54 protein-coding genes (2 of these 54 only partly in view) are annotated in these 56,925 nt (G+C 60.8%); 29 read left to right on the forward strand and 25 right to left on the reverse strand.

Going from position 1 to position 56,925, the window contains the following annotated elements; genetic code table 11:
- The 4 genes from emhB to AAEZ10_RS13940 form a co-directional block, all read left to right on the forward strand.
- On the forward strand, positions 1–926 hold the final stretch of the coding sequence (emhB, locus tag AAEZ10_RS13925) for an efflux RND transporter permease subunit EmhB (protein ID WP_348970761.1). It extends 2,239 nt beyond the left edge of the window; the window shows 926 of its 3,165 coding nt (coding positions 2,240–3,165); its start codon lies off the left edge, out of view; its stop codon occupies positions 924–926.
- Positions 923–2,383 carry an efflux RND transporter outer membrane subunit EmhC gene (gene emhC, locus AAEZ10_RS13930; RefSeq protein WP_016771333.1) on the forward strand — a complete coding sequence of 487 codons (1,461 nt, stop codon included), beginning with the start codon at positions 923–925 and terminating at the stop codon, positions 2,381–2,383. The genes emhB and emhC overlap by 4 nt, the downstream gene beginning before the upstream one ends.
- Before the next feature lie 416 nt (positions 2,384–2,799).
- Positions 2,800–4,059 (forward strand): OprD family porin, encoded by a 1,260-nt coding sequence (locus AAEZ10_RS13935; protein ID WP_073475836.1) that lies wholly within the window; start codon positions 2,800–2,802, stop codon positions 4,057–4,059.
- 292 nt (positions 4,060–4,351) lie between these two features.
- Positions 4,352–5,158: a methyltransferase domain-containing protein gene (locus AAEZ10_RS13940; RefSeq protein ID WP_350569619.1), complete on the forward strand. Its 807-nt coding sequence runs from the start codon at positions 4,352–4,354 to the stop codon at positions 5,156–5,158.
- A gap of 128 nt (positions 5,159–5,286) precedes the next feature.
- On the opposite strand, the gene pcaC is transcribed toward AAEZ10_RS13940, so the two are convergent.
- The 11 genes from pcaC to pcaR all read right to left on the reverse strand — a co-directional run bounded on the left by pcaC (position 5,287) and on the right by pcaR (position 16,365).
- On the reverse strand, positions 5,287–5,679 hold the full coding sequence (pcaC, locus tag AAEZ10_RS13945; protein WP_350569621.1) for a 4-carboxymuconolactone decarboxylase: 393 nt from the start codon (positions 5,677–5,679) through the stop codon (positions 5,287–5,289).
- Positions 5,680–5,689: 10 nt separating this feature from the next.
- Positions 5,690–6,481 carry a 3-oxoadipate enol-lactonase gene (gene pcaD / locus AAEZ10_RS13950; protein WP_350569623.1) on the reverse strand — a complete coding sequence of 264 codons (792 nt, stop codon included), beginning with the start codon at positions 6,479–6,481 and terminating at the stop codon, positions 5,690–5,692.
- Positions 6,482–6,492: 11 nt separating this feature from the next.
- Positions 6,493–7,857: a 3-carboxy-cis,cis-muconate cycloisomerase gene (locus tag AAEZ10_RS13955; protein ID WP_122706412.1), complete on the reverse strand. Its 1,365-nt coding sequence runs from the start codon at positions 7,855–7,857 to the stop codon at positions 6,493–6,495.
- Positions 7,858–7,902: 45 nt separating this feature from the next.
- Entirely contained in the window at positions 7,903–9,198 is a 1,296-nt protein-coding gene (locus tag AAEZ10_RS13960; protein ID WP_041478914.1) for an MFS family transporter, read from the reverse strand.
- 262 nt (positions 9,199–9,460) lie between these two features.
- Positions 9,461–10,027 (reverse strand): protocatechuate 3,4-dioxygenase subunit alpha, encoded by a 567-nt coding sequence (gene pcaG, locus AAEZ10_RS13965; protein WP_076566302.1) that lies wholly within the window; start codon positions 10,025–10,027, stop codon positions 9,461–9,463.
- A gap of 1 nt (position 10,028) precedes the next feature.
- A complete protein-coding gene (gene pcaH / locus AAEZ10_RS13970; protein ID WP_076566301.1) occupies positions 10,029–10,733 on the reverse strand; it encodes a protocatechuate 3,4-dioxygenase subunit beta in 705 nt (234 codons plus the stop codon).
- A gap of 36 nt (positions 10,734–10,769) precedes the next feature.
- Entirely contained in the window at positions 10,770–11,975 is a 1,206-nt protein-coding gene (gene pcaF, locus AAEZ10_RS13975; protein WP_350569627.1) for a 3-oxoadipyl-CoA thiolase, read from the reverse strand.
- Positions 11,972–12,751, reverse strand: a complete 780-nt coding sequence (locus tag AAEZ10_RS13980) for a CoA-transferase subunit beta (protein WP_350569629.1) — start codon at positions 12,749–12,751, stop codon at positions 11,972–11,974. Before AAEZ10_RS13980 ends, pcaF begins: the two co-directional genes overlap by 4 nt.
- Positions 12,751–13,608, reverse strand: coding sequence for a CoA transferase subunit A (locus AAEZ10_RS13985; RefSeq protein WP_024011937.1), 858 nt, complete (start codon positions 13,606–13,608; stop codon positions 12,751–12,753). Before AAEZ10_RS13985 ends, AAEZ10_RS13980 begins: the two co-directional genes overlap by 1 nt.
- Positions 13,609–13,882: 274 nt before the next feature.
- Positions 13,883–15,229: a 4-hydroxybenzoate transporter PcaK gene (gene pcaK, locus AAEZ10_RS13990; RefSeq protein WP_073475852.1), complete on the reverse strand. Its 1,347-nt coding sequence runs from the start codon at positions 15,227–15,229 to the stop codon at positions 13,883–13,885.
- Between the two features lie 293 nt (positions 15,230–15,522).
- Positions 15,523–16,365: a pca regulon transcriptional regulator PcaR gene (gene pcaR, locus AAEZ10_RS13995; protein WP_016771343.1), complete on the reverse strand. Its 843-nt coding sequence runs from the start codon at positions 16,363–16,365 to the stop codon at positions 15,523–15,525.
- A gap of 630 nt (positions 16,366–16,995) precedes the next feature.
- On the opposite strand from pcaR, the gene AAEZ10_RS14000 reads away from it, so the two are divergent.
- Both AAEZ10_RS14000 and AAEZ10_RS14005 read left to right on the forward strand, forming a co-directional pair.
- Positions 16,996–17,196, forward strand: a complete 201-nt coding sequence (locus AAEZ10_RS14000; protein WP_008080067.1) for a hypothetical protein — start codon at positions 16,996–16,998, stop codon at positions 17,194–17,196.
- A 370-nt stretch (positions 17,197–17,566) separates the two neighbouring features.
- The gene (locus AAEZ10_RS14005) at positions 17,567–19,042 is read left to right on the forward strand and encodes an inorganic phosphate transporter (protein ID WP_016771345.1); all 1,476 of its coding nucleotides are present in this window, start codon (positions 17,567–17,569) and stop codon (positions 19,040–19,042) included.
- 745 nt (positions 19,043–19,787) lie between these two features.
- On the opposite strand, the gene ccoM is transcribed toward AAEZ10_RS14005, so the two are convergent.
- The 3 genes from ccoM to AAEZ10_RS14020 form a co-directional block, all read right to left on the reverse strand.
- On the reverse strand, positions 19,788–19,901 hold the full coding sequence (gene ccoM, locus AAEZ10_RS14010) for a cytochrome c oxidase subunit CcoM (RefSeq protein WP_016771346.1): 114 nt from the start codon (positions 19,899–19,901) through the stop codon (positions 19,788–19,790).
- Between the two features lie 164 nt (positions 19,902–20,065).
- Entirely contained in the window at positions 20,066–20,227 is a 162-nt protein-coding gene (locus AAEZ10_RS14015) for a hypothetical protein (protein WP_016771347.1), read from the reverse strand.
- A 94-nt stretch (positions 20,228–20,321) separates the two neighbouring features.
- A complete protein-coding gene (locus AAEZ10_RS14020; protein WP_024011931.1) occupies positions 20,322–20,663 on the reverse strand; it encodes a hypothetical protein in 342 nt (113 codons plus the stop codon).
- 252 nt (positions 20,664–20,915) lie between these two features.
- Here AAEZ10_RS14020 and rapA point away from each other — a divergent pair, with 252 nt between their 5' ends.
- Positions 20,916–23,762, forward strand: coding sequence for an RNA polymerase-associated protein RapA (gene rapA, locus AAEZ10_RS14025; RefSeq protein WP_041478023.1), 2,847 nt, complete (start codon positions 20,916–20,918; stop codon positions 23,760–23,762).
- Positions 23,763–23,872: 110 nt separating this feature from the next.
- Here rapA and AAEZ10_RS14030 read toward each other — a convergent pair whose 3' ends face one another.
- A complete protein-coding gene (locus AAEZ10_RS14030) occupies positions 23,873–25,222 on the reverse strand; it encodes a spinster family MFS transporter (protein ID WP_350569633.1) in 1,350 nt (449 codons plus the stop codon).
- Positions 25,223–25,523: 301 nt separating this feature from the next.
- On the opposite strand from AAEZ10_RS14030, the gene AAEZ10_RS14035 reads away from it, so the two are divergent.
- Both AAEZ10_RS14035 and AAEZ10_RS14040 read left to right on the forward strand, forming a co-directional pair.
- On the forward strand, positions 25,524–25,892 hold the full coding sequence (locus AAEZ10_RS14035; RefSeq protein WP_016771350.1) for a YkgJ family cysteine cluster protein: 369 nt from the start codon (positions 25,524–25,526) through the stop codon (positions 25,890–25,892).
- A gap of 150 nt (positions 25,893–26,042) precedes the next feature.
- Positions 26,043–28,325, forward strand: coding sequence for a putative bifunctional diguanylate cyclase/phosphodiesterase (locus tag AAEZ10_RS14040; RefSeq protein WP_350569635.1), 2,283 nt, complete (start codon positions 26,043–26,045; stop codon positions 28,323–28,325).
- On the opposite strand, the gene AAEZ10_RS14045 is transcribed toward AAEZ10_RS14040, so the two are convergent.
- Positions 28,216–29,112, reverse strand: a complete 897-nt coding sequence (locus tag AAEZ10_RS14045; protein ID WP_350569637.1) for an NAD(P)-dependent oxidoreductase — start codon at positions 29,110–29,112, stop codon at positions 28,216–28,218. The genes AAEZ10_RS14040 and AAEZ10_RS14045 overlap by 110 nt on opposite strands.
- 196 nt (positions 29,113–29,308) lie before the next feature.
- Here AAEZ10_RS14045 and AAEZ10_RS14050 point away from each other — a divergent pair, with 196 nt between their 5' ends.
- Positions 29,309–31,507 (forward strand): hypothetical protein, encoded by a 2,199-nt coding sequence (locus tag AAEZ10_RS14050; protein ID WP_110645957.1) that lies wholly within the window; start codon positions 29,309–29,311, stop codon positions 31,505–31,507.
- 282 nt (positions 31,508–31,789) lie between these two features.
- Here AAEZ10_RS14050 and AAEZ10_RS14055 read toward each other — a convergent pair whose 3' ends face one another.
- Complete coding sequence (locus AAEZ10_RS14055) at positions 31,790–32,095, reverse strand: DUF2288 domain-containing protein (RefSeq protein WP_350569640.1); 306 nt, start codon at positions 32,093–32,095, stop codon at positions 31,790–31,792.
- 351 nt (positions 32,096–32,446) lie between these two features.
- Here AAEZ10_RS14055 and AAEZ10_RS14060 point away from each other — a divergent pair, with 351 nt between their 5' ends.
- The 9 genes from AAEZ10_RS14060 (at position 32,447) to AAEZ10_RS14100 (ending at position 40,184) form a co-directional block, all read left to right on the forward strand.
- A complete protein-coding gene (locus AAEZ10_RS14060) occupies positions 32,447–33,574 on the forward strand; it encodes a branched-chain amino acid ABC transporter substrate-binding protein (protein WP_016771354.1) in 1,128 nt (375 codons plus the stop codon).
- Between the two features lie 229 nt (positions 33,575–33,803).
- Entirely contained in the window at positions 33,804–34,727 is a 924-nt protein-coding gene (livH, locus tag AAEZ10_RS14065; protein ID WP_016771355.1) for a high-affinity branched-chain amino acid ABC transporter permease LivH, read from the forward strand.
- The gene (locus AAEZ10_RS14070) at positions 34,724–35,980 is read left to right on the forward strand and encodes a high-affinity branched-chain amino acid ABC transporter permease LivM (RefSeq protein WP_110645955.1); all 1,257 of its coding nucleotides are present in this window, start codon (positions 34,724–34,726) and stop codon (positions 35,978–35,980) included. Before livH ends, AAEZ10_RS14070 begins: the two co-directional genes overlap by 4 nt.
- Complete coding sequence (livG, locus tag AAEZ10_RS14075; protein WP_016771357.1) at positions 35,977–36,744, forward strand: high-affinity branched-chain amino acid ABC transporter ATP-binding protein LivG; 768 nt, start codon at positions 35,977–35,979, stop codon at positions 36,742–36,744. The genes AAEZ10_RS14070 and livG overlap by 4 nt, the downstream gene beginning before the upstream one ends.
- Positions 36,745–37,446: an ABC transporter ATP-binding protein gene (locus AAEZ10_RS14080; RefSeq protein ID WP_003222380.1), complete on the forward strand. Its 702-nt coding sequence runs from the start codon at positions 36,745–36,747 to the stop codon at positions 37,444–37,446. It begins immediately after the preceding gene.
- Positions 37,447–37,737: 291 nt separating this feature from the next.
- Complete coding sequence (locus AAEZ10_RS14085) at positions 37,738–38,043, forward strand: BufA1 family periplasmic bufferin-type metallophore (RefSeq protein WP_016771358.1); 306 nt, start codon at positions 37,738–37,740, stop codon at positions 38,041–38,043.
- Between the two features lie 25 nt (positions 38,044–38,068).
- Complete coding sequence (gene bufB / locus AAEZ10_RS14090) at positions 38,069–38,956, forward strand: MNIO family bufferin maturase (RefSeq protein WP_350569644.1); 888 nt, start codon at positions 38,069–38,071, stop codon at positions 38,954–38,956.
- A complete protein-coding gene (locus AAEZ10_RS14095; protein WP_122705021.1) occupies positions 38,953–39,711 on the forward strand; it encodes an HvfC/BufC N-terminal domain-containing protein in 759 nt (252 codons plus the stop codon). The genes bufB and AAEZ10_RS14095 overlap by 4 nt, the downstream gene beginning before the upstream one ends.
- Entirely contained in the window at positions 39,708–40,184 is a 477-nt protein-coding gene (locus AAEZ10_RS14100) for a DoxX family protein (RefSeq protein ID WP_350569646.1), read from the forward strand. Before AAEZ10_RS14095 ends, AAEZ10_RS14100 begins: the two co-directional genes overlap by 4 nt.
- Before the next feature lie 110 nt (positions 40,185–40,294).
- Here the strand turns inward: AAEZ10_RS14100 and AAEZ10_RS14105 are convergent, their stop codons facing one another.
- Positions 40,295–41,209 carry a LysR family transcriptional regulator gene (locus AAEZ10_RS14105; RefSeq protein ID WP_350569648.1) on the reverse strand — a complete coding sequence of 305 codons (915 nt, stop codon included), beginning with the start codon at positions 41,207–41,209 and terminating at the stop codon, positions 40,295–40,297.
- A gap of 103 nt (positions 41,210–41,312) precedes the next feature.
- On the opposite strand from AAEZ10_RS14105, the gene AAEZ10_RS14110 reads away from it, so the two are divergent.
- The 3 genes from AAEZ10_RS14110 (at position 41,313) to AAEZ10_RS14120 (ending at position 44,336) form a co-directional block, all read left to right on the forward strand.
- Positions 41,313–41,912, forward strand: coding sequence for a short chain dehydrogenase (locus tag AAEZ10_RS14110; protein WP_350569650.1), 600 nt, complete (start codon positions 41,313–41,315; stop codon positions 41,910–41,912).
- A 60-nt stretch (positions 41,913–41,972) separates the two neighbouring features.
- Positions 41,973–42,626, forward strand: coding sequence for a COG3650 family protein (locus tag AAEZ10_RS14115; RefSeq protein WP_350569652.1), 654 nt, complete (start codon positions 41,973–41,975; stop codon positions 42,624–42,626).
- Positions 42,627–42,722: 96 nt separating this feature from the next.
- Positions 42,723–44,336 carry an NAD(P)/FAD-dependent oxidoreductase gene (locus tag AAEZ10_RS14120; RefSeq protein WP_350569654.1) on the forward strand — a complete coding sequence of 538 codons (1,614 nt, stop codon included), beginning with the start codon at positions 42,723–42,725 and terminating at the stop codon, positions 44,334–44,336.
- A gap of 136 nt (positions 44,337–44,472) precedes the next feature.
- Here the strand turns inward: AAEZ10_RS14120 and AAEZ10_RS14125 are convergent, their stop codons facing one another.
- Positions 44,473–45,567 (reverse strand): PLP-dependent cysteine synthase family protein, encoded by a 1,095-nt coding sequence (locus AAEZ10_RS14125; protein ID WP_350569656.1) that lies wholly within the window; start codon positions 45,565–45,567, stop codon positions 44,473–44,475.
- A gap of 251 nt (positions 45,568–45,818) precedes the next feature.
- Here AAEZ10_RS14125 and nhaA point away from each other — a divergent pair, with 251 nt between their 5' ends.
- The 7 genes from nhaA (at position 45,819) to AAEZ10_RS14160 (ending at position 50,329) form a co-directional block, all read left to right on the forward strand.
- Positions 45,819–47,006: a Na+/H+ antiporter NhaA gene (nhaA, locus tag AAEZ10_RS14130; RefSeq protein ID WP_350569658.1), complete on the forward strand. Its 1,188-nt coding sequence runs from the start codon at positions 45,819–45,821 to the stop codon at positions 47,004–47,006.
- A 120-nt stretch (positions 47,007–47,126) separates the two neighbouring features.
- A complete protein-coding gene (locus AAEZ10_RS14135) occupies positions 47,127–47,396 on the forward strand; it encodes a hypothetical protein (RefSeq protein ID WP_071174604.1) in 270 nt (89 codons plus the stop codon).
- Positions 47,393–48,133: an ATPase gene (locus tag AAEZ10_RS14140; protein ID WP_073475882.1), complete on the forward strand. Its 741-nt coding sequence runs from the start codon at positions 47,393–47,395 to the stop codon at positions 48,131–48,133. The genes AAEZ10_RS14135 and AAEZ10_RS14140 overlap by 4 nt, the downstream gene beginning before the upstream one ends.
- Positions 48,134–48,334: 201 nt before the next feature.
- On the forward strand, positions 48,335–49,549 hold the full coding sequence (locus AAEZ10_RS14145; protein ID WP_350569660.1) for an S-type pyocin domain-containing protein: 1,215 nt from the start codon (positions 48,335–48,337) through the stop codon (positions 49,547–49,549).
- Between the two features lie 7 nt (positions 49,550–49,556).
- Positions 49,557–49,808, forward strand: a complete 252-nt coding sequence (locus tag AAEZ10_RS14150) for a colicin E3-like toxin immunity protein (RefSeq protein ID WP_095180548.1) — start codon at positions 49,557–49,559, stop codon at positions 49,806–49,808.
- Positions 49,809–50,045: a colicin E3-like toxin immunity protein gene (locus AAEZ10_RS14155; protein ID WP_350569662.1), complete on the forward strand. Its 237-nt coding sequence runs from the start codon at positions 49,809–49,811 to the stop codon at positions 50,043–50,045.
- Positions 50,046–50,077: 32 nt separating this feature from the next.
- The gene (locus AAEZ10_RS14160) at positions 50,078–50,329 is read left to right on the forward strand and encodes a pyocin S6 family toxin immunity protein (RefSeq protein ID WP_350569664.1); all 252 of its coding nucleotides are present in this window, start codon (positions 50,078–50,080) and stop codon (positions 50,327–50,329) included.
- A gap of 73 nt (positions 50,330–50,402) precedes the next feature.
- On the opposite strand, the gene AAEZ10_RS14165 is transcribed toward AAEZ10_RS14160, so the two are convergent.
- The 6 genes from AAEZ10_RS14165 to dinG all read right to left on the reverse strand — a co-directional run.
- Positions 50,403–50,867: an outer membrane lipoprotein gene (locus AAEZ10_RS14165; protein ID WP_016771369.1), complete on the reverse strand. Its 465-nt coding sequence runs from the start codon at positions 50,865–50,867 to the stop codon at positions 50,403–50,405.
- Positions 50,868–51,047: 180 nt separating this feature from the next.
- Positions 51,048–51,695: a pyridoxamine 5'-phosphate oxidase gene (gene pdxH, locus AAEZ10_RS14170; RefSeq protein ID WP_243241849.1), complete on the reverse strand. Its 648-nt coding sequence runs from the start codon at positions 51,693–51,695 to the stop codon at positions 51,048–51,050.
- 24 nt (positions 51,696–51,719) lie between these two features.
- Positions 51,720–52,823: an OmpA family protein gene (locus AAEZ10_RS14175; RefSeq protein ID WP_110645947.1), complete on the reverse strand. Its 1,104-nt coding sequence runs from the start codon at positions 52,821–52,823 to the stop codon at positions 51,720–51,722.
- A 113-nt stretch (positions 52,824–52,936) separates the two neighbouring features.
- Positions 52,937–54,082, reverse strand: a complete 1,146-nt coding sequence (locus tag AAEZ10_RS14180; protein ID WP_110645946.1) for a serine hydrolase domain-containing protein — start codon at positions 54,080–54,082, stop codon at positions 52,937–52,939.
- A gap of 210 nt (positions 54,083–54,292) precedes the next feature.
- Positions 54,293–56,761 (reverse strand): beta-galactosidase, encoded by a 2,469-nt coding sequence (locus AAEZ10_RS14185; RefSeq protein ID WP_350569667.1) that lies wholly within the window; start codon positions 56,759–56,761, stop codon positions 54,293–54,295.
- Positions 56,762–56,856: 95 nt separating this feature from the next.
- Positions 56,857–56,925 carry the 3' portion of an ATP-dependent DNA helicase DinG gene (gene dinG / locus AAEZ10_RS14190; RefSeq protein WP_024011911.1) on the reverse strand. It continues 2,076 nt past the right edge of the window, so the window shows 69 of its 2,145 coding nt (coding positions 2,077–2,145); its start codon lies off the right edge, out of view — the gene reads right to left on this strand; it ends in the stop codon at positions 56,857–56,859.

A 56,925-nucleotide genomic window follows, 5' to 3' on the forward strand; every position in this document is an offset into this window, starting at 1 on the left:
GCGACATCAACAACACCCTGTCGATCGCGCTGGGCAGTAGCTACGTCAACGACTTCATCGACCGTGGTCGGGTGAAGAAAGTCTACGTGCAGGGCCAACCGGACTCGCGCATGAGCCCCGAAGACCTGAAGAAGTGGTACGTGCGTAACGCCGAAGGCACCATGGTTCCGTTCTCGGCGTTCGCCAAGGGCGAGTGGGTCTACGGTTCGCCGAAGCTGGCGCGCTATAACGGTGTGGAAGCGGTCGAGGTCCTCGGGGCTCCGGCGCCGGGCTACTCCACCGGTGAAGCGATGGCTGAAGTCGAAGCGATTGCCAAGAAGCTGCCGTCCGGTGTCGGTATTTCCTGGACCGGTCTGTCCTACGAGGAACGTCTGTCCGGCTCGCAAGCGCCAGCGCTGTACGCCCTGTCGCTGCTGATGGTGTTCCTGTGTCTGGCGGCGCTGTATGAGAGCTGGTCGATTCCGATCGCGGTCATGCTCGTGGTACCGCTGGGGATCATCGGTGCGCTGATGGCTACCAGCCTGCGCGGTCTGTCCAACGACGTGTACTTCCAGGTGGGCTTATTGACGACCATCGGTCTGGCGGCTAAAAACGCCATTCTGATCGTCGAGTTTGCCAAGGAACTGCATGAACAGGGACGCAGCCTGCGTGACGCGGCGATTGAAGCCTGCCGCATGCGTCTGCGCCCGATCATCATGACCTCGCTGGCCTTCGTCCTCGGTGTGGTACCGCTGGCGATCTCCACCGGCGCCGGTTCAGGCAGTCAGCACGCGATCGGTACCGGCGTGATTGGCGGTATGCTCACGGCCACGATCCTGGCGATCTTCTGGGTCCCACTGTTCTTCGTTACTGTGTCGTCCATCGGTCAGCGCAAAAAGACCGACGCGGATGACACTACTGAAACTCCTAAAGAGGCTGGCCAATGAGCAAGTCGCTACTCTCCATCGCAGTCGCCGCCTTCGTGCTGAGCGGTTGCTCGCTGATACCTGACTATCAGCAGCCTGAGGCTCCGGTCGCAGGCCAGTACCCGCAGGGGCCGGCATATTCGCCGGCCCAGGCTCCGGCGCAAGCCGCTGCCGAACAGGGCTGGAAGCAGTTTTTCCATGACCCGGCCCTGCAACAGCTGATCCAGGTCGCCCTGGAAAACAACCGCGACCTGCGTGTCGCGGCGCTGAACATCGACGCTTACGCGGCGCAGTACCGCATCCAGCGCGCCGACCTGTTCCCGGCAGTGTCGGCCAATGCCGCCGGCAGCCGCCAGCGTCTGCCGGCCCGTGCCTCGCAGACCGGCGAGTCGATGATCAGCAGTTCGTATTCCGCCACCGTCGGCGTCAGCGCCTACGAACTCGACCTGTTCGGTCGGGTGCGCAGCCTGAGCGAGCAAGCGCTGCAACAGTACTTCGCTACTGAAGAAGCACGCCGCAGTACGCAGATCAGTCTGGTCGCCAACGTCGCCAATGCCTACCTGACCTGGCAGGCGGACAAGGAACTGCTCAAGCTGACGCAGGACACCCTCGGTGCCTTCGAAGAAAGCTACAAATTGACCAGCCGCAGCAACGAAGTCGGTGTGGCTTCGGCGCTGGATCTGGCGCAGTCGCGTACCTCGGTGGAAAACGCCCGGGCGCAACTGGCGCGTTACACCCGCCAGGTCGCGCAGGACGAAAACAGCCTGACCCTGCTGCTCGGCACCGGCATTCCGGCCAACCTGCAAACGGCCAAACCGCTGTCCGATGATCTGCTCAGCGACGTGCCGGCCGGTCTGCCTTCGGACCTGCTGCAACGTCGTCCGGACATCCTCCAGGCCGAGTACAACCTGAAGGCGGCCAACGCCAACATCGGCGCGGCGCGTGCAGCGTTCTTCCCGAGCATCAGCCTGACCGCCAACGCGGGCAGCCTGAGCCCGGATCTGTCCGGTCTGTTCAAGGGTGGCTCGGGGACGTGGCTGTTCCAGCCGCAGATCAACCTGCCGATCTTCAACGCCGGCAGCCTGCGCGCCAGCCTCGACTACGCCAAGATCCAGAAGGACATTGGCGTGGCGAACTACGAAAAGTCGATTCAAACGGCCTTCCAGGAAGTCGCCGACGGCCTCGCCGCCCGCCAGACCTACACCGAGCAGCTGCAAGCGCAGCGTGACTTCGTTCAGGCCAACCAGGATTACTACCGCCTGGCCGAACGTCGCTACCGCATCGGCGTCGACAGCAACCTGACCTTCCTCGATGCCCAGCGTCAGTTGTTCAGCGCACAACAAGCGCTGATCACCGACCGCCTCGCGCAGCTGACCAGTGCGGTCAACCTGTACAAGGCCCTGGGCGGTGGCTGGAATGCGCAGACCGCGCAGAACGAAGCGCTGAAAGAAGAAGCCCCGAAGATGAAGCTGTTCTGATCATCGGCTGACTACATCAAGCCCACCTTATTGGTGGGCTTTTTGTTGCCTGTCGCAAAGGTTTAGCGGCCGAACTGGCCTCTTCGCGAGCAGGCTCGCTCCCACAGGGAAACGCATTCCAGTTGTGGGAGCGAGCCTGCTCGCGAAGAGGACCTCACACTCACCACAAATCCGCATGAATCTTGCGTTCGATAACCGCCCAAAACCCGCTTTCAGCAATTGAACCCGAGCATACAGGCCCTTCACCATTCATCTCAGAAAACCAATAACAACAAGGTTCGACACCATGCTCCAGTGCCCTGCCCCGCCCGGCTGACCGCCACCGCTGCATCTCAGACCTGCATCACGTTGCCTGCGCCGCACCCGCCGCGACAGCGCAGCCGTTCGCCTTACAAAAACAAGAGAGACCCAAGTCCATGACAGTTTTCCCTGTGCCTTACGCATTGCCCGCTGTGATCGCCCTGGCCATCGCCGGTCTGGCCCTGCCGGCAAGCGCCGAAGAAGGCGGCTTCGTTGAAGGCGCCAAGGTCAACCTCAACCTGCGCAACTTCTATATCAACCGCAACTTCACCAACCCGACCAAGGCCCAAGGCAAGGCTGAAGAGTGGACACAGAGTTTCATCCTCGACGCCAAATCCGGCTTTACCCAAGGCACGGTCGGTTTCGGCATGGACGTACTCGGGCTGTATTCGATCAAGCTCGATGGCGGTAAAGGCACGGGCGGCACGCAGTTGTTGCCGCTGGACCGTGACGGCCGCCCGGCGGACAACTTCGGTCGCACCAACGTCGCTTTCAAAGCCAAACTGTCCCAGACCGAGGTGAAGGTCGGCGAGTGGATGCCGGTATTGCCGATTCTGCGTTCGGACGACGGTCGCTCGCTGCCGCAAACCTTCCGTGGCGGCCAGATCACCTCCAAGGAAATCGCCGGCCTGACCCTCTATGGCGGCCAGTTCCGCGCCAACAGCCCGCGCGACGACAGCAGCATGAGCGACATGTCGATGACCGGCAAAGCCGCGTTCACCTCTGATCGTTTCAACTTCCAGGGCGGCGAATACCTGTTCAACGACAAGCGCACACAGATCGGCCTGTGGAACGCGCAACTCAAGGACATCTACAGCCAGCAGTACCTCAATGTGCTGCACAGTCAGCCGCTCGGCGACTGGACGCTGGGCGCCAACCTCGGCTTTTTCTACGGTAAGGAAGATGGCAGCGCGCGTGCCGGCGATCTGGACAACAAGACCTGGTACGGCATGTTTTCGGCCAAGTACGGCGGCAACACGTTCTACCTCGGCTTGCAGAAATTGACCGGCGACAGCGCGTGGATGCGGGTCAACGGCACCAGTGGCGGCACGCTGGCCAACGACAGCTACAACGCCAGTTATGACAACGCTCAGGAACGCTCCTGGCAGCTGCGCCACGACTACAACTTCGCCGCCATGGGCATCCCCGGCCTGACCCTGATGAACCGCTACATCAGCGGCGACAACGTGCACACCGGGACAATCACCGACGGCAAGGAATGGGGCCGCGAATCGGAACTCGGTTACACGGTGCAGAGCGGCACGTTGAAGGATCTGAACGTCAGATGGCGCAACTCGACCATGCGCCGCGACTTCAGCAACAACGAGTTCGATGAAAATCGCCTGATCGTCAGCTACCCGATCAGCCTTCTCTAACCACACATGCCCCACTGTGGGAGCGAGCCTGCTCGCGAAAGCGCAGCTTCAGTCGACATCTCTGTCGAATTTGAAATGGCCTTCGCGAGCAGGCTCGCTCCCACATTTGATTCCCATCACAGATGCATGCCATTGGTCAGGCCATGTAGCGCTTTTGCGGGCGACAGTTACAGTGAGCAAACCTGAAGGACTCAGGTGCTCCAACCCTTCACGCTTCCGTTTCGTAGTCGGTCTCCAGCTGTGCACCAGGTTGTCATCGGAAGACACCATTTGATCACCGGAGGATCACCTCATGATCACGCGCTGCACCACTGCACCCGATTGGGACGCCAAGGCGTACCAGCAGTTTTCCCGTCTCAGACAACGTCCGGTCAACGAATTGCTCGACCGTATCGAACTGCAAAATCCCCAACGTATTTACGATCTGGGCTGCGGCACCGGCATCGCTACGCAGTTGCTGGCCAAGCGTTGGCCGCGTGCGCGATTGCAGGGCATCGACAGCTCGGCGCAGATGCTCGACGAGGCCCGAGGCCTGCCGATCAAGGCCTTGTGGAAACAATCTGATCTGCTGGACTGGCAGCCTGAGCAACCGGCGGATCTGCTGTTCGCCGCCGCTGTGCTGCATTTTCTCGATGACCACGAAACCTTGCTGCCGCGCCTGCTCGGCTATTTGAATCCTGGCGGCTGCCTCGCAGCGCACATGCCGGATTGGCGCGACGCGTTGTGGTATCGGTTGATGCTGCAAACGTTGGAGGACGCCGGCCCCGGGGGCGCACCATTGGGCACGCCGGAACTGCGCCGGCGCATGGCCGCGCGGCCGCTACTGACGCTGGAGGACTACTACCGTCTGCTCGCGCCAATGACCGCGTCGCTGGACATTTGGGAGACCGAACAACTGCAAGTGGTCGACGGCAAATCGCCGGTGTATGACTGGATCAAGGTCTCGGCGTTAAGACCAGTCATGCAGGCGCTGGATTCAGTGCAGCAGGCGCGGTTTATCTATCACTACCTGATGCGGGTGCATGAGCATTATCCGCAAGAGGAGGATGGGCATACGTTGTTTGCGTTCAAGCGGATATTCATTGTCGCCAGGGTTTGAGTGCATGTGCTGATTAACACATCACGGCGTCTGCCGCTTTCGCGAGCAAGCTCGCTCCCACATTTGTTTTGTGATCGACACAACTCCAATGTGGGAGCTTGCTCGCGAAGGCGTAATTTCGGGCGCCATCAATCCCGGGATTCGACTCCTAGCTCATCCCACACCGACTCCGCCAGATGAAACGTCGCGTTCGCCGCCGGGATGCCGCAGTAAATTGAGCTCTGCATGATCACTTCCTTGATCTCGCCACGGCTCACGCCGTTGTTGGCCGCCGCGCGCAGGTGCAGTTTCAGTTCGCCCTCGCGGTTCATGCCGATCAGCATGGCGATGGTGATCAGGCTGCGGGTATGGCGGGGCAGGCCCGGGCGGGTCCAGATGTCGCCCCAGGCGTGGCGGGTGATCATCTCCTGGAATTCGGAGTTGAACTCGGTCAGCGTGGTCAGGCTGCGATCGACGTGGGCATCGCCCAGCACCGCGCGGCGGACTTGCATGCCTTCGTCGTAACGTTGTTTCTCGTCCACAAATTCTTCCTCACTGAGCCTGCAAAAACGCCAGCACACGGTCGCTGAAAGCGGCGCCGGCCTGCACGTTGGACAAATGCGCCGCATGGAACTCGGCGTACTCGGCACCGCGCACGTGGTCGCGGATGAAGTGCCCGCCGGACGGCGGCGTCACCGCATCTTTGCTGCCGGCAATCACCAGCAACGGCACGTTGATCGAAGCCAGTTGTTCACGGAAATCGGCATCGCGCACGGCCGCGCAGTTGGCCGCATAGCCTTGTGGATTGGTCGCGGCAAGCATGTCGGTAATTTTCTTCGCCGCTTCGGGATGGGCTGCGGAAAAGTCCGGGGTAAACCAGCGCGCAATCGAGGCATCACGCAGTGCGATCATCGCCGCCGGGCCGTCGCGCATTACGGTTTCGATGCGCGGATTCCATACCGACGGATCGCCGATTTTCGCCGCCGTGTTGCACACGATCAGTTTGTGCAGACGATGGCCTGCGTTGATCCCCAGCCACTGACCGATCAGCCCGCCCATCGACAGTCCGCAGAAATGCGCGCGCTCGATATGCAGCGCATCGAGCAGACCGAGCACGTCGCGACCGAGTTGTTCGATGCTGTACGGCCCCTCGGTAACCAGCGATTGACCGTGGCCGCGCGTGTCGAAACGCAGCACGCGGAAATGCTCGGTGAATGCCGGCATTTGCGCGTCCCACATGTGCAGGTCGGTGCCCAGCGAGTTGGACAGCACCAGCACCGGCGCCTCCGCCGGGCCCTCAATTTCATAGTGCAGTTCGCCATCGGCGAGTTGAACGAAAGCCACAGCCCTCTCCTTCAGACAGTCAAAGCGTTGTGTTCAGCCACCGCACGCTCGACCCAGACTTGCGCCTGGCCGAGGTAATGCGCGGGGTTGAGAAGATCATCGAGTTCAGCGCCACTGAGTTCGGCGGTGACTTGCGGCTCGTCAGCGAGCACCGCACGCAAATGGCGTTGCTCGGCCACTGCACGTTTGCAGCATTGTTCGAGCAGGTGATGCGCGGTGTCGCGGCCGACGCGTTGGGCAAGCACGATGCTCACCGCTTCGGCCAGCACCAGGCCTTGGGTCAGTTCGAGGTTGCGGGCCATGCGCGCCGCGTCGACTTCCAGACCGTCGGCCAGCAAGCGCGCCTGTTGCAGCGAACCGGACACCAGGCAGCAGATTTCCGGCAGGGTTTCCCATTCGGCATGCCACAAACCGAGGCTGCGTTCGTGCTCCTGCGGCATCGCGCTGAACAGCGTCGACACCAGCCCCGGCACCCGCGTGGCCGCGCCGATCAGCACCGCTGCGCCAACCGGGTTGCGCTTGTGCGGCATGGTCGACGACCCGCCTTTGCCCGGTGCCGCAGGCTCGAATACTTCCGCTGCTTCGGTCTGCATCAACAGGCTGATGTCGCGGCCGAATTTGCCGAGGCTGCCGGCGATGAGGCCAAGCACCGCGCCGAATTCGACGATGCGATCACGCTGGGTGTGCCACGGTTGCTCGGGCAGGGTCAGTTGCAGCTCTTCGGCCAAGGCCTCAGCGATCGGCAACGCCTGTGCCCCCAGCGCCGCGAGGGTGCCGGAGGCGCCACCAAATTGCAGCACCAGCAGACGCGGTTTCAGCTCCTGTAGACGCTGACGGCTGCGCGTGACGGCGCCCAGCCATCCAGCGATTTTCATCCCGAGAGTCACCGGCGTGGCATGTTGCAGCCAGGTGCGCCCGGCCAGTGGCGTGGTAGCGAAACGTTGTGCCTGAGCTGCGAGCGAGTCGGCCAGTTGCGCCAGTTGGTCTTCAATCAGCGCCAGCGCCTGGCGCAATTGCAGGACCAGCCCGGAATCCATCACGTCCTGACTGGTCGCGCCCAGATGCACATAGCGCTCGGCTTCGGCATCGCTCGAAGCGATCTGCTTGCCCAAGGCCTTGACCAGTGGAATCGCCGAATTGCCGGCCGTGGCAATCGCCTCGCCCAGCGCTGCGAAGTCATACAGACCGGCGTCGCACGCTGCGGCAATCGGTGCCACGGCCGATGAAGGAATCAGCCCGACCCGCGCCTCGGCCCGGGCCAGAGCCGCTTCGAAATCGAGCATCGCCTGCACCCGGCCCTGATCGCAGAACACTTCGCGCATATCGTGGGCGGTGAAGTAGGCATCAAACAATTGATTGCCCGGTCGCTGAGTCATAAACAGTCCTTGCCGGCGCGGGCCTCGCAGCCCGCGCACATGGGTTTACAGATCGTGGTGCAGATACTTCGCCTGCTTGGGCAAACGCAGACTGAACAGGAAGGCCACCGCCATCATCGCCGTGACGTACCAGTAGAAGGCGTTTTCCATGCCGCCGGCCTTGAGGCTCAGGGCCACAAACTCTGCCGAGCCGCCGAAGATTGCATTGGCCACCGCGTAAGCCAGGCCGACACCGAGGGCACGCACTTCCGGCGGGAACATCTCGGCTTTTACCAGACCGCTGATCGAGGTGTAAAAGCTCACAATCGCCAGCGCCAGGGTGATCAGTACGAAGGCGAGGAACGGGCTGCTGATGCTTTTCAGGCTGAGCAGAATCGGCACGGTGAACAGCGTGCCGAGCGCGCCGAACCAGAGCATCGAATTACGCCGGCCGATCTTGTCGGCGAGCATGCCGAACAACGGCTGCATGCACATATAAAGGAACAGCGCGCCGGTCATGATGTAGCTGGCGGTCTTGGCGTGCATCCCGGCGGTGTTCACCAGGTATTTCTGCATGTAGGTGGTGAAGGTGTAGAAAATCAGCGAGCCGCCAGCGGTGTAGCCGAGCACGGTGATGAACGCCGCTTTGTGATCGCGGAACAGTGCAGTGATGCTGCCGGCGTCTTTGTGCGCGCGGGTTTCCTTATTGGTGGTTTCCTTCAGCGAACGACGCAGGAACAGCGAAATCAGCGCCGCCACCGCACCGACCACGAATGGAATCCGCCAGCCGTAGGCACGCAGATCCTCTTCAGTGAGGAACTGTTGCAGCACCACCACCAGCGACACCGCCAGCAATTGCCCGCCAATCAGCGTCACGTACTGGAACGAGGCGAAGAATCCGCGCTGGCCCTTGAGCGCGACTTCGCTCATGTAAGTCGCGGTGGTGCCGTACTCGCCGCCCACCGACAGACCTTGCAGCAAACGCGCGAACAGCAAGAGCACTGGCGCCCAGACGCCGATGTCCTTGTAGGTCGGCAGGCAGGCAATCAGCAGCGAGCCGAAGCACATCATCAGAATCGAGATGAGCATCGAGTTCTTGCGCCCGTGCTTGTCAGCGACCCTGCCGAAAATCCAGCCACCAATCGGCCGCATCAGGAACCCGGCGGCGAACACGCCAGCGGTGTTGACCAGTTGCACGGTGGGGTTATCGGAGGGGAAAAACGCCGGGGCGAAATAGATCGCGCAGAAGGCGTAGACGTAGAAGTCGAACCACTCGACTAGATTGCCGGACGAAGCGCCGACGATGGCAAAGATGCGCTTGCTGCGCTCTTCGCCGGTGTAGTGGGAGGTGGTGGTTGTCATTGTTTTTTCACTCGATAGGGACAGTCACAGTCTAGACATACTTTGCAACAGTCCCGTTCCACATCGGATCATCACCCACGTCTGGATCAGCCTTTGTGGCGAGGGGATTTATCCCCGCTCGAGTGCGAAGCACTCGCAAATCAGATACACGCGGTTCATCTGAATACCGCGCCGACTGGTTTTTGGGGCTGCTTCGCAGCCCAGCGGGGATAAATCCCCTCACCACAGGGACTCTGTCCTGCGGGGGATTTGGGGTGTTCTCTCAATAATCGAAGAACACCGTCTCGGCATCGGTGCCCTGCAGAACCACATTCCACTGGTACACACCCGACGCATCCGCCTTGGCCAGCAACGTCTGGCGACGCTCCGCCGGCACGCACTCGAGCAACGGGTCAGCAACGTTTGCCGGTTCGCCCTCGAAATAAATCCGCGTCAGCAAGTGCTTGACCAGACCGCGAGCAAACACCAGCACCACCAGATGCGGCGCCTGGGTCGAGCCTTTCAACCCCGGCACGGTGCCCGGTTTGATCGTGGTGAAACGGAAGCGCCCTTCGGCATCCACCGGCACCCGGCCGAAGCCTTCGAAATTCGGGTCGAGCGGTTTGTCCTGCTGATCTTCCGGGTGGTCGTACTTGCCGGCGGCGTTGGCCTGCCAGACTTCGAGCATGGCGTCGTTGACGACATCGCCGTTGCCGTCGACCACCTGGCCGGTGATCGCCACGCGCTCGCCGAGGGTCAGCTCGTTGGCCAGGGTTTCGCGGTTCAGCCAGGTCAGGCCGATGTGGTAATACGGCCCGACGGTGTGGGACGTGGTCGCATAGAGCGTCATCTTATTTCTCCATCGGCGTGGCTTCACGGCCGCGCAGCACGATGTCCCAGCGGTAACCGAGGGCGTAGGACGGAATGGTTTTTTCCAGATCGAAAGCAGCGATCAGGCGTTCCTTGGCCGAAGTGTCCGGCACGCAGTTGTAGATCGGGTCATACGCCAGCAACGGGTCGCCGGGGAAATACATTTGCGTGACCAGTCGGGTGAGGATGCTCGGCCCGAACAGGGAAAAGTGGATGTGCGCCGGGCGCCAGGCGTTGTGGTGGTTGCCCCACGGATAGGCGCCGGGCTTGATGGTCTGGAACTGGTACCAGCCATCGGCATCGGTGACGGTGCGGCCGGTGCCGGTGAAGTTCGGGTCCAGCGGCGCGTCGTGCAGGTCGCGGGCATGGTTGTAGCGGCCGGCGGCGTTGGCCTGCCAGATCTCCACCAGAATGCCCGGCACCGGCAGGCCGTCTTCGTCGAGCACGCGGCCGTGAATGATGATGCGCTCGCCCAACGGCTCGCCGTCGTGCTGTGCGGTCAGGTCATTGTCCTTCTCGGCAACGTGTTCGGCGCCGATGGTCGGCCCGGTGATTTCCGACAGCGAGTGCGGCAGGTGCACCAACGGCTTGGACGGCGAGCGCAGGTTGGTGGATTGATACGTCGGGTGCAGGTAGTCAGGCTGAGTGCCTGCCTGTGGGCGACGGTAACCAGGCTTGTCAGTCATTTCGCTTTCCTCAGTTCTTGTAAGTGCCGCAGCGCGTCAGACACGTTCGATGGCCAGGGCCAGACCCTGGCCAACACCGACGCACATGGTCGCCAGACCTTTCTTGCCGCCAGTCTTTTCCAGATGATGCAGGGCAGTCAGCACCAGCCGCGCACCGCTCATGCCCAACGGGTGACCGAGAGCAATCGCGCCGCCATTCGGGTTGACCTGCGGCGCATCGTCGGCCAGGCCCAACTCGCGCAATACCGCGAGGCCCTGGCTGGCAAACGCTTCGTTGAGTTCGATCACGTCGAAATCGCTGACCGCCACGCCGAGGCGCTCGGTCAGTTTGCGCACCGCCGGCACCGGGCCGATGCCCATCACCCGTGGTGCGACGCCGGCGCTGGCCATGCCGAGCACTTTTGCGCGGGCGGTCAGGCCGTGTTTTTTCACCGCTTCGGCCGAAGCCAGAATCAGCGCAGCAGCACCATCGTTGACCCCGGAGGCATTGCCGGCGGTGACGGTTTTGTCCGCGCCGTTGACCGGTTTCAGCTTGGCCAGTGCTTCGATCGTGGTGTCGGCGCGCGGATGTTCGTCCTCGCTGACCACGGTTTCGCCCTTTTTGAGGGCGATGCGCACTTCGACGATTTCTTCAGCGAAGTAACCGGCAGCCTGCGCGGCGGCGGTACGTTGCTGACTGCGCAGAGCAAAGGCGTCCTGATCTGCGCGCGAAACCTTGTAGTCGTCGGCAACGTTGTCAGCAGTCTGCGGCATGGCATCGACGCCGTACTGCGCCTTCATCAGCGGGTTGATGAAACGCCAGCCGATGGTGGTGTCTTCCAGTTTCATGTTGCGCGAGAACGCCGCGTCGGCCTTGCCCATCACGAATGGCGCGCGGGACATCGACTCGACGCCGCCGGCAATCGCCAGCTCCATTTCGCCGCTGGCGATCGCACGGAATGCAGTACCGATCGCGTCCATGCCCGAAGCGCAGAGGCGATTGAGCGTAACGCCGGGCACGCTGTCCGGCAGCCCCGCCAGCAGCAGCGCCATGCGCGCAACGTTGCGGTTGTCTTCGCCGGCCTGGTTGGCGCAGCCGAGGAACACTTCATCGACGACGTTCCAGTCCACCGATGGATTGCGCTCCATCAGGGCCTTGATTGGCACGGCGGCGAGGTCATCGGCGCGCACGGCGGACAGTGCGCCACCGAAACGGCCGATAGGGGTGCGAATCGCGTCGCAGATATACACGTCACGCATCATGCTTCTCCCGGTGCCTGACCGTGGGCGGCAGCGGTGCGCGCTTCAAGATCACGCAGTGCGGTCAACTCGACTTCGGTCGGCTCAGCGGTGGTTTCAACGGAGTCGGCAAAACGAATCGCCCAACCGGTGGCGGCGACCACTTGCTCGCGGGTCGCGCCCGGATGCAGCGCGGTGACCACGAATTCGTGGGTGCCCTCCTCCGGTTCCATGATGCACAGGTCGGTGATGATGCCCACCGGCCCGGCGCCCGGCAGGCCCAGACGTTTACGCGAATCGCCACCTTCGCCGTGACCGACCGAGGTGATGAAGTCGAGCTTGTCGACAAACGACCGCGCCGACTGTTTAAGGATGATCAGCACGCTTTTCGCCGAACCGGCAATCTCCGGCGCGCCACCGGCACCCGGCAGACGCACTTTCGGCGCGTGGTAGTCGCCGACCACGGTGGTGTTGATGTTGCCGAAACGGTCAACCTGCGCGGCGCCGAGGAAACCGACGTCGATGCGCCCGCCCTGCAGCCAGTAGCGAAAAATCTCACCGGTCGGCACCACGGTGTCGGCGGTCTCGGCCAACTCGCCGTCACCGATCGACAGAGGCAGTACGCTCGGCTTGGCGCCAATCGGGCCGGATTCGTAGATCAGCACCACGTCCGGCGATGAAGTCAGGCGCGCGAGGTTGGCGGCTTTCGATGGCAGGCCGATGCCGACGAAACATACCGAGCCGTTCTTCAGGCGCCGGGCCGCCGCGACGGTCATCATTTCATTGGTGGTGTAAGTCATTACTTGGCCTCCGAGGCAGCGGCCAATTTGGCCTGGAATTCGCTGAAGTCAGCGCAGCCATGGATGTATTCGTTGATCCACGCGGTAAACGTCTCACGGTCGCGAGCGATCGGGTCCCACGCCTGATAGAAACGATTGTCACGCTCGGTGTAACCGTGGGCGTAGGACGGATGCGCGCCACCCGGCACGTGGCAGACCGCGCTCAAGGCCCAGGTCGGCAGTACGCAAGCGTTCATCGGTGCATTGAGATCGTCGACGATTTCTTCCACGGTGACGATGCAGCGCTTGGCCGCCAGCGCGGCTTCTTTCTGCACACCGAGAATGCCCCAGAGCAACACGTTGCCTTTGCGGTCGGCCTTCTGCGCGTGAATCACGGTGACGTCCGGGCGCACCGATGGCACTGCCGCCAGCACTTCGCCGGTGAACGGGCAGGTCACGGTTTTGATCAGCGGATTGACCTTCGGCAGGTCGGAGCCGGCGTAGGCACGCAGCACCGCGAACGGCAGGCCGGACGCGCCGGCGACGTAGGCGTTGGCGAGGTCGGCGTGGCTGTGCTCTTCGATTTCCAGCGCGTGCGGCCACTGCTTTTCGACGGCGTCACGCAAACGGTGCAGCGAACCAACACCCGGGTTGCCGCCCCAGGAGAAAATCAGTTTGCGCGCGCAACCGGCGCCGATCAGTTGGTCGTAGATCAGGTCAGGCGTCATCCGCACCAGCGTCAGATCTTTCTTGCCTTGACGAATGATTTCATGACCCGCTGCCGTAGGGATCAGGTGAGTGAAGCCTTCGAGGGCGACGGTGTCGCCGTCGTTGACGAATTGCTTCACCGCGTCGTGCAGCGAAAGGATCTCAGCCATGGAGCGGGCTCCTGTTCTTGTAAGGAATCGCCAGTGATAAAAAGGCGCGAGGTTCAGCGCCGGAGTCACTGAAGATTAAGCTCGGGAAATTCGCCAAACAATCCGATAATCGACTGAGTGTTCGTTTATCGAACGGATTGTTGCTTCCCTAATGATCGTTCCCACGCTCCGCGTGGGAATGCAGCCGGGGACGCTCCGCGTCCCTGTACAGCCGAACGCAGAGCGTCCGTTGAGGCATTCCCACGCGGAGCGTGGGAACGATCGTGAGTCTGCCTCAGGTCGCATCCGCATGACTGACCATGCCCTTGATCAGCACCGCAGCCGTCGCCAAACCGGCCGGGATCACCAGTGCGGTCAGCACCTGCTCGAAATTCCAGCCCAGGCCGAGCAAGGTTGCGCCCATCCACGCGCCGAGGATCGCGCCGAAGCGGCCGATGCCGAGCATCCACGACACCCCGGTCGCGCGGCCTTGAGTCGGGTAGAAGCGTGCCGCCAATGACGGCATCGCCGATTGCGCGCCGTTGACGCACATGCCTGCCACCAGCACCAGCGTCGCCAACAAGGTGATGTTGCCCAGGCTCTGCCCTACCGCGTAGGCAAACACCCCGGCCAGCAGGTAGAAAATGCCGATGACCTTGTGCGGATTGAAGCGATCCATCGCCCAGCCCACCCCGACCGCGCTCAACACGCCGCCAAACTGGAACAACGCACCGATGAACGCGGCCTGTTCCATACTCGCGCCGCTGTCGCGCATCAGCGTCGGCAGCCAACTGGTCAGCAGGTACACAATCACCAGGCCCATGAAATAAGTCAGCCACAACAGCAGCGTGCCGGTGCTGTATGTACCGGAGAAAATCACCGCAAAGACGTTGCGCGCCTTGACGGTTTTCTGCTCCGGCACGCTGAAGCTCGCAGCCTGGGCGACGGTGACCGGGTCGATCGGCGCGAGGGTCTTGCGTACTTTGTCGGTGCCACGGTTGCGCACCACCAGGTAGCGCGCCGATTCCGGCAGCCAGAACACCAATACCACCGCGAGGATCAGCGGCAGGATGCCACCGATCATCAGCAGCGCGTGCCAGCCGAATGCCGGGATCAGTTTTGCCGAGATGAAACCGCCGCCGGCCATGCCGAGGTTGAAGCCGCAGAACATGCTAGTCACCAGCAGCGACTTCTTGCGCTCGGGTGTGTATTCCGACAGCAGCGTCGTGGCGTTGGGCATGCCCGCACCGAGACCGAGGCCGGTCAGGAAGCGCAACACCAGCAGTTGTTCGACGTTGGTGCTGTACGCCGAGGCCAGGCTGAAGCCGCCGAACAGAATCACCGCACCGACGAGGACGACTTTGCGCCCGAAGCGGTCAGCCAACGGGCCGGAGCCGAGCGCGCCGAAGACCATACCAATCAGCGCAGCACTCATCACCGGGCCTAGGCTGGCGCGATCAATGCCCCAGTCTTGCGACAGCGCCGGGGCGATGAAGCCCATGGCGGCGGTGTCGAGGCCGTCGAGAAATACGATCAGGAAACACAGGATCACCACCCGCCACTGATAGCGCGAGATCGGTTGGGCGTTGATGAAGGTCTGCACATCGAGGCAGTTACCCACAGCGGACTGAGGCTGGTTCATTATTTTTATTCCACGCAAAAAACGCAGTCGAACGGCGGCCGGCCAAAGGAAGGCACGGTCACAAGAATAGAAGGTTGTAATCAGGCGTTGCGGTGAACCCGGCAACAACGGGCGGGATACAGACAGTCGGGGAGCGAGCGCATGGTGAGTTGCCTCTTGTCATTATTATGGGGTCGACAGTCCGGCGAGCTCATTCACATCAGCGCCGGATGACGCTGCCGCGACATTAATGATCCGAGGGTTTTAGCGTCAATTCGATAAACGCAACACTGTGCGTTTATCGAACAGCTTCCTCAGGCGAACAACTGCGCACTGAGGTCGCGACTGGCGCTGAGCAGGCCGGGCAAGAAGCGCTGCTCCAGCTCGGCGCGACTGACCCGCCCGGCGTGGGTGCTGACATTCAGCGCGGCGACCACTTGCCCCGAGGCGTCGTACACCGGCACGGCGATCGAGCGCAGGCCCTGTTCCAGTTCCTGATCGACAATGCACCAGCCCTGCTGCCGCACCTGCTGCAGACATTCGAGCAAAGCGTCGGGGGTGTGGATGGTGCGGCTGGTCTTGGCCACCAGTTCGGCATGGTCGAGGTATTCGCCAAGGGATGTGTCGTCCAGCGCGGCCAATAGAATGCGCCCCATCGACGTGCAATAGGCAGGGAGACGCCCGCCGACGGAAAGGTCGACCGAGATCAATCGCTGAGTGGTCGCCGAACGCGCGATATAGAGAATGTCATCGCCCTCCAGCGTCGCCATGTTGCAGGCTTCGTGCAGTTGCTCGCTCATTCGGTCGAGATACGGTTGGGCGGAGACGGCCAGCGGTGTCGAGGACAGATAGGCGTGGCCGAGGGTCAGCACTTTCGGCAGCAGCGAATAGGTGCGCCCGTCGGTGGTGGCGTAGCCGAGCTTGATCAACGTATGCAGGCAACGGCGCACGGCGGCGCGGGGGATTTCCGTGCGATGACTTATCTGCGCGATGGTCAGGTGGCGTTTGCGTTCCTGAAACGCTTGCACCACCGCCAGACCGCGGGCCAGGGAAGTCATGAAATCCGGATCACCGGTCAGCGCCTGAATGCGCTTGGCCGGCGAGGCGACGATGGGCGGCGCCACCGAGGTGAAGGAGTTGCGCATTTGATCGTTCATTTCTTGTCCTTGTCCGGCACGCATCGATGCCTAGTCAAACGGCTCGCCGCGCGATGCACAAGCACCGGGGCGCCAACATTGGGCGATTATCGAACCGCCGACCGATAATCGCAATCCAGCCACCCGCCCTCCTCTTCATCCTTGAGGCAGCTTTAGCGATTCTGCTCGCAACTTAGTTGTTCTAGTTAATGGCGCCAAAAACAGAACGCCTGTTCTATAACGCTGTCTTTACACCTAACTAGCGGCAAAAGTTGCCGGTAACAAAACCCTCACACATTCAGAACCGTTTTTAACTTGGCAAAGATAGTCATTCCCGAATCGGCCGCTATAATGAACCTAGTCGCGGCGCTTTAATCAAAAGCCCGCGACTTGCTGAAACGAGGTCCTTCGTCTCAGCTCCGGCCAGCGCCCGGCGCCCATCACACATGCAACGCCAGCGCTCGCTGAAACAGGAAACTGATGCTGCGTCAGTTTTTATCTGGTGCCGTAGCCGCCTGTAACACGGAAGTCTTGATCGCCTCTGCAATGTCTCCGCGCCCGATCGGGCTGTGGATGACTGGCGGGCTCGCTCAATTGACTCGTTGCAGTGTGTTTCACCGGATATTCAATTCAACTCATACAGGTAGCACCGTGACAAAAGACGAACTGCGCGCGGAACTAGAGCGCCAGGAACAACGTTACAAGGAAGTTTACGGCGGGGAAGTCACCACCTACGCCGCTCAGCCGGAACCGGAACGCAAGGCATGGCGCAAGCGCCCTACCGTCCAGGATCAGGTGTTCAAGCAGGAAATCGAAAAGATCGAAAAGGAACTCAAAGCCGAAGAGCCATGAGCCACGGCGGTTGAGCATTCGAAAGTCGGCGTCCGCCTGAGCCACAGCGCGGTGGAAGACGACACCTCGCGCGCCCGTTAACCGCGGGCAGCGGCTGCATCGCTGTTTTGCGTCTTATGAACGAGCGTCCCACAGGTTTCAGAGATATTTCAGACAAGCGTTTGAGCCTTTGCGATGTCTGAAAAAACGCCTCGAAAATATAGTTTATCCAATAAAATCAAGTAGTTGAAAAACCCTGCGTGCTGCTTGGTTTTCACGCCCTGCAACAAATTAAATCGAAGAAGGGTGTGACCAGTGAGCAGACGGGGCATCGATTTCCTGTCTTTTCTGGCATAATCGCGCCCCCTTACGACCGGGTCAGAAAACCTTCATGATCGATTTATTCAGCGGACTGGATGCTTGGGTGCTTGTGAGCCTCTTGCTCGCCCTGACGTTTGTCCTCGCCTTCGAGTTCATCAATGGATTTCATGACACCGCTAACGCGGTAGCCACTGTTATCTACACCAAAGCCATGCCGCCACACCTGGCGGTGTTCTTTTCCGGTGTGTTCAATTTCCTCGGCGTGCTGCTGGGCGGCGTTGGCGTGGCGTATGCCATCGTCCACCTGCTGCCGGTTGAGCTGCTGATCAATGTGAACACCGGCCATGGCCTGGCGATGGTGTTCTCGTTGCTCGCCGCGGCAATCGCCTGGAACCTGGGCACCTGGTACTTCGGTATCCCGGCTTCGAGCTCGCACACCCTGATCGGCTCGATCCTCGGTGTCGGCCTGGCCAACGCGCTGATCAACGACATCCCGTTGAGAGATGGCGTGAACTGGCAGAAAGCGATCGACATCGGCGCCTCGCTGGTGTTCTCGCCGATGGCCGGCTTCCTCATCGCCGCGCTGGTGCTGATCGGCCTGAAATGGTGGCGCCCGCTGTCGAAGATGCACAAGACGCCGGAACAGCGCCGCAAGATCGACGACAAAAAGCACCCGCCGTTCTGGAACCGTCTGGTCTTGGTGATCTCGGCCATGGCCGTAAGCTTCGTGCACGGTTCCAACGACGGCCAGAAAGGCATCGGCCTGATCATGCTGGTGCTGATCGGTATCGTCCCGGCGCAGTTCGTACTCGATCTGAACAGCACCACCTACCAGATCGAACGCACCCGCGACGCAACCTTGCACCTGAGCCAGTTCTACCAGCGCAACGCCGATTCGCTGGGTGAATTCCTGGCCCTGGGCAAGAGCGTGGAAGGCGACCTGCCGGAGAAATTCCGCTGCAACCCGCAGCAGACCGAACCGACCATCACCGCCCTGCTGCACACTCTCAAAGGTGTAGCGGACTATCATTCGCTGTCGTCGGACAGCCGCATCGAAGTGCGTCGCTACCTGCTCTGCCTGGACGACACGGCGAAGAAAGTCGGCAAGCTTCCAGGCCTCGAAGCCCGTGAAAAGGCTGACCTCGACAAGCTGCGCAAAGACCTGACCACCACCACTGAATACGCCCCGTTCTGGGTGATTCTGGCGGTCGCCCTGGCACTGGGCCTGGGCACCATGGTCGGCTGGAAGCGTGTGGTGCTGACCATTGGCGAGAAGATCGGCAAGCAGGGCATGACCTATTCCCAGGGCATGTCGGCGCAGATCACCACCGCCAGTTTGATCGGCATGGCCAACATCTTCAGCCTGCCAGTGTCGACCACTCATGTGTTGTCTTCGGGTGTGGCCGGGACCATGGTTGCCAATAAAAGCGGCCTGCAGGGTGGCACGGTCAAGACTATTCTGCTGGCCTGGGTGTTGACCCTGCCGGCGACCGTGGCGCTGTCGGCCGGGTTGTTCTGGTTGGCTTCGAAGGCTTTGGGTAGTTGATCGTTAGCTGTTGATTGGAAAAGGCGTGATTCGTGAGGATCACGCCTTTTTTGTTATTGGGGGTAAGAAGTCTGCCGAAGGGGCAAAAGATCAAAAGCCAAAGCAAAAGCCAGATCAAGAGCCCCTCACCCTAGCCCTCTCCCGGAGGGAGAGGGAACTGACCGAGGTGTTTAATCGAAGTACGCCGACCTGAGATACCGAGTCGATGCAGGTTTTGAACACCACACAAATCGGCCCCCTCTCCCTCGGGAGAGGGCTGGGGTGAGGGGCAGCAACAATGCAAATCAAAAGCCGAACACCCACGCTTTTCACCACTCAATAGGCCGAGTGTCAGCTCGCCTGCTCTTGATCTTGATCCACCGGCGACGTCGGAAGGCTGAGCGGAGGGATTGATCCGGGCGTGGGAGCGCAGCGACCGTCTGGCGCAGCCAGACACAGCGGAAGGAGGTGCAGCGAAGCAAACCGGAGCCGCTGCGCCCGGATCAGTCCCGGAGCGAAGGGACCCGAGCCTGCGAGGGCCGAACGCAGGAGCTAGCGTTTTGGTTACTTTTTGGCGTCTGAAAAAGTGACTCGCCGTAAGGGCGAAACCGCCAGCCGCCACACCCGAAGCAACGGATATTCACCCAAAACCCCAACAGCCTGGTCGGCCCAAAGGCCGCCAAGGCCGCCAAGGCCGCCAAGGCAAAAAAAAGGGGCAACCGAAGTCGCCCCAAAATGCCTTGCGTGCCCATCAATCCAGAAGAACTCACTTGCGCCGCTTATGCGCATCCTTCCAGATAAAAAATCCAAACCCTGCAAAAAACAGCACCATGAGCCCCACCGTGAGAACTCCGGCAAACACCACGTTATCGAAAAACATGACTGACCTCCCGGCCCTGCTTTGCTTTGCTTTGCTTTGCTTTGCTGCGATGGATTCAAATTAACAAACACACAGGCGCACATATTGACCAGGATCAATATCCGCAACGTTGGGAAATAAAGGAGGGGAAATAACTGATCTGCATCAACCAATGCAGCGGGAGATCAACGCTTTTTCGGCTTGTTCTTCGACTTTTTCTTGGCTTTTCCCAACGGCATCGCCTGCTCGAAAGCCTGGCGCACTTCGTTCAGGCGCTTTTCGTTGAGGTCATGCACACGCTTGGCGCGTTCAGTGCTGAGGTCGATCAGTTTGTCGTCTTGGCTCATGGCGTCCGGCACATCGCAGAAGAGATCACAGCTGCCGTCACCGACAGGATTGCGCCAATCATGCCGCTTGGCGCTGGCGCTGACCAGTCACTGCTCAAATCTCGATATCGACCCACAAGCCCTGACGCGGCTGATCGTCTATCAACGGCACCACCGGCACGGTGTTGTCGGCATTCAACTCGGTACCCGGCACGGCCAGATGCTCTTCAGGATCTTCATCCGCCTCGCGGCGTCGGCGGTCACGTTCCTGTTGACGACGCTGTTCTTCGCGCGCCAGCAGACGATCCTCTTCCGGATCACGCTTCTGCAGATCGATCGTGCTTTCGTTGGAGCTTTCCTGCACCGGCACCACCGGCGGGATGTCCGGCCGCTGGCGGATCGGATCCTGCTGGGAAGTGATCGGCACGGCGCTCAAGGGGAGCATCGGTGGCAACATATAAAGGTCTCCTGTCTGCAGGCTATCGGCTGGGGCGCAGGCGCCTTGAGCCGCCTGTCGCAAACTTGTGATGCGCTTGGCACCTGTTGGAGCTGCCGAAGGCTGCGATCTCTTATGGGACAACGCAAAACCGAAGTGTTCCCACAGATCAAAAGATCGCAGCCTGCGGCAGCTCCTACCCCAGTATTTCTTTGGCCTGAAGCCCGCATTCCGTTAAGATAGCCCGCTTTTTCAAGGTGGGAGTCAGGCAGCATGGCGCAGCAGTATCAACCGGGGCAACGCTGGATCAGTGACAGCGAAGCAGAGCTTGGTTTAGGCACCGTTCTGGCACAGGACGGCCGCTTGCTGACCGTGCTTTACCCGGCCACTGGCGAAACCCGCCAGTACGCGCTACGGAATGCGCCCCTGACCCGCGTGCGGTTCTCGCCCGGCGACTCCATCACCCATTTCGAAGGCTGGAAGATGACCGTGCAGCAGGTCGACGACGTCGACGGGCTGATGGTCTATCACGGCCTCAACGGGCAGAACGAAGTCGTCACCCTGCCGGAAACCCAGCTGTCGAACTTCATTCAGTTCCGTCTGGCCAGCGACCGCCTGTTCGCCGGACAGATCGACCCGCTGCCGTGGTTCTCCCTGCGCTACAACACCCTTGAACACACCAGCCGCCAGTTGCAGTCCTCGCTGTGGGGCCTGGGTGGCGTGCGTGCGCAACCGATCGCGCACCAGCTGCACATCGCCCGCGAAGTCGCCGACCGTATCGCCCCGCGCGTATTGCTGGCGGACGAAGTAGGTCTGGGTAAAACCATCGAAGCCGGTCTGGTCATCCATCGCCAACTGCTCTCGGGCCGCGCCAACCGCGTGCTGATTCTGGTCCCGGAAAACCTCCAGCATCAGTGGCTGGTGGAGATGCGCCGCCGCTTCAATCTGCAGGTCGCGCTGTTCGACGAAGAACGCTTTATCGAAAGCGATGCCACCAACCCGTTCGAAGACACGCAACTGGCGCTGGTCGCGCTGGAGTGGCTGGTCGACGACGAGAAGGCACAGGACGCCTTGTTCGCTGCCGGTTGGGACCTGATGGTGGTCGACGAAGCGCACCACCTGGTCTGGCATGAAGACAAGGCCAGCGCGGAGTATTCGCTGGTCGAGCAACTGGCCGAAGTCATCCCCGGCGTGCTGCTGCTCACCGCCACCCCGGAACAACTCGGTCAGGACAGCCACTTCGCCCGTCTGCGCCTGCTCGACCCGAACCGTTTCCACGACCTGGCCGCGTTCCGCGCCGAGAGCGACAACTATCGCCCGGTCGCCGAAGCGGTGCAGGAACTGCTCGACAAGGGCCGTCTCTCCGCCGAAGCGCACAAGACCATTCACGGTTTCCTCGGCAACGAAGGCGAAGCCCTGCTCACCGCCGTCAACGATGGCGATACTGAAGCCAGCGCCCGCCTCGTGCGTGAACTGCTCGATCGCCACGGCACCGGCCGCGTGCTGTTCCGCAACACCCGCGCCGCCGTGCAGGGTTTCCCGGAGCGCAAACTGCATCCGTATCCACTGCCGTGCCCCGACGAATACCTCGAACTGCCGCTGGGCGAACACGCCGAGCTGTACCCGGAAGTCAGCTTCCAGGCGCAGCCGGAAGCCAGTGAAGAAGAGCGCTGGTGGAAATTCGATCCGCGCGTCGAGTGGCTGATCGATCAGCTGAAAATGCTCAAGCGCACCAAAGTGCTGGTGATCTGCGCCCACGCCGAAACCGCGATGGACCTGGAAGACGCGTTGCGCGTGCGTTCCGGCATCCCGGCCACGGTGTTCCACGAAGGCATGAACATCCTCGAGCGTGATCGCGCCGCCGCCTACTTCGCTGATGAAGAGTTCGGCGCGCAAGTGCTGATCTGCTCGGAAATCGGCAGTGAAGGTCGCAACTTCCAGTTCGCTCACCATCTGGTGCTGTTCGATCTGCCGTCGCACCCGGACCTGCTCGAGCAGCGCATCGGCCGTCTCGACCGGATCGGCCAGAAGCACATCATCGAACTGCACGTGCCGTACCTGGAAACCAGCCCGCAAGAGCGCCTGTTCCAGTGGTACCACGAAGCGCTCAACGCCTTCCTCAACACCTGCCCGACCGGCAACGCCTTGCAGCATCAGTTCGGCCCGCGCCTGCTGCCGCTGCTCGAAGAAGCCGATGACGGCGAGTGGCAAGCGCTGATCGACGAAGCACGCGCCGAGCGTGAACGTCTCGAAGCCGAGCTGCACACTGGCCGCGACCGTCTGCTGGAATTGAATTCCGGCGGCGCTGGCGAAGGTGAAGCGCTGGTAGAAGCGATCCTTGAGCAGGACGATCAGTTCGCCCTGCCGATCTACATGGAAACCCTGTTCGACGCCTTCGGCATCGACAGCGAAGACCACTCGGAAAACGCCCTGATCCTCAAGCCGAGCGAGAAGATGCTCGACGCCAGTTTCCCGCTGGGCGACGACGAAGGCGTGACCATCACCTACGACCGCAATCAGGCGCTGTCGCGCGAAGACATGCAGTTCATCACCTGGGAACACCCTATGGTGCAAGGCGGCATGGATCTGGTGCTGTCCGGTTCGATGGGCAACACCGCCGTCGCGCTGATCAAGAACAAGGCGCTGAAGCCGGGCACCGTGTTGCTCGAATTGCTGTACGTCAGCGAAGTGGTCGCACCGCGCTCGCTGCAACTGGGTCGCTACCTGCCACCGGCGGCGCTGCGTTGCCTGCTCGATGCCAATGGTAATGACCTGTCGCCACGGGTGTCATTCGAAACCCTCAACGATCAGCTGGAAAGCGTGCCACGGGCCAGCGCCAACAAGTTCATCCAGGCCCAGCGCGATCAGCTGACGCCACGGATCAACGCCGGCGAAGAAAAGATCGCCCCGCGGCACGCCGAGCGTGTGGCCGAAGCGCGCCGTCGTCTGGCCGCCGACACCGACGAAGAACTGGCGCGCCTGACCGCGTTGCAAGCGGTCAACCCGACCGTGCGCGACAGCGAACTGGAGGCGTTGCGCACTCAGCGTGAGCAGGGTCTGGCGATGCTCGACAAAGCGGCGCTGCGCCTGGAAGCGATTCGGGTGCTGGTAGCGGGTTAACCGCCCCGCTCCACCGCTGAAAACCAAGAGGCCCGCAGTGATGCGGGCCGATCGTTCCCACGCTCTGCGTGGGAACGATCATGTGGGAGCGAGCCTGCTCGCGAAAACGGTCAGGCAGTCGCCGCAGAAATTTCTGGCTCAACCACCGCCACCAATCCCTCCTTCATCCGCTGCGCATCGCGAACAAAACACCGCGATGCCAGAAACAGAAAGACCATCGTCAGGAACAGCGCCACCGGGATCAGGTACATCGCGTCATGCAGGCCGACAGCCTTGAACGCTTCGGTCATCTGCTCAGCCCCCGCCGCCAGCATCGCCGTATGCGCGAAGTGATCCGACAGCCCACCCACCACCACCGGCCCCAACCCGCCGCCGAGCAAATACAGACCGGCGAAGAACAACGCCATCGCCGTGGCCCGCAGGCGTGGTTCGACGACGTCCTGAATCGCCGTGTACACGCAGGTGTAGAAGTTGTAGGCGAACAGCCAGCCGACGCTGAACACCGCGACGAACACACCGATCTCGATGCGCCCGGCATGCAGCGCCCACGCCGTGCACAGGGTCGAAATGATCAGACTGAACGCGGCAAACAGCAGCCGCCCACTGGCGAAACGCTGATGAATCTTGTCGGCAATCCAGCCGCCAAGGGTCAGCCCGACCAGTCCGGTGACGCCGACGATCACGCCGGTGGCCACCGCCGCCTCCTGCAACGGCATGAGGAAATAGCGCTGCAGCATCGGCACCAGAAACGAGTTGCAGGCATAGGTCGCGAAGTTGAAGCACAGCCCGGCCATGACCAGCCACAGGAAGGTCGGCACAGCGAGCACGCGGCGGATCGGTTTGTCGACTTTCTCTTGCGAGACCTGCACGGTTTCCGCTGCGCCGCGTTTCGGCTCTTTGATGAAGAACATGAACACCGCGAGGATCAGCCCCGGCATGGCGGCGATGAAGAACGGCGCACGCCAGCTGTCGAACGCCTTGACCATCGCGCCGATGGTGAAGAACGCCAGCAGCAGCCCCAGCGGCAGGCCAAGCATGAAAATACCCATCGCCCGCGCCCGACGGTGCGCCGGAAACAGATCGCCGATCAGCGAGTTGGCCGCTGGTGCGTAACTGGCTTCGCCGATGCCAATGCCCATGCGCACGATGAGGAAACTCCAGAAACTGCCGACCATGCCGTTGACCGCAGTCAGCGCACTCCAGGTCGCCAGGCCCCAGCCCATCAGTTTGCTGCGTGAACCGGTGTCGGCCATGCGCCCGAGTGGCAGGCCGGCAATCGCGTAAACGATGGTGAACGCGGTGCCGATGATGCCCAGCTGAAAGTCGCTGAGGTGCCATTCCATGCGGATCGGTTCGATGATGATCGCCGGGATGGTGCGGTCGAAGAAATTGAACAGGTTGGCGAGGAACAGCAGGAACAGAATGCGCCAGGCATTCGCCGCTTGGGTCGAGTTCTGCATGGGTCCGTCTCTTTATTGTTATGAGGGCTTCACTGCCAGCGCGTCGAGCCCGGAACCTGCAATCTAGTCAGCTGCGCCGGGGCTGTCTGTCATCATTCGTCAGCCTGATATCGACCCATCGCACTGTAACGAAACGTAAGCCCTTGATAAGTCTGGAATCCCCCGCCATACGGGGCTTTCGCGGCAAAATCCAGCGACAAAAAAATAGTTTCGCGCCCCCCTTCCCAACGCCATGGCAAAGCCTAGAATGGCCGCCGGATCCGTCCGGATCTTCCGATCAATCCCTTTGATACCCCCGCCCATGTCCGAAGCCAGTCCGTGTCTGAATTGCGGTGCCTGCTGTTCCCATTTTCGCGTGTCTTTTTTCTGGGGTGAGTGCTCATCCGCTGGCGGGACGGTGCCCGATGAACTGGTCGCGCAGATCACTCCGAGCCGGGTGGCGATGATCGGCACCGATCGCAAGCCCACGCGTTGCACGTCTCTGGCGGGTGAGGTCGGCAGCGCTGTGGCCTGCACGATCTATGACAAACGTTCGAGCACCTGCCGCGAGTTCGAGGCGTCGTGGGAGAACGGCGAGCACAATCCCGACTGCGACAAGGCCCGCGCCGCCCACGGCCTGCCGCCCTTGCCGCCACACTGGAACGACCTGCCGCTGGAGCGCATTGCCTGAGCCTTAGCGCGAATCGCTATGAGGCTAATGGCAAAATCATTACCACCAATGTGCCACTACGCCTTGCAGCGTGAAAACCGCCTCTATACTGCTTTCATTCGCCTGCGTTGATTGACGCAAGGGCCAGATGAATCCGAGACGGGGCACGCTATGGAGTGGCTTGGTTTGCAGTTTGTTGCCGAGCTGCCGGCGAGCGGGCAGATTCTCCTCGATTGCAGCCACAACCCTTTGTTGGTGATGGTGGCCTATCTGGTCGCCTGCGCGGCGAGTTTCGCCACCCTGGACATGGCAGAGCGCCTGGTGCATGCCGAAGACCCGGGGTCGCGGCGAATCTGGCGCTGGATCGGTGCGACCTGCCTGGCCGGCGGCATCTGGGCCATGCACTTCATCGGCATGCTGGCCTTCCAGACCCCCATCGATATTCAGTACGACCTCGGCATCACCCTCTTGTCGTTGCTGATCGCCCTGCTCGCCTCGTGGCTGGCCATGCATACCCTCAGTGAGGTGCAGCCGAGCGCACTGCATTGCCTGAAGACCGCGTGTGTCATCGGTTTGGGTATCGCTGGCATGCATTACGTCGGCATGGCCGCGATGAAGTCGAGCGCCACCGCCTACTATCAGCCAGGGCTGTTCGCGCTGTCGGTGCTGATTGCCATCGGCGCCAGTTTCACCGCGCTGTGGGTGGCGCGCTATTTGAGCGAAGGCAGTGGCGTGGCGCATCAATTGCTCAAGTACAGCGCGGCGCTGATTCTCGGCGCCGGCATCATCAGCATGCACTTCACCGGCATGGCTGCGCTGGATCTGGTGCTTCCCGAAGGTGCCCTGGCAGCGAGCGGCAGTGAAACCGGGCATTTGCAACTTGGCCTGACCGTGGCGCTGATCATCCTGCTGATTCTCGGCAGTGCGATCAGCGCCGCCCTCGCCGACAAGAAACTGCAGAACAAGGAAAACGACCTGCGCCGGCTCAACGCCCTGCTCAGCCAACTCGATCAGGCGCGCATGTCTTTGCAGCAAGCGGCCAATTACGACGCGCTGACCAATCTGATCAACCGCCGTGGATTCAACCAGATGTTCGCCGAAAAACTCAGCCAGAAAACCAGCGAGGGTGGCATGCTCGCGGTGATGTTTCTCGACATCGACCACTTCAAGCGCATCAACGACAGCCTCGGCCATGACGCTGGTGACGCGCTGCTCAAAGTCATCGCCCAGCACATCAAGAGCTCGGTGCGCAGCCATGAAGACGTGGTCGCGCGGTTCGGCGGCGACGAGTTCTGCATCCTCATCAGCCTGCGCGACCGCGAAGAGGCGCGCGGTATGGCGCAGCGCATCATGCACAAGATGAAAGAGCCGATCGAACTGGCCGGCCGGCGCATGGTGATGACCACCAGCATCGGCATCAGCCTGTTTCCCGAAGACGGCACCACTTGCGAAGAGCTGCTCAAACACGCCGACCTGGCCTTGTACCAATCCAAAGGCGCCGGGCGCAACGGTCTGCACTTCTTCAATTCCAGCCTGAAGACCCGCGCCAGTTTCGAGCTGCAACTGGAAGAGGAACTGCGCAGTGCGCTACGGCAAGACCACGCGCTGATGCTCTACTACCAGCCGATCTTCGAAGTGAAAACCGGACGCGTGACCAAGCTCGAGGCGCTGATTCGCTGGCAGCATCCGGTTCACGGTTTGCTCACACCGGATCGCTTCATCGGTATCGCCGAGAACAATGGTCTGATCGCCGAACTGGACAACTGGGTGCTGCGCCGCGCCTGCAAGGATCTCGGCGAGTTGTCGCGGCATGGTTGTGCCGAATTGAAAATCGCCTGGAACTGCTCGCCGCTGAATCTGGCGCGCGAAGAGCTGGCCGAGGAGATCGAGCACGCCTTGCACACGGCGGGCGTTGCCCCGGAACGCCTGGAACTGGAGGTCACCGAAAACGCCTTGATGGGCAATATCGCCGACACTTTGGTGCTGCTGCGGCAGATCCGCGCCCTCGGTGTGTCGCTGTCGATCGATGATTTCGGCACCGGCTATTCGTCGCTGGCCTACCTCAAGCGCCTGCCGCTGAACACCCTGAAAATCGACCGCTCGTTCATCCTCGACATCCCCACCGCCACGGCGGACATGGAGATCGTCCAGGCGATCATCGTCATGGCCCACACCCTGCATCTGCAGGTGGTTACCGAGGGCGTCGAGAGCCTGGAGCAATACGAGTTTCTCGAGCGTTCGGGCTGCGATTTCATTCAGGGTTATCTGCTCAGCCGCCCGGTGCCGCTGGACGAATTGCGCGCGGTGCTCGATGAAATCAACCAGCGCAAACCCGTGCTCGGGGTCAATCCGTTGAGTCTGGCGCGCGATACATTTGCACCAGCGTCGCTGGATCCTTCCCTAAAAAGCCTTGCGCCCCATGCAGGCGCATCAATTGTGCGGCCAATCCGCTGATTGGCGTCGCCGAGCCCTGCTCGCGGGAAAATTTCACCGCCGTGTCGAGATCCTTGAGCAGCGTGCGCACGTGCCACTTGATCGGTTCGAAACGGCTTTCGGCCATTTCCGGGGCAAGGATCTGCAACGGCTTGGAATCGGCAAAGCCACCGGCCAGCGCCTCGGCGATCAGACTGGCATCGACCCCCGCCTGCTCGGCCAGCGCCACCACTTCGGCAATCACCAGCGCATTGCACGCGACGATCATCTGGTTACAGGCCTTGGTGACCTGGCCGGCACCGACGCCGCCCATATGCGTGACGCGCTGACCGAGGCTGAGCAGCACCGGGCGCACGCGCTCAACATCTGCCGCTGCACCACCGACCATGATTGCCAGGCTGCCTGCTTCGGCGCCGACCACACCGCCGGACACCGGTGAATCAAGCCAGCCCATAGCGGTTTTCTCGGCCAGCTCTGCGGCCATTTCGCGAGTCGCGGTCGGTTCAAGACTGGAGAAATCCACCAAAAGCTGGCCGTTTTTCGCACCTTCGGCAACACCGCCAGCGCCAAACACCACTTCACGCACCACGGCGGTATCGGCCAGACACAGCATGACGATGTCGGCGTGTGCGCACAGTTCGGCAGGGCTCGATACCTGTCGGGCGCCGGCCGCAACCAGCGGTGCGCACTTGTCCGGGTTGCGGTTCCACACCGTCAGCGGGTAACCCGCCGCCAGCAGACGCCGGCACATGGGCAGGCCCATCAGGCCGATTCCGGCAAACCCCAACGAAGGTAGCGTTGACATCATTTCGCCTCTTTTCGATTAAAGATCACCGAATCATGGCCGATTCATCAACGATCAGGAAAGGATTCCGCCCGGCGATCAGACCAGCCAGCACTACGACGCCCGGGCCGTATTCGCGCACACAAGACGCGAGATCTTATTCCGTGAGGTTCGCCGGCACTGTTCGGCGGGCCAACCCAGTCCAGGTAAATGGCGCACCATGACCTCTAAAAACAACCCCGCCAGTGCAACAGCCGATCTGACCCTGAGCCCCGCCGCGAACAGCGCGTCATTATCCAGACCGACGCCGCCCGCGCGCCCGCTGTCGACCCAGCAATACCTGTACTTCACCGAAACCAACACCGACCGCATCCTCGATAACCTCGACGGCCTGCGCGATTCGGTGTTCCCGCGCCCGGCGCATCAGGAAGGCGACAACGAGCAGCACAACGACCAGGAATTCCCCTCGGTGTGCCTGATCGGCCTCGGTCGCTGCGGCTCCAACATCGCCCTCGACGTGGCGGAGCTGGTGTACAACGCGCGCAAGTTCTACCTCAACGAATTCAACAACGAAGACCGCCCGAGCGACCGGCGCCTGGCGGACAAGGGCTACAGCCCGGCGCAGTGGATCAAGAACAACCTGCGCATCGGCACCAGCAAATCGACCAAACCGGTGTTTCTGGTAGAACCGCTGGTGATGCTCGGCGACCTCGACAAGGACATCGCCGGGCGCATCCGTTTCTCGCGCAAGGGCGAGAAAAGCGGCTTCCTGCGCGACTACAGCAAAATGAAGATCATGGACTTGTCCGAAGTCCACGCCGGTGGCGCCGGTAACGCGCCGATCCTCGGCCAGTACCTGGCGAAGATCATCCTCAACAAGGACACCCAGCGCTTCTCCAGCCCCGACTGGAAAATGATCCACTCGTACCTGATCGACAGCTGCGGGATCAAGGCCAACCAGTCGCGCCTGTATTTCTCGATCTTCAGTGCCGGCGGCGGTACCGGTTCGGGCATGGCCTCGGAGTTCGGTCTGGCCCAGCAGCACTCGTACATGAACAAGACCTTCGACACCAAGCCGATGGATGAGCATGACGGCAAGAGCGGTCATTCGTTTGTCTTCGAGCCGATCTTCACCAGCGGCATCTGCGTGCTGCCGAACATTTCCGACCACCGCAGCGAAATGTCCGAGGCGCTGCACATCAACGCCGGGCGCTTGCTCTGCAAATACCTGTCGGAGGAATGGGATTTCTCCTACAACTTCGCCAACGAAGACAGCAGCGAAGCCAGCGTGATGGGGCGTATCCGCCCGTGGAACGCGATGATGCTGATCTCCAACGACATCATGCGTTACGCCGAAGAAAGCGATGACGGCAATATCCAGAACATTGATGTCAATGCCATGGAGAAGCACGCCAACCAGTACATCTCGCAGCAGATCTTCAATATTCTGACGGCGCAGGCAGTCACCACTGACTACGACCAGAACTACTTCCGCCGCGCCGGCATCGACATCGGCGAAACCATCCGCCTGGATGCCAACGACCTGTTCATGAGTCTGGCCGGCCCGGTGGCGATTGCCTACGCCGAATCGGTAGTGCCGGAAACCCCGCCGCCGAGCAGCGACAAGTTCAAGGTCTTCGATAAAGAGCCGCAGCGCCTGAACATCGACGACCTGTTCTTCCGTTCGATCGACCTGCCGCACTTCAACAAGGTCACTCAGGCCATCGAAGGCATCAGCCTGCTGCCGATCGAATCCAAGCGTTATCGCGCTTCGCTTGAGCAGTACAAGAATTCCGGCTACGACGCCGCCGCGCTGCACGACCTGCACTTCTTCAAGAATTGCTCGTCGGTGGTGTCGATCGTGTCGCTGCCGAAAGACTACAAACTGTCGTACATGGACCTGAACCGGTTGAAGACCCACCTCAACAGCCTGTTCCCCAACACCACGCTCAAGCGTTACGCGCTGGTGATCGGCGCTTCGGCCAACCTGTCGCTGACCACCCTGATAGCCAAGAGCCCGTGCCTGTCGGACGACTTCCTCACGCTGATCGTGGCGTTCATCAAGCGCTGCTTCGCGAAGAATCCGTACCGTTTCGACGAGACGCTGGATAACTCGATTCTCGACTTCATCATTCAGGAAGACTTCGACGAAGAGCGGATCGACGACCTGCTCAACGAATTCGAAAACCCGGCGAAGATCCTCGATACCAACTGGTACGCGATCAAGCCGATGTACGAAAAGAAATACCGTGAGTTGATCAACGACAAGGACAAGTTCGTCTCGATCAATGACATTCGCCTGTCGCGTGATTGCGTGAAGAAGTCGATCAAGTACCTGCGCGAGATCTACCGCCACCGGATTGGCAAGACCAAGGTGATTTCGCTGAATAATCATACCGGGAAGACTTACTCGGTCTGATCTGGCACCGAGTCGCCCCATTCGCGAGCAGGCTCGCTCCCACAGGGAAATGCATTCCAGTGTGGGAGCGAGCCTGCTCGCGAAGGCGCCCTCAACCTCACCGACAAATTCAGCTTACGAACATCCAGAAACAATTAAGCGGCCCTCAGGCCGCTCCATAAACTGTTCCCGTTACGTTTACGTCACCGTGAGGCGTGGCATTTCTCCACGGCAAGGTGCCATCACGCTACTCCGCTACACACTTGCGGCGCGGCAATCGAGGCACCAAAAGAGTGCGAGCAATTAGACGGCCGCCCTTTCCTGGATCAGAATCCACGGCGAAACCACCACGGCCCACAGCTGCGGATCACGTTCGAAAATATCCAGTGCCCGCGTTTCAGACAGCTTGGCGACCTTGTCGTCGGCCAGCCAGGCCGCGACTTTCTCGCCTTCATCCGATGCCACGGCCTCGGCGGCGGCGATCAAATCCAGGTGAGGGTCGACCCACAATAGGGCACCCTTGGCGAAGAACGGCTCCAGCTCTTTCCAGGTAATAGATGCCGTTTCACCAAGCAGCTTGGCATAGAGGGTGCTAGGTTCTTGATTCATGGGAGCTGTCCGGAAAAGAAATCGACGCGAATGATAACGTCGGTGGTCCGTCAGAAAAACCCGGTTGCAAATCGCTGCACCGAACGAAAAGAGCAGGAACGCCAGGGAATGCTGCCTTTTGGGATATATGCCCCCGATTGCCCCGCCGCAATTCTGTCTCTTTCATTCAAAAATGCGACACCCCCAAGTTTTGCCCCGTGACGCCCGCTTCCCAGTTGATCAAGCGGCGCTCTACACTGTACCGGTACAGTTGCCGGGGCATTTTCCGGAGGGTATCGCAAAGATATCTGACCCGGTTCTGCTGCTACGGCGCCAGAACTCTAAAAAATACAACAGTAAGAGTGGAGCACTATGACTAAGGCTACTAAGCAGATTTCCAAACTGTTTGCCGCTATGGTTCTGGCCGGGGTTGCCAGCCATTCGTTCGCAGCTGACACCATCAAAATCGGTATCGCCGGCCCTAAAACCGGTCCAGTAGCCCAGTACGGCGACATGCAGTTCAGTGGCGCGAAAATGGCCATCGAGCAGATCAACGCCAAGGGCGGCGTCGACGGCAAGAAACTCGAAGCCGTTGAATACGACGATGCCTGCGATCCGAAACAAGCGGTAGCGGTAGCGAACAAGGTCGTCAACGACGGCGTCAAGTTCGTGGTCGGTCACCTGTGCTCCAGCTCCACTCAGCCAGCTTCGGACATCTACGAAGACGAAGGCGTGATCATGATCACCCCGGCTGCCACCAGCCCGGACATCACCGCCCGTGGCTACAAAATGATCTTCCGCACCATCGGTCTCGACAGCGCCCAGGGCCCTGCCGCCGGCAACTACATCGCCGATCACGTGAAACCGAAAGTGGTTGGCGTGCTGCACGACAAACAGCAGTACGGTGAAGGCATTGCCACCGCCGTCAAATCGACCCTCGAGAAGAAAGGCACCAAGGTTGCCGTCTTCGAAGGCGTCAACGCTGGCGACAAGGACTTCTCCGCAATCATCGCCAAGCTCAAGCAAGCCGGCGTCGACTTCGTCTACTACGGCGGCTACCACCCGGAGCTGGGCCTGATCCTGCGCCAGGCTCAGGAAAAAGGCCTGAAGGCCCGTTTCATGGGTCCGGAAGGCGTGGGTAACGACTCGATCACCCAGATCGCCAAGGACGCGTCCGAAGGCCTGCTGGTGACCCTGCCGAAATCCTTCGACCAGGATCCGGCCAACGTTGCCCTGGCTGACGCGTTCAAAGCCAAGAAGGAAGATCCGAGCGGTCCGTTCGTGTTCCCGTCCTACTCGGCAGTGACCGTGATTGCCGAAGGCATCAAGGCAGCCAAGTCCGAAGACGCTACCAAAGTGGCTGAAGCCATCCACGCCGGTTCGTTCAAGACCCCGACCGGCGACCTGAGCTTCGACGACAAAGGCGACCTGAAGGACTTCAAATTTGTCGTGTACGAGTGGCACAACGGCAAACCTAAAACCGAAGTTTCGCCTCAGTAAGGCCTTGCCCGACTGACTGCCAATAAAGCCCACGGCGTGCCGTGGGCTTTGTTTTGCGAATGTATGGGCCGCGCTGGCGTGATCCGCCAGTCGACCCACCTGAAAATCTCAAAACCGTCATCAGCGGTTCGCTGGCAAAACCCGGATTCGAAGTGGATAGAGATCCACGGGGCCGGGCGGGAAAATGACTCCACCAGTGAAATGCGTACAGGTTTTTAGGAGCGCTGTAATGCCTGACCTCTATCACTTCTTCCAACAGCTGGTTAACGGCCTCAACGTTGGCAGCATGTATGCCCTGATCGCCATCGGCTACACGATGGTCTACGGCATCATTGGAATGATCAACTTCGCCCACGGCGAGGTGTACATGATCGGTTCCTACGTGGCCTTCATCGCCATCGCCGGGCTGACCATGATGGGACTCGACAGTGTCCCGCTGTTGATGACCGCGGCGTTCATCGCCAGCATCGTCGTCACCAGTTCCTACGGTTACAGCATCGAACGGATCGCCTACCGCCCCCTGCGCGGCAGCAACCGTCTGATCCCGCTGATTTCTGCCATCGGTATGTCGATCTTCCTGCAGAACACCGTTCTGCTGGCGCAAGACTCCAAGGACAAAGCTATCCCCAACCTGATCCCGGGCAACTTCGCCTTCGGTCCGGGTGGCGCACAAGAAGTGCTGATTTCCTACATGCAGATCGTGGTGTTCGTGGTGACCCTGATCGCCATGCTCGGCCTGACCCTGTTCATCTCCCGTTCCCGTCTGGGCCGCGCCTGCCGCGCCTGTGCCGAGGACATCAAGATGGCCAACCTGCTCGGCATCAACACCAACAACATCATCGCCCTGACCTTCGTCATCGGTGCTGCGCTGGCCGCCGTTGCCGCAGTGCTGCTGAGCATGCAATACGGCGTGATCAACCCCAACGCCGGTTTCCTCGTCGGCCTCAAGGCCTTCACCGCTGCGGTACTGGGCGGCATCGGCAGCATCCCCGGGGCCATGCTCGGCGGCCTGGTGCTCGGTGTAGCGGAAGCGTTCGGTGCCGATATCTTCGGCGACCAGTACAAGGACGTCGTTGCGTTCGGCCTGCTGGTTCTGGTGCTGTTGTTCCGTCCGACCGGCATTCTGGGCCGTCCGGAGGTTGAGAAAGTATGACTAGGAATCTTAAACAGGCACTGTTCAGTGCCTTGCTGGTGTGGGCGGTGGCCTACCCGGTACTGGGTCTGAAACTGACCATCGTCGGCATCAATCTGGAAGTGCACAACACCAGCCCTGCGGTACTCGCGACCATCGCGATCTGCTCGGTGCTGATGTTCTTGCGCGTGCTGTTCAACCAGCAGATCAGCAAGGCCTGGCGCTCCTCGCCGGGCATGCCGTTGATCCCGGCCAAGGCCAGCAACTTCCTGACCCTGCCAACCACCCAGCGCTATTTCATCATTGCGCTGATTCTGGTCGCCCTGGTCTGGCCGTTCTTCGGCTCCCGTGGCGCGGTGGATATCGCCACGCTGATCCTGATCTACGTGATGCTCGGCCTGGGCCTGAACATCGTGGTCGGTCTGGCCGGTCTGCTTGACCTGGGTTACGTCGGTTTCTACGCCGTCGGCGCCTACAGCTACGCGCTGCTGTCGCATTACTACGGCTTGAGCTTCTGGATCTGCCTGCCGATTGCCGGCCTGATGGCGGCGACGTTCGGCTTCCTGCTGGGCTTCCCGGTGTTGCGTCTGCGTGGCGACTATCTGGCGATCGTGACCTTGGGTTTCGGCGAAATCATCCGTCTGTTCCTGCGTAACCTGACCGACATCACCGGTGGTCCGAACGGCATCAGCAACATCGAAAAACCGACGTTCTTCGGTCTGACCTTCGAGCGCAAAGCCGCCGAAGGCCTGCAGACGTTCCACGAGTATTTCGGCCTGCAATACAACTCGATCAACAAGGTGATCTTCCTTTACCTGGTTGCGCTGTTGCTCGCACTGGCCGCGCTGTTCGTGATCAACCGTCTGCTGCGCATGCCGATCGGTCGCGCGTGGGAAGCGCTGCGTGAAGACGAAATCGCCTGCCGCGCGTTGGGCCTGAACCCGACCGTGATCAAGCTCTCCGCGTTCACCCTGGGTGCTGCGTTCGCCGGTTTCGCCGGCAGCTTCTTCGCCGCGCGTCAGGGTCTGGTGACGCCCGAGTCGTTCACCTTCATCGAGTCGGCGATCATCCTCGCCATCGTCGTATTGGGTGGCATGGGCTCGCAACTGGGCGTGATTCTGGCGGCGATCGTGATGATCCTGTTGCCGGAAATGATGCGTGAGTTCAGCGAGTACCGCATGTTGATGTTCGGTGCGCTGATGGTGCTGATGATGATCTGGCGTCCACAAGGTCTGCTGCCGATGCAACGCCCACACATGGAGTTGCGCAAATGAGCCGCGAGATCCTTAAAGTCGAAAATCTGAGCATGCGCTTCGGCGGCTTGCTCGCGGTCAACGGCGTGGCGCTGACCGTCAAGGAAAAGCAGGTGGTTGCCCTGATCGGCCCGAACGGCGCCGGCAAGACCACCGTGTTCAACTGCCTGACCGGTTTCTATCAGCCTACCGGCGGCAGCATCCTGCTCGACGGCGAGCCGATCCAGGGCCTGCCGGGCCACAAGATCGCCCTCAAAGGCGTGGTGCGGACCTTCCAGAACGTGCGTTTGTTCAAGGACATGACTGCGGTCGAGAACCTGTTGATCGCCCAGCACCGTCACTTGAACACCAACTTCCTGTCCGGCCTGTTCAAGACCCCGGCGTTCCGCAAAAGCGAGCGCGAGGCCATGGAATTTGCCGAGTACTGGCTGGAAAAGGTCAACCTCAAAGAGTTCGCCAACCGCACCGCCGGCACCCTCGCCTACGGCCAGCAACGGCGTCTGGAAATCGCCCGCTGCATGATGACCCGTCCGCGGATTCTCATGCTCGACGAACCGGCCGCCGGCCTGAACCCGAAGGAAACCGAAGACCTCAAGGCGCTGATCGGTGTGTTGCGCGAAGAGCACAACGTCACCGTGCTGCTGATCGAACACGACATGAAACTGGTCATGAGCATTTCCGACCACATCGTCGTGATCAACCAGGGCACGCCCCTGGCCGACGGCACGCCGGAACAGATCCGCGACAATCCTGAAGTGATCAAAGCCTACCTGGGGGAAGCGTAAATGCTGCAGTTCGAAAACGTTTCCACCTTCTATGGCAAGATCCAGGCCCTGCACAGCGTCAACGTCGAGGTCCGTCAGGGCGAGATCGTGACGCTGATCGGCGCCAACGGTGCCGGCAAATCCACGCTGCTGATGACACTCTGCGGTTCGCCGCAGGCGCACAGCGGCAGCATCCGCTACATGGGTGAGGAACTGGTCGGCCAGGACTCGTCGCAGATCATGCGCAAGAGCATTGCCGTGGTCCCGGAAGGTCGGCGGGTGTTCGCCCGTCTGACCGTGGAAGAAAACCTGTCGATGGGCGGATTTTTCACCGACAAGGGCGACTATCAGGAACAGATGGACAAGGTCCTCGGACTTTTCCCACGCCTGAAAGAGCGTTTCAACCAGCGCGGCGGCACCATGTCCGGCGGTGAACAGCAGATGCTCGCCATCGGCCGTGCACTGATGAGCAAGCCCAAGCTGCTGCTGCTCGACGAGCCGTCGCTGGGTCTGGCGCCGATCATCATCCAGCAGATCTTCGACATCATCGAACAGCTGCGCAAGGACGGTGTGACGGTGTTCCTGGTCGAGCAGAACGCCAACCAGGCACTGAAAATCGCTGACCGCGCCTACGTTCTGGAGAACGGCCGCGTGGTCATGCAAGGCACCGGTGAAGCGCTGCTGACCGATCCGAAAGTACGCGAAGCGTACCTCGGCGGTTGAGTGTTATCGCTACACAGAAAAACGGCCTTCGGGCCGTTTTTTCATGCCCAAACGAAAAACACCGATCCTCTGTGGGAGCGAGCCTGCTCGCGAAAGCGATGTATCACGCACCAATAATGTTGAATGTCACACCGCCTTCGCGAGCAGGCTCGCTCCCACAGGGATACAGCTGAATCCGAAATTTTTTATAAATTTCTCGCCCCGCCTGTAACGCATCCCCCCACCCGTTCTCTAGAGGGACAAGCAAGCGCAAATCGCTTGCGAAAACCTGATAAAAACTGGAGAAACATCATGACCGCGACTACCCGTACCCTGTCCGCTACCGCCCTGGTTCTGGCCCTCGGTTCCGCTCTGAGCATCGCCACTGTCTCCACCGCCCAGGCCGCCGATGCCAACATGGAAAAATGCTTCGGCGTGGCCATGAAGGGCAAGAACGATTGCGCCGCAGGTGCCGGGACTACCTGCGCCGGCACGGCGAAAATGGACTATCAGGCCAACGCCTGGAAGCTCGTTCCGAAAGGCACCTGCGCCACCACCGAAAGCAAAACCTCGCCGACCGGTTTCGGTCAGCTCGAAGCCTTCAAAGCCAAGTCCTGATCCACGGCCTGCCTGAGTGACGCCCATGTTCAGTCATCACGAACCGTCCCTGCCGCGCACTCAGGCAGCTCGCACCGAGCTCCCTGCCCGCGCCGGGCTGGGGCTCAAGACCGGGCACTTCCTCGAAGTGCTCGGCTCCGTACCGGACCTCGGTTTCTTCGAAGTCCACGCCGAAAACTACATGGTGGCCGGCGGCCCTTTTCATCATTTTCTCGGTCTGATTCGCGAACAGTACCCGCTGTCATTGCACGGCGTGGGCCTGTCGATCGGTGGCGAAGGCGCGCTGGACAGCCAGCACCTCAAACGCCTCGCCGAGCTGATCGAGCGCTATCAACCGCAAGCCTTTTCCGAACATCTGGCGTGGTCGAGCCACGGCCCGGTGTTCCTCAATGACCTGCTGCCACTGGCTTACGACACGCCGACGCTGAACCGCGTCTGTGCGCACATCGACCAGGTGCAGAACACTCTGAAACGACCGATGCTGCTGGAGAACCCGGCGACCTATCTGGGATTTGAGCACTCGACGATCGACGAGGCCGAGTTCATCGCCGAAGTAATCCGCCGCAGCGGCTGCGGCTTGTTGCTCGACGTCAACAATGTCTACGTGTCGTGCATCAATCATCAGCGCGATCCGTCGGCCTACCTTGATGCGTTACCGCTGCACGCAGTCGGCGAGATTCATCTGGCCGGCTTCGCTGAAGATTGCGACAACCTCGGCGACCGCTTGCTGATTGACGATCACGGCGCGCCGGTTGATCAGGCCGTTTGGGATCTGTACCGGCAAGTGCTGCGCCGTATCGGCCCGGTGGCGACACTCATCGAACGCGATAATCACGTCCCGACTTTCAACGCATTGTTCGCCGAAGCGCAGCAAGCCGAGACGCTGTTGCGTCGCGCGGAGCGTGCGGCATGAGCACGCAAGCGGATTTCGCCGCCGCCCTGCTCAATGCGCAACTGCCGTATCCCAAGGGCCTTTGTAGCCGCAACGGCGCCGATCCGTCGCGGCGTTTTGCGGTCTATCGCAACAACGTGCAAAGCTCGCTGATCAATGCCCTGGCCGACAGTTATCCGGTGGTGCTGCAATTGGTCGGCGAGGAATTCTTCCGCGCCATGGCGGCGATTTTCGTCCAGAGTCAGCCGCCACACAGTCCGTTGATGAACCGCTATGGCGAAGACTTCGCCGACTTCATCGCACAATTCGAACCCATTGCCGGCGTGCCTTATGTGGCTGATGTCGCGCGACTCGAGCATTTGCGTACTGTCGCCTACCACGCCGCCGATGCGCAGCCGATCCGGCCTGACCAAGTCAGTGCCGCACTGGCCAATCCGCAGTCGCTGAGTGGACTGTGTTTCGAACTGCATCCCTCGCTGCACCTGCTCGACTCTGCTTTTGCGGTCGTGGCGATCTGGGCCGCGCATCAGCAGGAGCCAACTCTGGCGGGCATTGGCCTGAATCAAGGCCAGCATGCCCTGGTGCTGCGCAATGGTCTCGACGTTGAGGTGTTCGCTCTTGAACCGGGTGCGAGCGTGTTCATTGGTCATCTGATCCAGGGCTCGCCACTGCTCGCGGCGGCAGAAAACAGCCCGCCGTTCGATCTCGCCCAAACCCTCGCCTTACTGATTGCGCATAACGCGATTACCCGTCTGAATTACAAGGAGTTGCCATGAACGCTTTGGTCTTGCGCGTCATTGCGCTGTTGGAAAAAATCCCGCACAGCCTGATCGCCCTCATCGCGCGTTTTTCCATCGCTGCGGTGTTCTGGAAATCCGGGCAAACCAAGGTCGAAGGACTGGCCGTCGACTTGATTGACGGCACCTTTGAACTGGGCTGGCCACGTTTGGCCGATTCGACGATTCCGCTGTTTCAGAGCGAGTACCACCTGCCGCTGCTCTCGCCGGAAATTGCCGCGCATCTGGCGGCGTTTGCCGAGCATGTGTTTCCGCTGTTGATTCTGCTCGGCTTCGCCACACGGTTTTCAGCGCTGGCGCTGTTCGGCATGACCCTGACTATCCAACTGTTTGTCTACCCGGATGCCTACCCGACCCATGGCACTTGGGCGGCGGTGTTGCTGTATCTGATGGCGACCGGGCCGGGCAGGTTGTCGATCGATCAGCTGATTGCCCGCCGTTTCGCAAAATAAGATCCCCCCTGTGGGAGCGAGCCTGCTCGCGAAAGCGGTGTGTCATTCAACATCGGTATCGACTGAACTGACGCATTCGCGAGCAGGCTCGCTCCCACAGGGAAATCACATCAGCGCTGCAGTCGATCCAGCGCCTCGCCACTGCGCTTGAACCAGCCCATCAGATAATCCGCGAGCACCTGCGTGCGTTTCGGTAATCCACCCTGATACGGGTGCACCAGATACATCGGCATGCGTCGGGTCTGGTAATCGCGCAGCAACCAGCGCAAGCGGCCGTCCGCCAGTTCCGCTTGCAGCAGATACGACGGCAAACGCGCGATGCCGGCGCCAGACAGCGCTGCTTTCTTCAACAGGCTGTAGTGATTGCTGGCAAACGGACCCGAAACCCGCACCCGCAACAACTCGTGCTGCTGGTGATACAGCCATTCTTCGCGGCCGCTGTAATGGCTGTTGAGCAGGCAACGATGCTCAGCCAGTGAATGCGGCGTCGCCGGCTCGCCGAAGCGCTCGAGGTAGGCCGGGCTGGCGCAGGTCATTTCGTGCCACGCCAACAGCGGCTTGGCCACCAGCCGATCGTCATTGGCCACTTCGGCACGAATCGCCAGATCAAAGCTATCGCGGGCCAGATCGCGATAGCTGTTGTCCAGCTCCAGCTCGATCTGCACCTCCGGGTATTGCCCGGAAAACTCCAGCAGCAAGCCATCGAAGAAAGTCTCGCCGAGCGACACCGGAACCGTCATTCGCACCGGGCCGGCCATGTCGTCCTTCAAACGTGCCAAAGCCTGCCGTGCGCGTTCGACCTGAACCACCAGCGCCTGAGCCTGCGGCAGCAGCGCCGCCCCCGCCGCCGTCAGACTCAAGCGCCGGGTGGTGCGTTGCAGCAATACCACACCGAACTGCGCTTCGAGCTGGCTGATGCGCTTGGACAACTGGCCTTTGCTGCAGCCCAACTGCTGCGCCGCAAGGGTGAAACTGCCGGCCTCGATCAGCACAGCGAACGCGGCGAGATCATCCATTTCGCTCATGGATTGTTTCCATTTGAAAACCAAAGGTTGCCTATTAGTGCGCTTATCCACCGAAAAAACCACCCTAGACTGAAACCTCATTACTCACTTGGGGTACAGCTCGATGAAGATTCTGTTGATAGGCGCCGGTGGCACCATCGGTTCGGCGGTGGACACAGAGTTGTCACAACGCCATGAGGTCATTCGTATCGGACGCAGCAGCGGTGACTTGCAGGTGGATATCAGCGACAGCGCCTCGATCCGCAAGCTGTTCGAACAGACCGGCAAGTTCGACGCGCTGATCTGCGCGGCGGGCAACGTGACGTTCGCAGCGCTGGACGAAATGACCGAAGACAGCTTCGCCCTCGGCCTGAAAGACAAGTTGATGGGCCAGGTCAACCTGCTGCTGATCGGCCGCGAGTACGCCAATGACGGCGCCTCGTTCACCTTCACCACCGGCGTGCTCAGCCACGACCCGATTCGCAGCGGCGCTTCGGCAGCGCTGGTCAACGGCGCCCTCGACAGCTTCGTCCGCGCCGCCGCCATCGAACTGCCGCGTGGCCTGCGGGTAAACTCGGTGAGCCCGACCGTGGTGACTGAAGCCCTGGGCAAATACGCGCCCTACTTCCGTGGCTTCAAGCCGGTTGCTGCAGCGGAAGTGGCATTGGCCTACGCGAAAAGTGTCGAAGGCCTGCAAACCGGTCAGACCTTTCACGTGGGTTAAGGCCCTTGTGATGAACGGTCAGGCTGCGTAACGTGGCAGCACTTGTCTGGAGAGCCAAAGATGCGTGTTGCCCGTTCGTTCGTCCTCGTTGCCCTGCTGCCGATGTTTGCCGCCTGCCAGTTGTTCGACGGCCAGCGTGAAAGTGTGTCCCATGCCGGGCAGACGCGGATGCAGGGGCAACTGACCGCAGCCGACGGCAAACTGGTGTTCCAGCCGTGCCAGGAGCAGCGGCAACTGGTGGTCAACGACATCGGCGGCACCAGCGTCCTGCAAGAAGCCGCCACCCTCGCCGACGAGCAGGGCAAGCTGTTTGCCGATGTGCGCGGCAAGGTTTCCGGCGATCGTCTCGACCTCGGCCAGTTGTATCGCGTCGAGCGCACGGGCGCGGCCTGCGACGATCCGAATTTCAAACTGCTGATCCTGCGCGCTGCCGGCCATGGCCCGGAGTGGAACGTCAAGGTCAGCGGCAAAGGCATGGTCATCGAGCGCGACGGTCAGCCACCACTGGCCGTGCCGTATGTGGAAGAGCAACTGGGCGACGGCCGCTTCAATCTCGGCAGCGAAGCCAACAACCAGCGCATCGAATTGTGGGTCGCGCCACAGCGCTGCGTCGACAGCAGCACCGGCAGCGTGCAGCACATGAGCGCCGAATTGCGTATCGACGGTCAGGTCCAGCGCGGCTGCGGCTATTTCGGCGGCGCACGCAACGACTGATCGTTTTTCCCCCACGGATCCGCTCGCGGCGGCTTATAATCGCCGCCTTCAAACGCCCTGGCGCAGTTGTGCGCCCCGCGAATCCGGATCCCCGCCATGTTACGAATCACTGAACTCAAGCTGCCAATCGACCATCCCGAAGAAGACCTGCGCACCGCCATCGTGCAACGCCTGGGCATCGCCAGTGATGATCTGCTCGATTTCACCTTGTTCAAGCGCAGCTATGACGCGCGCAAAAAGTCCTCCGAACTGTGCTTCATCTACACCATCGACCTCAACATACGCGACGAGGCCAGAGTGTTGGGCAAGTTCGCCGACGACCGTAACGTCAACGTGGCGCCGGATGTCAGCTACAAATTCGTCGGCCAGGCACCGAGCGATCTCGGCCAACGGCCGATCGTCGTCGGTTTCGGCCCGTGCGGCATCTTCGCCGGCCTGCTGCTGGCGCAGATGGGCTTCAAACCGATCATTCTCGAACGCGGCACCGAAGTCCGTCAGCGCACCAAGGACACTTGGGGCCTGTGGCGCAAAAGCGTGCTCAATCCCGAGTCCAACGTGCAGTTCGGCGAGGGCGGCGCGGGCACGTTTTCCGACGGCAAGCTGTACAGCCAGATCAAGGACCCGAAATTCCTCGGCCGCAAAGTCCTGCACGAGTTCGTCAAGGCCGGCGCGCCGGAAGAAATCCTCTACGTCAGCAAGCCGCACATCGGTACGTTCCGCCTGACCGGTATGGTCGAAAACATGCGCGAGCAGATCCGCGAACTGGGCGGTGAAGTGCGCTTCCAGGAGCGCGTCAGCGACGTGCTGATCGAAGACGGCCAACTGGTCGGCGTGCAACTGGCCAGCGGCGAAACCCTGCATTCGAAGCATGTGGTTCTGGCCCTCGGCCACAGCGCCCGCGACACCTTCCGCATGCTCCACAGCCGTGGCGTGTTCATGGAAGCCAAGCCGTTCTCGGTGGGTTTCCGCATCGAACATCCGCAATCGCTGATTGACCGCGCGCGCCTGGGCAAATACGCCGGCCACCCGAAACTCGGTGCTGCCGATTACAAGCTGGTGCACCACGCCAAGAACGGGCGTTCGGTCTACAGCTTCTGCATGTGCCCGGGCGGCACTGTGGTCGCGGCGACGTCGGAACCGAATCGCGTGGTCACCAATGGCATGAGCCAGTACTCGCGTAACGAGCGTAATGCCAACTCCGGCATCGTCGTCGGCATTACCCCGGAAGTCGATTATCCGGGCGGCCCGCTCGCCGGTATCGAGTTGCAGGAGCGCCTGGAATCCCACGCGTTCATCCTTGGCGGCAGCGACTACAAGGCTCCGGCGCAACTGGTTGGCGACTTTATCAACGACATTCCATCGACCGAGCTGGGCGAAGTCGAGCCGTCGTACAAGCCGGGCGTGGCGCTGGGCGATCTGGCCTTGGCGCTGCCCGACTTTGCCATTGAGGCGATCCGTGAAGCCTTGCCGGCGTTCGAGAAGCAGATTCGCGGTTATTCCCTGCACGACGCCGTGCTGACCGGAATCGAGACCCGCACTTCATCGCCGCTGCGCATCACCCGCAACGAGTCGCTGCAGAGCATGAACGTCAAAGGCCTGTTCCCGGCCGGTGAAGGCGCGGGCTATGCCGGCGGGATTCTCTCGGCGGGTGTTGACGGGATTCGCATTGCCGAGGCAGTGGCTCGAGACATCCTCGGCCTCGACGCCTGATCCGCTAAGTTCGCAACAACGCAAAACCCTGTGGGAGCGAGCCTGCTCGCGAAAGCGGTCTGTCACTCAACGAAGTTGTTGAATGTGACTCCGCCTTCGCGAGCAGGCTCGCTCCCACATTGGTTTTTGCGTTTCTTCAGATGTTGGCGCGCAGCACCGAGGTCGGCAGCGCCTCTCCGCGCTCGGCACTCGCGGCCACCGCTGCAATCAAATCACCCAGTTCGTAACCCTGCGCTTTCAACCAGTTCTGGTCGTAATACGTGTCGGCATAACGCTCGCCGCCATCGCACAGGATCGCCACGATCGACCCCGACTGCCTCGCCGCTTTCATCTGTTGCGCCGCCATCAGCGCACCGATCAGATTGGTCCCGCTCGACCCGCCGACATGCCGCCCCAAACGCTGCGCCAGATAATGCATGGCCGCCAGCGACAGGGCGTCCGGCACCTTGACCATCGCATCGATCACCTTGGGCAGGAACGACGCTTCCACCCGCGGCCGGCCAATGCCCTCGATGCGCGAGCCGCAGTCCAGGCGCAGGCTGGCATCTCCGGTCTGGTAAAAATCGAAGAACACCGAACGCTCGGCATCGGCACACAACACACGGGTGCAGTGCTGGCGATAGCGCACGTAACGGCCGAGGGTCGCGGTGGTGCCGCCGGTGCCGGGGCTGGAAATCAGCCAGGTCGGTTCAGGGTATTTTTCGTAGCGCATCTGCTGGAAGATCGACTCGGCGATGTTGTTGTTCGCTCGCCAGTCGGTGGCGCGTTCAGCGTAAGTGAACTGATCGATGAAGTGACCGCCATGCTCGCGGGCCAGGCGCTCGGATTCGGCGTAGATCTGCGTCGGATCCTGCACCAGATGGCTCTGGCCACCGTAGAAGGCAATCTGGGCAATTTTCTCTTTCGAAGTCGTCGCCGGCATTACCGCGATAAACGGCAATCCGAGCATGCGCGCGAAATACGCTTCGGAAATCGCCGTCGAGCCGCTGGATGCCTCGATCACCGGCGCGCCGGGCTTCAGCCAGCCGTTGCACAGCGCGTAGAGGAACAGCGAACGGGCCAGGCGATGCTTGAGGCTGCCGGTCGGGTGGCTGGATTCGTCCTTGAAATACAACTCGATGCCGGCAAAACCGGGCAGCGGCAAAGGGATCAGGTGGGTGTCGGCGCTGCGCTGGAAGTCCGCCTCGATGATGCGGATGGCTTCGCGGGCCCACTGTCGGTTGTCGCTCATGGTTTCGGTTCTCGCTGAATCAGCCAGAAGATCGGTCTTCTGAAAAAGGTCTGCTGCAAGCTTAGAAAAAATCCCGCAGGCGGCAAAGATACAGCTGAGTCTCAATGTGTCAGGCAACTGCTAGGCTCAGTGCTGCCCGTACCAGACAGCCTGTAACGACATATAACAAAAAAGAATATAACTTTTGTTTTAACAACTAACGGTACGGGTTAGGGTGTTTCACCTTTTTCTTGATTCGATGGAGAGCGACCTTGCCTCTGCGTAGCACTTTCACGCGTTTCTTTCAGTTGGAAGCCGCCAGCGGTCTGCTATTGATCGCCGCAGCCGTTCTCGCGCTGATCATCAACAACTCACCGCTGTCGTGGCTGTACACCGGCCTGCTCGACACTCCTGTGGTGGCGCAGATCGGTGCGTTGAAAATCGCCAAACCCCTGCTGCTGTGGATCAACGACGGCCTGATGGCGATGTTCTTCCTGCTGATCGGCCTGGAAGTGAAACGCGAAGTGCTCGACGGCCAATTGTCCAAGCCTTCGCAAATCGTCCTGCCCGGCGCAGCGGCGATCGGCGGCATGCTGGTGCCGGCGCTGATCTACTGGTTCCTCAATCGCGACAACCCCGCGGCCCTGAGTGGCTGGGCCATTCCGACCGCCACCGACATCGCCTTCGCCCTCGGCGTACTGGCCCTGCTGGGCAAACGCGTGCCGGTGTCGCTGAAACTGTTCCTGATGACCCTGGCGATCATCGATGACCTCGGCGCCATCGTCATCATCGCAATCTTCTATTCCGGCGAACTCTCGACCCTGTCCCTTGGCCTGGCGGCTGCGTGCATTGCCGCGCTGGTGGCGATGAACCGGCTCGGCGTGGTCAAGCTCGGCCCGTACATGATCATCGGCCTGATCCTCTGGGTCTGCGTACTCAAGAGCGGTGTCCACGCGACACTGGCCGGCGTGACCCTGGCTTTCTGCATTCCCCTGCGCACGAAAAACGCCGAGTCGTCGCCGCTGCTGACCCTCGAACACGCGCTGCACCCCTGGGTCGCCTACGGCATCCTGCCGCTGTTCGCCTTCGCCAACGCTGGCCTGTCGCTGAGCGGCGTCACCGTCGAAAGCTTCACCCACGACGTACCGATGGGCATCGCCATCGGCCTGCTGCTGGGCAAGACCATCGGCGTGTTCGGCCTGACCTGGCTGGCGGTCAAGATCGGCATCGCCGCCCTGCCCCGAGGCGCCAACTGGGGCCAGGTCCTCGGCGTCGCGATCCTCTGCGGCATAGGCTTCACCATGAGCCTGTTCGTCGGCTCGCTGGCCTTCGAACCGGGCGTGAGTGATTACGCCGGCATGGATCGCATGGGCATCCTAACCGGCTCGATCCTCGCGGCGGTGATTGGTTATGCGGTGACGGCGGCGGCGAGTCGCAGGGGCACGATACAAACTTCCTGAGGTTTATTGCGGCCAATGCCGTAGCCCCTCCCCAAACGAGGGGCTTGGCTCTAAGCCTTGCAAATGTGCTATATCTTGCGCATCAAACAGCCATCTACTCAGCACAGCTTGGAGTCATTCATGTCGCGCAAAGCCGAAAAACGCCCAATGACTGACGATCAGATTGCCGTTCAGGAGTCGCGAATTCCTTACATCGCTCTAAAGGCCTTCAGCAACGCCTACAAAATGGCACTTGCAAACGGCGCAGCGGTGCTTGTCGCTAAAGATGGTCAACTGCTTGAAGTGACCGAGAAGACTTCCATCGTTTTGCGGTCGATTGGCGCCTACGGCAATCTGAAAAGCGGAACGCGTCTGCACATCAATAAATCTTCAAAACAGGTTACTTCTTGAGCACACCGAGAATACGGATATTTGCGGGACCGAACGGATCCGGGAAAAGCACATTCAATCGACTTGTCCCTGCGCACCTGCTGGGCAACTACATAAATCCTGACGACATCGAACGCTCAATCAAAGATACCGGTTACTTTGATTTCGGTTCTTATCGCATCGAAGCACATAAGGCGGAGCTTTTCGACTTTCTCCGTGCTCACCCCCTGCTGAAAAAATCGCCTCGTTCGCAGGCAAAGCTTGATGACCTCGCAATTGATGGAATCCGGCTCAACTTTTCGAATACTGAAATCGACTCGTACGTTGCGTCGGCACTCTGCGACTTCATCCGTAGATCGTTGATAAAAGAGCGCATCAGCTTTACGTTCGAAACCGTCATGTCCTCCGCGGACAAAGTCAGCCTCCTCGCTGAAGCGAGTAAATCCGGCTATAGGGTCTACGTCTATTACGTGGCGACAGCGGATCCGCAGATAAATATTGCGAGAGTTGCATACCGCGTTTCCCGAGGCGGGCATAACGTTCCTGCTGAAAAAATTGAAGCTCGATACTGGCGATCTCTGGAGCTTTTATCCGAAGCTATCCTGGCCTCCAACCGGGCGTATATTTTCGATAACTCAGATGAAGGCAGTGAAGGCCTGACGCAGATAGCTGAAATTACGGATGGAGAACTGATCGAAATCAAATCAGACACTCAGCCGCCGTGGTTCAAGCAGTTCGTGCTGGATAAATTGCTTTAGATTCACTCCGAAACTCACACTGCCAATCGGTAACGATGAGTTTGCGTAGCAGACTGCTCCACGTCTCTGCGGCAGACCTCGTTCGAGTCGAACAATCCCCACGTCATTAGCGACCCGTCCTACAGCCACACTTTCCCCGCTTCGATAACGTCGTGCGGCCCCTTCTCGAGGGGCTGTCGATGATGAACGAAGGGACGATCAGTGGCGCGGAACAAGGACATTCCCCGGGTGCAAAACCCGCCGGAGGGCGACGGACATCACGTTACCTGGCGGTATATGACGGCCGCAGAACTGGCCGAGCGCGAAGCCGGGCAAAACGCTTACGACGCGATGCTGGCGCGGCAGGAGGCTTTCGAGCACAGCCGTGAAGTGGCTGCGAAAAAACCTGAAGCCGTGCGTGCCGGCTGTGTATTCGCCAAGTCCTGCAAGTTGCCGGATGCGATTATCGATTACAGCAATCCTTCCGGCATGGTACCGACCGACAGCCTGAAGGATTACGGCGAGCTGATCCTGCTCGGCGCTCGCGAAGCCGACGCAAGCGGCGGCATTCCTCTCAAGAAAATCAGCGCCAACACCATCCCGGTCGGGTTCGGCAGTCTGGCCTTGGCAGGCTCGGCTTTTGAAGTGCTACCGGCGCTCGCCTCCCCTGCGGCGGCTGCGACTTTGGTGGGGCTGGTTGCGCTTTTGATGCCATCCAGCCTGGGCGACAGCGCGCTCTACACCGATGAGCAACTGAGCACATTCAAACAAGCCCGAACCCGCGTGCGCCTGCGCGTCGAGCAACAGGCCGATGGCAGCCTCAAGGGTTACGGTTTCTACACCGGTAAGAACCGCGATTGGGAAATGGTCGATGTCGTGCAGTTCATTGCGCGCGGCGACCGGTTCGTTGCCGATCTGGGTGAAGGCGTCGAACTGCTCTGGACCCCGGCGGTGGATGGCTCGGACATCCTAGGCATTCCAGCGCTGGAGGCCGCACCGCAGGCACCGCATATCTGGGTGTATCCACCGACGAAGGCGGCGGACGGGATACTGGTGAATCCGCTTTATCCGCCGGAGTACAAAGATTTCATTCTGGTGTTTCCCACAGACTCGGGTGTAAAACCGATTTACATCGTTGTCAGCTCTGCGAAAGGCACCGCTGAAGCGGGACATACCTATCACCCCGCTCCCGAAACGTCGGATATCACAGCCTTTCCCGATTTAAGAAGAGCAAAAAAGAAAACGCCGTTCAACGGTGGGCTCCGGGATCGCTGGATCAATGCAAAAGGCCGAATAATTTATGAGTGGGACTATTTACATGGCGAGCTTGAAGCCTACCGCGCAAGTGATGGCAGCCATTTAGGCTCTTACGACCACAGAACTGGTGAACAGATAGATCCACCCAAAAAAAACCGTAGTATTAAAAAATATTTATGAGGATTACATGGGACTCAAAGCCAGACTCGAATGGTACGACCAACAAACCGAACTGGGTGAGGGGGAGGAACTGTCGAAAGATTTTGGCGAGGACGGCTCATTAATGGAAGCATTAGGCCTACCGTCGAAAAGCTTCAATAACGGCGGATTTGATGTAAAAGCCGATTGGATCAAGACTCTCCAGCCCCACTTCCAGCATTCCATTCAATTTTCTTCTTACGACTATCAGGTATCGTTCGTTTACCGGGATCAATGGTAGATGGGACTGGAACTGAGATTGGAATGGAACGACACAGCAACCTTGGAGTTTCAGGGGGAAGAGTCGTCAAAAGACCTGGGTGGTGACGAGTCAGTGTTAAACGCCTTGGGGATTCCCGCCGCGGACAACATCAACAATGGCAGTTTCAACGTCGCTCAAAATTGGCTCGCCACCATTCAGCCGTATTTTCAACATCAAATCGATTTTGAGAGTTCACGACTATCAAATTTCGTTTGACTACGGCTAACAGCCCCGGAAGTATTAGCTCCATGCACTTTCTTTTAATTACCGGTTTTTTCCCTGACGAAGCCCAAGACGACTCCTTGCAATTCGAGCTGGATATCACAGGCAGAGAGATGAATGAAAAAGTGGCCCAGCTCATTGAATCCAAGCCCTTGGATGAGGTGGAACCCGGCGAGCTGTTGTTGACTCAGGATCAGGTAACCGCATTGGAAAACCTGCTCTACGTCAGTTTTCCAAAGGGCCTCGAATACTTCATGGGCACCTGCGCCACATACTGAATGAGTAATTCACAAACAAAGAAAAACCCCGACCAGTCACCTGATCGGGGTTTTCTTTTACCCGGTTTCCCGCTTAGTGCGAAACGCGGCTGGTTCCGCCAACGGTGGAAATCCGTACCCGCTCGCCAACGCGGAATACTTCATTCTCCTGAACCTGCTGCACATAGGCGCGCATGCTGCCGTCGTCTTCGCGGACGGTGATTTCCACGCCCTGGGTGCGGGTCAGGCCTTCTTCGGTGGCCGAGCCAAGCAGGCCGCCGGCCACTGCGCCGATGACCGCAGCCACAATGCTGCCCTTGCCGCCGCCGATAGCGCTGCCGCCGACGCCGCCGACCACTGCGCCTGCTGCGCCGCCGATCGGGGTCTTGGTGCCTTCGATTTTTACCGGTCGCAGGGATTCGATGGTGCCCATGCGAATCGTCTGCACACGACGCGCTTCGTCACGGGAGTAGGAGTCGCCAGTGAGGCTCGATTGGCAGCCGGTCAGCAACATCGCCATCGTCGAAAAAGAAGCAACCAGCAGAACAGACTTACGCATAGCATCAACTCCAAAAGAACATGTGTTCATTAAACCCCGTGGCCTGGCGCCTGTCACGACACCATCCGGATTAAATTGGCTTCCATTCAGGCCTGGTACAGATGCCCGCAAGCGTCCACTCAAGGTAGCGTCAAATCAGCGATCCTGCGCCATCCGCGTTTATCTCGCTCGGTAGACTGCTCAGGGTGCCAGTCGTTCCAGAATCCACTCGGTGCCCTGGAGGCGGTAGTTGAGGCGATCGTGCAGGCGGCTCGGACGGCCCTGCCAGAACTCGATGCGCTCGGGCAACAAGCGGTAACCACCCCAATGTTCCGGGCAGTGCGGCTGGCCGTCGCTGAAGCGTTGCTCGGTGGCCTTGAGCAAATCTTCCAGTTCGCCACGACCGTTGATGACTCGGCTCTGCGGCGAGGCCCAGGCGCCGAGGCGGCTGCCCAGCGGACGCACCTGATAATACGCGTCGGACTCTTGCGCCGTGACCTTGACCACCCGCCCTTCGATGCGCACCTGGCGCTCCAGGGTTGGCCAGAAGAAGGTCATGGCGGCAAACGGGTTGGCCGCCAGATGCTGGCCCTTGGCGCTGTCGTAGTTGGTGAAGAAGGTGAAGCCCTGCTCGTCCAGGCCCTTGAGCAACAAAATGCGGCAATGCGGACGACCGTCGGCATCGACCGTGGCCAAGGTCATGGCATTGGCTTCTACCGGCGCCTGCTCGGTTTTCACCGCATCGGCGAACCACTGGTGAAACAGCGCAAACGGCTCGGTCGGGGCTTGCGCCTCGGTCAAACCGTCACGGGTGTAGTCGCGACGCATATCGGCCAGAGCCTGGGTCATGGCGGATTCCTTTTCGTTAGCGGATCACTTCTTGGCGGCGTCGGCTGCGGCGACTTTCTTGTCGGTCGCGGCGGCTTTGGCTGGTGCAGTCTTTTTCGCTGGAGCCTTGGCCGGGGCCTTCTTCGCCGGAGCCTTGGCGGCGGTTTTCTTGGCTGGCGCCTTTTTCGCTGCCGGCACAGCGGCTTTTTTCGCCGCAGGCGCCGGGGTAACCGGTTTGGCCACTGGCTTGACGTCTTGCGCAGCAACCATCGTCACCGGCTTCGGCGCCGGCATGTTGTATTTGCTCAGCAGTGCAACCATGGTGTTCTGCGGAGTCACCAGCAGCTCGACACGACGGTTCAAGGCACGGCCTTCAACGCTGTCGTTGGCCGCACGCGGCGCTTCGGAACCCATGCCGCGCAGCATCAGGCGATCACGCTGCAAGCCGCTGAGGCGGAAGATCGCTGCCACCGATTGCGCACGTTCCTGACTCAGCTTGACGTTGGCCGGTGCGGCACCGCTGGTATCGCTGTGACCGAGCACCAGCACTGCGGTTTTCGGGTCGGCTTCAAGGATTTTCGCTACGCGAGTGAACGGGCCAAGGGTGACCGGCAGCAGCATCGCCGGGCGATCCGGGTTGAACGAGCCTTCGACAGGGGCTGTTACGACCAGCACGTTATCGCGACGCTCGAGTTGCAGATTGCTGTCCTTCACCGCTTCACGCAGACGTGGCTCGTAGTCGTCGAGCCAGGCTTGAGTGACCTTCGGATCCGGCATCGGCACGGCTTTGGCAGTTGGCTGGTCCTTGCCGCCGAACGGCCACCACCATTTGCCATTGGACTGCGCCTCGGCTTTGGCCACCTCGACCGGTTTGGCTTCAGGTTTGACCTCGGCTTTCAGATCAGCCTTGACCGCTTCATCGCTGGAACCGAACGGCCAGTACCACGGGTTGCTGCTTTCGGCCTTGGCCACTGGCGCAGTCGCCGCAGGTTTCAAAGGAGCCGGGACCGGAGCCGAATCTTTGGCCGCGACTTTGTCGGAAGAACCGAACGGCCACCAACTGCCGCCGTCCGCATCGTTTTTCGGAGTCTGTGCGCAACCGGTGATCGCTACACACAGGGCCAGGGCGAGGGTCTTTTTAGATGACATTGAAAATCCACAAAATGAAGTAATGAAAAATCAGAGCACTTTCGCCCGGATAAACAGCCGTTTTGAAACGAAAATCCCTTCGAGGTTCCGACCCTGGAACCTCTGTTGAAGCTTTACAGACAAGTGGCAAGCACCCGCGCCAGCTTTTGCGCGCGCGGATCCATCAAAACGTAAGGCCCCAAGGTATTTGTCACGAAACCGAAAGCCACATCGTGCTCCGGATCAGCAAAACCGATCGAGCCGCCCGCGCCCGGATGGCCGAACGCGCGTGGGCCGAGGCCGTAGGTGGCGTTGGGCACGTCCGGTTGATCGAGCATGCAGCCGAGGCCGAAGCGGGTGCGCGTGAGCAAAGTCTTGTCATCGCCAAGGCTGTGCTCGCGGGTCAGCTCTTCGAGCATTTCGCTCTCGAGCAGGCTGCCGTCCAGCAGGCCGGCATAGAACCCGGCGAGACTGCGCGCGTTGCCGTGGCCGTTGGCCGCCGGTTGCTGCATGCGGCGCCATTCCGGCTTGTTGGTGCTGGTCAGCACTGAGGGCGGATTGGTGAAGGCACGGGTGGTCATGGCCGTCGGCTCGCGCATGGTCACTTGCAGCAGGCGCTGCGCCGCAGCGTCGCCGGCGTTGCCCTTGCCACGGGCGATGTGCGCCACGCGATGAAACTCTTCGTCGGCCAAGCCCACGTGGAAATCCAGGCCCAACGGTTTGGCGACCCGAGCGACGATCGACTCGCCCGGCCCACGCCCGTCAGCGCGGCGCAGCAATTCGCCGACCAGCCAGCCGTAGGTGATCGCGGCATAACCGTGACCGGTGCCCGGAGTCCACCATGGCGCTTCGGCCGCGAGGGCGTCGACCATGGTTTGCCAGTCGTAAAGGGCTTCAGGCGCGAGTAGTTCGCGCAGCGCCGGCAGGCCGGCCTGATGGCAAAGCAATTGGCGCAGGGTGACGGATTCTTTGCCGGCGGCGGCGAATTCCGGCCAGTAGCGGGCAACCGGGGCATCGAGTTGCAACTTGCCTTCGGCCACCAGTTGCAGCGCGGTAACGGCGGTGAAGGTCTTGGTGCAGGAGAACAGGTTGGCGATGGTGTCGCTGTGCCAGGCTTCGCTGCCGTCCTTGTCGGCGGTACCGGACCAGAGGTCGAGGACGGTTTCTCCACCGACCTTGATGCACAGGGCTGCGCCGCGTTCCTGGGGATCGTCGAACAGTGCGGCGAAAGCCTCGCGCACCGCTTCGAATTGAAGCTCGTAATGTCCCTGAATCTGCACCCGCAACTCCCCCGCGAAAACGCTCTACAAAGTGGCCCGCATTGTTCCAGCCCTTGAGGGATTTGGGAACAGGCGCGGGCCAGACGGTTGATCGGCAATTTATGGTGATCCCTTCGCGAGCAGGCTCGCTCCCACAGGGGATCTGCGCTGCTGTTGATATCCAGTGTGGGAGCGAGCCTGCTCGCGAAGAACGATAACGCGGTCTGAAACCTAGTGACCATTCCCCGAATGCCCACCCGCCTGTGCAGCCCCTGGCGCTTTGCCAGCCTCGGCCTTGCGCCCGCCTTCCACTTCCGCCGCCGGGGTTTTCTGCGCCTCCTTGCCCAACTGCTCCAGCGCCTGCAGATTGCTTTTACGCACCGCCTCGACAAAACCCTGATACGGCAGGTCTGTAACCCCGACCAGGCCGAAATGGCCGTTCTCGCCGTCGAGCAAGCGCCCGGTCACCGGTTGGTCGAGATACTGGAACCAGTGCACGCCGACAATCGACGGTTCGCTCAGCGCCTGTTTGAGGAAGTTGGCATAAGCCGGACCGCGATCTTCTTCCTTGGCCAATTGCGTCACGCCGCCCCAGAACGGGCCCCGGTCGGCCGAGCCGAAGTTGAATTCAGTGATCAGCACCGGTTTGTCCAGCGCTGCCAGCGCGGCGAAGTCGTAGCCGTCCTGCGGCTTGAGCGTGTACATGTTGAAGCTCAACACATCGCAGTACTGCGCGCAGGACGCCACGGCTTCAGGCGTACTGGTGGCGAAGCGACCGCCCAGGAGCATCTGGTTCGGCGCGTGCCATTTCAGCGAATCGGAAATGGTCTTGAAATAGGTATCGGCGAAGACCTTCTGGAAGTATTTGAAATCCGCTTCGATCTCCGGATGCTCCGGGTTCGGCAGTGGCGGCACGAAGCCCGGATCTTCCATCAACTCCCACGCCGGCAATTCGATGCCCCAGGCTTTGGACAGCCCGGCCTGATTGCGGTATTTGTCGCGCAATTGCTTGAGAAAGGCGCGTTTGGCCGGCACGTCGGTGGTCATTTTCAACGTGCCGTAGGCCAGCGCGTAGCGAGCCTTTGGATCGTCGCCAGGGCCAGCCCAGGCCAGTTCGTTGTCGGCGTAATAACCGATCAGCCACGGATCGTCACGGTGATCGCGGGCGGCAATGGCCACGGCACGCTCGGTGGCCATGGCGAAACGCGGATCGAACGGATCCGGCATGCCGCCCCACCAATCGCTGCCGGTGCTGATGCTGGTGTAATCGCCGACGATCGACAGCGGCAAGGTGTACGGTACGCGCTCAGCATCCGCCAGCGACGGCGCGCTCCAGTTGCCCACTGTGTTGAAGCCCCAGGCTTGCAGCCGATCGAGGGTGTGCCGGGTCCAGCGTTCTTCATCAATAGTGGCTTTGCACGGAGCGGTTTCCTCGCTGGACGCTTGCACCGCATCGGTCTGCGCCGCTTCGGCAATACCCGATTTTGGCTCGGCAGGCACCGCTGCGGTTTCAGCGGCCTGCACCGAGCTGGCCTCAGCCGCGCCCGCCTTCGCCGCTTCGGCAATCCCGGCCTTGTTGTCGCTGTCTGCCTTGCACGGTTCGCCGTACAGGCGTTGCAGATTGGCGCCATAGAAGTCGTACCAGCGGCCGTTGCCGTAGCCACGCCCCTGGTCGGCGCCATTGCCGCCACGGTTGTCACCCTCGCCAAAATGCGCGGCCAGCGGGTCGTCGTTCTTCGGCAACGATTCGAACATGTACTCACGACCAGCCACGTAGGTCTGGTTGACTTGCGGACTGACGGTGTTGACGCCCAGCGAATAGAACGGGTGGCCTTCAGGGGTCACCAGATACCAGCGGCCGTCACGTTTTTCCGTGCGGAAGAAACCGCTGGCCTTGAACGCCGGGCCCTGGTTCCAGCCGCCGAACTTGTCCAGCGAAGCCTTTTCACGCTCGGCCAGCCATGTATTCAGCTGTTGCTGCTCTTTGCCATCGGCGCTTTTCAGTTGCTCGTCGCTGCTGACTTTTTCCGGCCATTTACTGCGGGTTGACTGCCCGTATGCGTCGACCAGATTACCGTACACCGCGCGCGTCACCGACTCGCCGTCCTGCACGCCGAAACGCTCGAGCAACAGGCTCTGCGCAACTTTCGGCTGATCCATCGACAGACTCACCGAGACCACCTGGCTGCGGTCGATCTCGCCGGTGCTACTGGCCAGCAGGATGCGTTGGCCATCGACGGTCATCGGCATCGGCGGCCCGGCTTTCATGCCCTGGCTCAGCGGCGTCGAAGCCACCAGCGGCACCAGCAAGGTCTGCGCGGGGCCGGCCGGCAGATCGACGCGGCTGACCAGAGTGCGGCCATCGTTGCTCTGGATCTGCACATAAACCGTCACCGCCCAGTTCATCGCACTCTGCAGACGCAGAGTCATCATGCCGGACTGCGACCAGTCCCAGGCGCCGGTCTGTGGGGTCAGGCGCAAGGTCGGCCGGGCGACCGGGTTGAACGTCACCCGGCGCAGCACTTCGCCTTCCGCGGTCTGTTCGGCATTGGCCTGGGGCAGGTCGGCGTTTTCCGTGGCGACCTTGACCACGTCGGCCGGGCGCACAAAGTTGAACAGCGTCTGCTGACCGGCGGGCGCGGCCAGCAACGGCGCGGCAAAGAACATGGCGAAAACAGCGGGCAACGAACGGCGGATCATAAGAACGGAGTTCTCCCTAACGACCAGTCAAGGCCAATGGAAAAGCGGTGGCAGAGAGATAGACAACGCGGCGGGCCAATCGGCCCACCCGTGTCTCAGGATATTTCACGACGGAAAGGAGGCAACGCATTGAGGATCGCCTTGCCGTAGCGCTGGGTGACCAG

Origin of the sequence: Pseudomonas sp. H26/SER47-MNA-CIBAN-0231 (genome assembly GCF_040310465.1) — a bacterium.
Classification (GTDB): domain Bacteria; phylum Pseudomonadota; class Gammaproteobacteria; order Pseudomonadales; family Pseudomonadaceae; genus Aquipseudomonas; species Aquipseudomonas atacamensis.

Bases quoted from the DNA above. Each gene is read 5' to 3' on its own strand.
- AAEZ10_RS14080 (WP_003222380.1), top strand. From the start codon at position 36,745: ATGCTGCAGTTCGAAAACGTTTCCACCTTCTATGGCAAGATCCAGGCC.
- AAEZ10_RS13980 (WP_350569629.1), bottom strand. From the start codon at position 12,751: ATGACTTACACCACCAATGAAATGATGACCGTCGCGGCGGCCCGGCGC.
- ccoM (WP_016771346.1), bottom strand. From the start codon at position 19,901: ATGTTTTTCGATAACGTGGTGTTTGCCGGAGTTCTCACGGTGGGGCTC.
- AAEZ10_RS14035 (WP_016771350.1), top strand. From the start codon at position 25,524: ATGTCCGAAGCCAGTCCGTGTCTGAATTGCGGTGCCTGCTGTTCCCAT.
- emhC (WP_016771333.1), top strand. From the start codon at position 923: ATGAGCAAGTCGCTACTCTCCATCGCAGTCGCCGCCTTCGTGCTGAGC.
- AAEZ10_RS14095 (WP_122705021.1), top strand. From the start codon at position 38,953: ATGAGCACGCAAGCGGATTTCGCCGCCGCCCTGCTCAATGCGCAACTG.
- AAEZ10_RS14120 (WP_350569654.1), top strand. From the start codon at position 42,723: ATGTTACGAATCACTGAACTCAAGCTGCCAATCGACCATCCCGAAGAA.
- AAEZ10_RS14185 (WP_350569667.1), bottom strand. From the start codon at position 56,761: ATGATCCGCCGTTCGTTGCCCGCTGTTTTCGCCATGTTCTTTGCCGCG.
- pdxH (WP_243241849.1), bottom strand. From the start codon at position 51,695: ATGACCCAGGCTCTGGCCGATATGCGTCGCGACTACACCCGTGACGGT.
- AAEZ10_RS14115 (WP_350569652.1), top strand. From the start codon at position 41,973: ATGCGTGTTGCCCGTTCGTTCGTCCTCGTTGCCCTGCTGCCGATGTTT.
- AAEZ10_RS14135 (WP_071174604.1), top strand. From the start codon at position 47,127: ATGTCGCGCAAAGCCGAAAAACGCCCAATGACTGACGATCAGATTGCC.
- bufB (WP_350569644.1), top strand. From the start codon at position 38,069: ATGTTCAGTCATCACGAACCGTCCCTGCCGCGCACTCAGGCAGCTCGC.
- AAEZ10_RS14175 (WP_110645947.1), bottom strand. From the start codon at position 52,823: ATGTCATCTAAAAAGACCCTCGCCCTGGCCCTGTGTGTAGCGATCACC.
- AAEZ10_RS14150 (WP_095180548.1), top strand. From the start codon at position 49,557: ATGGGACTCAAAGCCAGACTCGAATGGTACGACCAACAAACCGAACTG.
- AAEZ10_RS14085 (WP_016771358.1), top strand. From the start codon at position 37,738: ATGACCGCGACTACCCGTACCCTGTCCGCTACCGCCCTGGTTCTGGCC.
- pcaR (WP_016771343.1), bottom strand. From the start codon at position 16,365: ATGAACGATCAAATGCGCAACTCCTTCACCTCGGTGGCGCCGCCCATC.
- AAEZ10_RS14020 (WP_024011931.1), bottom strand. From the start codon at position 20,663: ATGTTGCCACCGATGCTCCCCTTGAGCGCCGTGCCGATCACTTCCCAG.
- pcaF (WP_350569627.1), bottom strand. From the start codon at position 11,975: ATGATGCGTGACGTGTATATCTGCGACGCGATTCGCACCCCTATCGGC.
- AAEZ10_RS13985 (WP_024011937.1), bottom strand. From the start codon at position 13,608: ATGGCTGAGATCCTTTCGCTGCACGACGCGGTGAAGCAATTCGTCAAC.
- AAEZ10_RS14055 (WP_350569640.1), bottom strand. From the start codon at position 32,095: ATGAATCAAGAACCTAGCACCCTCTATGCCAAGCTGCTTGGTGAAACG.
- AAEZ10_RS14105 (WP_350569648.1), bottom strand. From the start codon at position 41,209: ATGAGCGAAATGGATGATCTCGCCGCGTTCGCTGTGCTGATCGAGGCC.
- AAEZ10_RS14050 (WP_110645957.1), top strand. From the start codon at position 29,309: ATGACCTCTAAAAACAACCCCGCCAGTGCAACAGCCGATCTGACCCTG.
- AAEZ10_RS14155 (WP_350569662.1), top strand. From the start codon at position 49,809: ATGGGACTGGAACTGAGATTGGAATGGAACGACACAGCAACCTTGGAG.
- pcaG (WP_076566302.1), bottom strand. From the start codon at position 10,027: ATGACGCTCTATGCGACCACGTCCCACACCGTCGGGCCGTATTACCAC.
- AAEZ10_RS13940 (WP_350569619.1), top strand. From the start codon at position 4,352: ATGATCACGCGCTGCACCACTGCACCCGATTGGGACGCCAAGGCGTAC.
- AAEZ10_RS14030 (WP_350569633.1), bottom strand. From the start codon at position 25,222: ATGCAGAACTCGACCCAAGCGGCGAATGCCTGGCGCATTCTGTTCCTG.
- livH (WP_016771355.1), top strand. From the start codon at position 33,804: ATGCCTGACCTCTATCACTTCTTCCAACAGCTGGTTAACGGCCTCAAC.
- AAEZ10_RS14110 (WP_350569650.1), top strand. From the start codon at position 41,313: ATGAAGATTCTGTTGATAGGCGCCGGTGGCACCATCGGTTCGGCGGTG.
- AAEZ10_RS14125 (WP_350569656.1), bottom strand. From the start codon at position 45,567: ATGAGCGACAACCGACAGTGGGCCCGCGAAGCCATCCGCATCATCGAG.
- AAEZ10_RS14040 (WP_350569635.1), top strand. From the start codon at position 26,043: ATGGAGTGGCTTGGTTTGCAGTTTGTTGCCGAGCTGCCGGCGAGCGGG.
- AAEZ10_RS14160 (WP_350569664.1), top strand. From the start codon at position 50,078: ATGCACTTTCTTTTAATTACCGGTTTTTTCCCTGACGAAGCCCAAGAC.
- AAEZ10_RS13960 (WP_041478914.1), bottom strand. From the start codon at position 9,198: ATGACAACCACCACCTCCCACTACACCGGCGAAGAGCGCAGCAAGCGC.
- AAEZ10_RS14015 (WP_016771347.1), bottom strand. From the start codon at position 20,227: ATGAGCCAAGACGACAAACTGATCGACCTCAGCACTGAACGCGCCAAG.
- pcaK (WP_073475852.1), bottom strand. From the start codon at position 15,229: ATGAACCAGCCTCAGTCCGCTGTGGGTAACTGCCTCGATGTGCAGACC.
- AAEZ10_RS14005 (WP_016771345.1), top strand. From the start codon at position 17,567: ATGATCGATTTATTCAGCGGACTGGATGCTTGGGTGCTTGTGAGCCTC.
- AAEZ10_RS14070 (WP_110645955.1), top strand. From the start codon at position 34,724: ATGACTAGGAATCTTAAACAGGCACTGTTCAGTGCCTTGCTGGTGTGG.
- AAEZ10_RS14060 (WP_016771354.1), top strand. From the start codon at position 32,447: ATGACTAAGGCTACTAAGCAGATTTCCAAACTGTTTGCCGCTATGGTT.
- pcaH (WP_076566301.1), bottom strand. From the start codon at position 10,733: ATGACTGACAAGCCTGGTTACCGTCGCCCACAGGCAGGCACTCAGCCT.
- AAEZ10_RS13935 (WP_073475836.1), top strand. From the start codon at position 2,800: ATGACAGTTTTCCCTGTGCCTTACGCATTGCCCGCTGTGATCGCCCTG.
- AAEZ10_RS13955 (WP_122706412.1), bottom strand. From the start codon at position 7,857: ATGACTCAGCGACCGGGCAATCAATTGTTTGATGCCTACTTCACCGCC.
- AAEZ10_RS14100 (WP_350569646.1), top strand. From the start codon at position 39,708: ATGAACGCTTTGGTCTTGCGCGTCATTGCGCTGTTGGAAAAAATCCCG.
- livG (WP_016771357.1), top strand. From the start codon at position 35,977: ATGAGCCGCGAGATCCTTAAAGTCGAAAATCTGAGCATGCGCTTCGGC.
- AAEZ10_RS14165 (WP_016771369.1), bottom strand. From the start codon at position 50,867: ATGCGTAAGTCTGTTCTGCTGGTTGCTTCTTTTTCGACGATGGCGATG.
- AAEZ10_RS14045 (WP_350569637.1), bottom strand. From the start codon at position 29,112: ATGATGTCAACGCTACCTTCGTTGGGGTTTGCCGGAATCGGCCTGATG.
- rapA (WP_041478023.1), top strand. From the start codon at position 20,916: ATGGCGCAGCAGTATCAACCGGGGCAACGCTGGATCAGTGACAGCGAA.